Origin of the sequence: Spirosoma sp. KCTC 42546, from assembly GCF_006965485.1 — a bacterium.
Classification (GTDB): Bacteria; Bacteroidota; Bacteroidia; order Cytophagales; family Spirosomataceae; genus Spirosoma.
On sequence record NZ_CP041360.1, the window covers coordinates 806,687 to 864,357 of the forward strand.

39 protein-coding genes (2 of these 39 running past the window's edge) are annotated in these 57,671 nt (G+C 46.3%); 24 read left to right on the plus strand and 15 right to left on the minus strand.

The window, feature by feature from the left end:
- From EXU85_RS03440 to EXU85_RS03455, 4 genes are all read right to left on the minus strand, one after another.
- Positions 1 to 671, minus strand: partial view of a RagB/SusD family nutrient uptake outer membrane protein gene (locus tag EXU85_RS03440; protein WP_142770730.1) — the 5' portion only. Its footprint begins 1,177 nt before the window's first position; only the first 671 of its 1,848 coding nucleotides appear in the window; the start codon lies at positions 669 to 671; its stop codon lies beyond the left edge, outside the window.
- A 23-nt stretch (positions 672 to 694) separates the two neighbouring features.
- Positions 695 to 4,123: a TonB-dependent receptor gene (locus EXU85_RS03445; protein ID WP_168207731.1), complete on the minus strand. Its 3,429-nt coding sequence runs from the start codon at positions 4,121 to 4,123 to the stop codon at positions 695 to 697.
- Positions 4,124 to 4,363: 240 nt separating this feature from the next.
- On the minus strand, positions 4,364 to 5,482 hold the full coding sequence (locus tag EXU85_RS03450; RefSeq protein ID WP_142770732.1) for a FecR family protein: 1,119 nt from the start codon (positions 5,480 to 5,482) through the stop codon (positions 4,364 to 4,366).
- 55 nt (positions 5,483 to 5,537) lie between these two features.
- The gene (locus EXU85_RS03455; protein ID WP_142770733.1) at positions 5,538 to 6,110 is read right to left on the minus strand and encodes an RNA polymerase sigma factor; all 573 of its coding nucleotides are present in this window, start codon (positions 6,108 to 6,110) and stop codon (positions 5,538 to 5,540) included.
- 621 nt (positions 6,111 to 6,731) lie between these two features.
- Between EXU85_RS03455 and EXU85_RS03460 the strand changes: the two genes are divergently transcribed.
- The 3 genes from EXU85_RS03460 to EXU85_RS35940 are packed head-to-tail and all read left to right on the plus strand — an operon-like array spanning position 6,732 to position 11,842.
- Positions 6,732 to 10,055 (plus strand): SusC/RagA family TonB-linked outer membrane protein, encoded by a 3,324-nt coding sequence (locus tag EXU85_RS03460; RefSeq protein WP_142770734.1) that lies wholly within the window; start codon positions 6,732 to 6,734, stop codon positions 10,053 to 10,055.
- Positions 10,056 to 10,074: 19 nt separating this feature from the next.
- Complete coding sequence (locus EXU85_RS03465) at positions 10,075 to 11,673, plus strand: SusD/RagB family nutrient-binding outer membrane lipoprotein (protein WP_371731985.1); 1,599 nt, start codon at positions 10,075 to 10,077, stop codon at positions 11,671 to 11,673.
- Between the two features lie 40 nt (positions 11,674 to 11,713).
- Positions 11,714 to 11,842, plus strand: coding sequence for a hypothetical protein (locus tag EXU85_RS35940; protein WP_256366027.1), 129 nt, complete (start codon positions 11,714 to 11,716; stop codon positions 11,840 to 11,842).
- A gap of 175 nt (positions 11,843 to 12,017) precedes the next feature.
- On the opposite strand, the gene EXU85_RS03470 is transcribed toward EXU85_RS35940, so the two are convergent.
- Entirely contained in the window at positions 12,018 to 13,598 is a 1,581-nt protein-coding gene (locus tag EXU85_RS03470) for a VCBS repeat-containing protein (protein WP_142770736.1), read from the minus strand.
- Positions 13,599 to 13,670: 72 nt separating this feature from the next.
- A complete protein-coding gene (locus EXU85_RS03475; protein ID WP_142770737.1) occupies positions 13,671 to 14,903 on the minus strand; it encodes an ROK family transcriptional regulator in 1,233 nt (410 codons plus the stop codon).
- 247 nt (positions 14,904 to 15,150) lie between these two features.
- On the opposite strand from EXU85_RS03475, the gene EXU85_RS03480 reads away from it, so the two are divergent.
- From EXU85_RS03480 to EXU85_RS03520, 9 genes are all read left to right on the plus strand, one after another.
- Positions 15,151 to 16,308, plus strand: coding sequence for a glycoside hydrolase family 18 protein (locus EXU85_RS03480; protein ID WP_371731986.1), 1,158 nt, complete (start codon positions 15,151 to 15,153; stop codon positions 16,306 to 16,308).
- A 23-nt stretch (positions 16,309 to 16,331) separates the two neighbouring features.
- Positions 16,332 to 17,789: an alpha-L-fucosidase gene (locus EXU85_RS03485; RefSeq protein ID WP_142770738.1), complete on the plus strand. Its 1,458-nt coding sequence runs from the start codon at positions 16,332 to 16,334 to the stop codon at positions 17,787 to 17,789.
- Between the two features lie 248 nt (positions 17,790 to 18,037).
- Positions 18,038 to 20,101, plus strand: coding sequence for an alpha-L-fucosidase (locus tag EXU85_RS03490; RefSeq protein ID WP_142770739.1), 2,064 nt, complete (start codon positions 18,038 to 18,040; stop codon positions 20,099 to 20,101).
- A gap of 131 nt (positions 20,102 to 20,232) precedes the next feature.
- Complete coding sequence (locus EXU85_RS03495) at positions 20,233 to 22,776, plus strand: prolyl oligopeptidase family serine peptidase (protein ID WP_142770740.1); 2,544 nt, start codon at positions 20,233 to 20,235, stop codon at positions 22,774 to 22,776.
- A gap of 179 nt (positions 22,777 to 22,955) precedes the next feature.
- Positions 22,956 to 25,235 carry a family 20 glycosylhydrolase gene (locus EXU85_RS03500; RefSeq protein ID WP_142770741.1) on the plus strand — a complete coding sequence of 760 codons (2,280 nt, stop codon included), beginning with the start codon at positions 22,956 to 22,958 and terminating at the stop codon, positions 25,233 to 25,235.
- Between the two features lie 386 nt (positions 25,236 to 25,621).
- The gene (locus EXU85_RS03505) at positions 25,622 to 28,258 is read left to right on the plus strand and encodes a glycoside hydrolase family 2 TIM barrel-domain containing protein (protein WP_142770742.1); all 2,637 of its coding nucleotides are present in this window, start codon (positions 25,622 to 25,624) and stop codon (positions 28,256 to 28,258) included.
- Between the two features lie 224 nt (positions 28,259 to 28,482).
- A complete protein-coding gene (locus EXU85_RS03510) occupies positions 28,483 to 29,349 on the plus strand; it encodes a DUF4440 domain-containing protein (protein ID WP_142770743.1) in 867 nt (288 codons plus the stop codon).
- Between the two features lie 221 nt (positions 29,350 to 29,570).
- A complete protein-coding gene (locus EXU85_RS03515) occupies positions 29,571 to 30,779 on the plus strand; it encodes a sensor histidine kinase (RefSeq protein ID WP_142770744.1) in 1,209 nt (402 codons plus the stop codon).
- Positions 30,751 to 31,551: a LytTR family DNA-binding domain-containing protein gene (locus EXU85_RS03520; protein WP_142770745.1), complete on the plus strand. Its 801-nt coding sequence runs from the start codon at positions 30,751 to 30,753 to the stop codon at positions 31,549 to 31,551. The genes EXU85_RS03515 and EXU85_RS03520 overlap by 29 nt, the downstream gene beginning before the upstream one ends.
- Positions 31,552 to 31,793: 242 nt before the next feature.
- On the opposite strand, the gene EXU85_RS03525 is transcribed toward EXU85_RS03520, so the two are convergent.
- Together EXU85_RS03525 and EXU85_RS03530 are read right to left on the minus strand one after the other, a co-directional pair.
- A complete protein-coding gene (locus tag EXU85_RS03525; protein ID WP_142770746.1) occupies positions 31,794 to 32,948 on the minus strand; it encodes a glycosyltransferase family 1 protein in 1,155 nt (384 codons plus the stop codon).
- 1,416 nt (positions 32,949 to 34,364) lie between these two features.
- Positions 34,365 to 34,919 carry an RNA polymerase sigma factor gene (locus EXU85_RS03530; RefSeq protein ID WP_142770747.1) on the minus strand — a complete coding sequence of 185 codons (555 nt, stop codon included), beginning with the start codon at positions 34,917 to 34,919 and terminating at the stop codon, positions 34,365 to 34,367.
- A gap of 926 nt (positions 34,920 to 35,845) precedes the next feature.
- Between EXU85_RS03530 and EXU85_RS03535 the strand changes: the two genes are divergently transcribed.
- The 4 genes from EXU85_RS03535 (at position 35,846) to EXU85_RS03550 (ending at position 41,160) form a co-directional block, all read left to right on the plus strand.
- On the plus strand, positions 35,846 to 36,025 hold the full coding sequence (locus EXU85_RS03535; RefSeq protein WP_142770748.1) for a hypothetical protein: 180 nt from the start codon (positions 35,846 to 35,848) through the stop codon (positions 36,023 to 36,025).
- Positions 36,026 to 36,942: 917 nt separating this feature from the next.
- Positions 36,943 to 38,919, plus strand: coding sequence for a sialate O-acetylesterase (locus EXU85_RS03540; RefSeq protein ID WP_142770749.1), 1,977 nt, complete (start codon positions 36,943 to 36,945; stop codon positions 38,917 to 38,919).
- A 336-nt stretch (positions 38,920 to 39,255) separates the two neighbouring features.
- The gene (locus EXU85_RS03545; RefSeq protein ID WP_142770750.1) at positions 39,256 to 40,167 is read left to right on the plus strand and encodes a hypothetical protein; all 912 of its coding nucleotides are present in this window, start codon (positions 39,256 to 39,258) and stop codon (positions 40,165 to 40,167) included.
- Positions 40,168 to 40,251: 84 nt separating this feature from the next.
- On the plus strand, positions 40,252 to 41,160 hold the full coding sequence (locus EXU85_RS03550; protein WP_142770751.1) for a hypothetical protein: 909 nt from the start codon (positions 40,252 to 40,254) through the stop codon (positions 41,158 to 41,160).
- 36 nt (positions 41,161 to 41,196) lie between these two features.
- Here the strand turns inward: EXU85_RS03550 and EXU85_RS03555 are convergent, their stop codons facing one another.
- The 4 genes from EXU85_RS03555 to EXU85_RS03570 form a co-directional block, all read right to left on the minus strand.
- The gene (locus EXU85_RS03555; RefSeq protein ID WP_142770752.1) at positions 41,197 to 43,215 is read right to left on the minus strand and encodes a M13 family metallopeptidase; all 2,019 of its coding nucleotides are present in this window, start codon (positions 43,213 to 43,215) and stop codon (positions 41,197 to 41,199) included.
- Positions 43,216 to 43,521: 306 nt separating this feature from the next.
- Positions 43,522 to 45,393: an NACHT domain-containing NTPase gene (locus EXU85_RS03560; protein ID WP_142770753.1), complete on the minus strand. Its 1,872-nt coding sequence runs from the start codon at positions 45,391 to 45,393 to the stop codon at positions 43,522 to 43,524.
- A 100-nt stretch (positions 45,394 to 45,493) separates the two neighbouring features.
- Complete coding sequence (locus tag EXU85_RS03565) at positions 45,494 to 46,447, minus strand: transposase (protein ID WP_142770754.1); 954 nt, start codon at positions 46,445 to 46,447, stop codon at positions 45,494 to 45,496.
- A 19-nt stretch (positions 46,448 to 46,466) separates the two neighbouring features.
- A complete protein-coding gene (locus EXU85_RS03570) occupies positions 46,467 to 46,820 on the minus strand; it encodes a transposase family protein (protein ID WP_142770755.1) in 354 nt (117 codons plus the stop codon).
- A gap of 366 nt (positions 46,821 to 47,186) precedes the next feature.
- On the opposite strand from EXU85_RS03570, the gene EXU85_RS03575 reads away from it, so the two are divergent.
- The gene (locus EXU85_RS03575; protein WP_142776600.1) at positions 47,187 to 48,542 is read left to right on the plus strand and encodes a site-specific integrase; all 1,356 of its coding nucleotides are present in this window, start codon (positions 47,187 to 47,189) and stop codon (positions 48,540 to 48,542) included.
- A 286-nt stretch (positions 48,543 to 48,828) separates the two neighbouring features.
- Here EXU85_RS03575 and EXU85_RS03580 read toward each other — a convergent pair whose 3' ends face one another.
- Genes EXU85_RS03580 through EXU85_RS03590 form a run of 3 tightly spaced genes read right to left on the minus strand, consistent with a single transcriptional unit; the run spans position 48,829 to position 50,489 of the window.
- Complete coding sequence (locus EXU85_RS03580) at positions 48,829 to 49,191, minus strand: transposase (RefSeq protein WP_246859605.1); 363 nt, start codon at positions 49,189 to 49,191, stop codon at positions 48,829 to 48,831.
- Positions 49,192 to 49,251: 60 nt separating this feature from the next.
- Positions 49,252 to 49,896, minus strand: a complete 645-nt coding sequence (locus EXU85_RS03585; protein WP_142770757.1) for a transposase — start codon at positions 49,894 to 49,896, stop codon at positions 49,252 to 49,254.
- Positions 49,881 to 50,489, minus strand: a complete 609-nt coding sequence (locus EXU85_RS03590; protein ID WP_142770758.1) for a transposase family protein — start codon at positions 50,487 to 50,489, stop codon at positions 49,881 to 49,883. Before EXU85_RS03590 ends, EXU85_RS03585 begins: the two co-directional genes overlap by 16 nt.
- A gap of 218 nt (positions 50,490 to 50,707) precedes the next feature.
- Between EXU85_RS03590 and EXU85_RS03595 the strand changes: the two genes are divergently transcribed.
- The 7 genes from EXU85_RS03595 to EXU85_RS03625 form a co-directional block, all read left to right on the plus strand.
- A complete protein-coding gene (locus EXU85_RS03595; RefSeq protein ID WP_142770759.1) occupies positions 50,708 to 51,046 on the plus strand; it encodes a hypothetical protein in 339 nt (112 codons plus the stop codon).
- Between the two features lie 36 nt (positions 51,047 to 51,082).
- Positions 51,083 to 51,397, plus strand: coding sequence for a hypothetical protein (locus tag EXU85_RS03600; protein ID WP_142770760.1), 315 nt, complete (start codon positions 51,083 to 51,085; stop codon positions 51,395 to 51,397).
- Positions 51,398 to 51,521: 124 nt separating this feature from the next.
- A complete protein-coding gene (locus tag EXU85_RS03605; RefSeq protein ID WP_142770761.1) occupies positions 51,522 to 52,034 on the plus strand; it encodes a hypothetical protein in 513 nt (170 codons plus the stop codon).
- The gene (locus EXU85_RS03610; protein ID WP_142770762.1) at positions 52,031 to 53,755 is read left to right on the plus strand and encodes a hypothetical protein; all 1,725 of its coding nucleotides are present in this window, start codon (positions 52,031 to 52,033) and stop codon (positions 53,753 to 53,755) included. The genes EXU85_RS03605 and EXU85_RS03610 overlap by 4 nt, the downstream gene beginning before the upstream one ends.
- A gap of 47 nt (positions 53,756 to 53,802) precedes the next feature.
- Positions 53,803 to 54,222: a DUF3887 domain-containing protein gene (locus tag EXU85_RS03615; protein WP_142770763.1), complete on the plus strand. Its 420-nt coding sequence runs from the start codon at positions 53,803 to 53,805 to the stop codon at positions 54,220 to 54,222.
- A gap of 89 nt (positions 54,223 to 54,311) precedes the next feature.
- On the plus strand, positions 54,312 to 57,503 hold the full coding sequence (locus EXU85_RS03620) for a virulence factor SrfB (RefSeq protein WP_168207732.1): 3,192 nt from the start codon (positions 54,312 to 54,314) through the stop codon (positions 57,501 to 57,503).
- Positions 57,504 to 57,557: 54 nt separating this feature from the next.
- Positions 57,558 to 57,671, plus strand: partial view of a virulence factor SrfC family protein gene (locus tag EXU85_RS03625; RefSeq protein ID WP_142770765.1) — the beginning only. Its footprint extends 2,739 nt past the window's final position; the window shows 114 of its 2,853 coding nt (coding positions 1–114); it begins with the start codon at positions 57,558 to 57,560; its stop codon lies beyond the right edge, outside the window.

Genomic DNA, 57,671 nt, shown 5'->3' on the forward strand with positions numbered 1-57,671 from the left:
AGCGCAGCCGCCTGTGATAGTTTGAAAGCGCCCGAAGGTCGGGTAATGGGCAGGTTGGCACTGGCATAAATCAAATCATCGATCATCGCCTGGTAATCTTTCACCAGCACATCATTCAGCGGTAACCGATAGAATGCCGTTGTGGGGGTTGTGTTGAATTTCAGATCGCCCGACCCCAGATTGACCGGAACGGCCCCGAATTGTTGCACCAGTAACAGGTAGAATTGGGCTCGTAAATACCGGGCTTCGGCAATCAGGACTGTTTTGGCTGCGGCATCCATTTGGACTTCTGGCGCAAAATCGACTACTGCATTGCACAGATTGATGTGCCAGTAATTTCGGTTCCAGGGCGTTTGAATCGCCCCATCATTGGAATTCAGCCCGTAGGTTCCTTCCTGAAACGCATCGCCCGTTAGACTTTGGTCGCCCATGGTCCACTCATCGGTGCCCATATTCGAAATGTCTAAGGCACCGATAGGGCCGAAATCATAGCGAAGGCCCGCATAGGCTGCCGTAACGGCACTTTGAAGGCCAGTGGCCGATTTAAAATAATCCGTTGTAAATACGGTATAGGGTTGTTCTTCCAGAATATCGTCTTTACAACCGAATGGCAAGCCGAGTAAGGCAAGGGTCAGCAACCGAACGACAGCTAATTTATACTTCGTTTTCATAGTCAGGATTTGTTGTTCAGGAATTAGAAACCAAGATTGACACCCACGATGAAGGAGCGGGTTGGCGGGGTATTCAGCGAAATGGTGAGCGCCCGGTTCGGGATGTTTCCGCCACTCTGCACAAACCCATTGGTACCCGTGCCGGTCGGCTCTGGATCAACGCCACCCGCTTTGACGTAGGGCGAGAACAGCAAAAATGGATTCTGCGCCTGCACATAAACCCGAACAGAGCGTGCGCCTAACCGACTCAGTACGTTCGTGTTGACCGTATAGCCCAGATTGATGCTTCTGATTTTGACGAATGATGCATCATAATACCCCAGCGTTGACCAGGCATTGCTGGCGTTAGGTGGTGTTATTTGCGACGAGGGCATCGGGAACGCATTCGTTGGATTCGTTGGTGTCCAGTAATCGACAGCTAGCTGATTCCGACGGCCATCCAGAATAGCCAGGTAACCCGCATAAGGCTGGTGAACACCGCTGACAAGCGTGCCTCCGATACGGGCGTAGGCAACGAATGAAAAGTCGAAACCTTTGTAGGTGAATCGGTTGGTGAGACCTCCCTGTAGTTTAGCCTGGCCACTCCCGATGATGGTCCGGTCGTTGTCGGCATCGATCTTGCCATCGGGTTTGCCATCGGGTCCGCTGATATCCCGTACTTTAATCTGACCCGGTACCTGACCAAATGTAGCGGCCTGGGCGGCTTCGTTGATCTGCCAGATCCCCAGTTTATCGTAATCATAAATCGCCGAGAGTGGTTGCCCTACGTGCAGACCATTGGGTATGTTTCGTACAAACCCATCGTTCAGACTCAGTAACTTATTCCGGTTGAAGAACAGGTTCAGATCCGTCGACCAGGTAAAGCCGCTTTGAGTTCGAACGTTAACACTGCTCAACGTTATTTCCAGCCCCTTGTTCTCCATCTTCCCGATGTTGGTCACGAAATTGCCCGGAATTCCCGACGACGACGGCAGGGCCAGACCATAAAGAATGTTGTACGTTTGGGCATTGTAGTAGTCAACCGAACCCGTCAGGCGATTGCCAAAGAGACCAAAATCCAGACCGATGTTCGTTGTGCGGGTGTATTCCCAATCCAGGGCAGTGTTGGGAGCTGCGTTTACATAATAGCCACTCTGGATGCTGGTGCCGTAGTTGTACAGAATTGGCACGTTCACGTTGCCGTTCGCAATGGTATTCGTCACCCCACCCAACGAGGAATACGGGGCAACGGCCTGATTCGAGGTTTCGCCCCAGCCAGCCCGTAGTTTCAGGTTGGTAATTACTTTAATGGGATTCATGAAGGCTTCGTTGGCAATATTCCAACCCAGCGAAACCGCCGGGTAGTTGTGCCATTTATTAGCCAGCCGCGAAGACCCATCCCGACGTCCCGTTATGGTAAGCAGGTACTTATCATTGTAGGCATAATTGACCCGCAGCATGTAGGAGATAAGCCCCCAGGTTGATTCGCTCCCGCTTAGTGTTGGCCGATTTGTTGCCGATTGTTTCGCCTGACCCAGGTTATAGAACTGGATGAAGTCCTGGTCAATCGAGTCGACTTTTGCGTAGCTGTTGTACGTGCGGTCAACCTGCCGACTGTATAGGCCCGTTAAGCTGATCCGGTGTTTTTTAGCAATGGTTTTATCATAGGTCAGCAGGTTTTCAATGGTATAGCCGAAGCCTTCGATGTTATTGACACTGGCTGTATTGCCCATTTTCACCCGGAAATAGCTGTCGGCTCCCTGAAACTGAGCCTGTTGCTCCTGCCGATAATCCAGACCCAGATTCAACCGGTATTTTAATCCATCAATGATCTGAAATTCAGCATACAGGCTGTTGAAGGTACGGAGACGACGTTTCCGGTCAACCCAGTTATTGTTGTTGTTGAATAGCAACAACGGGCTGTAGGTGTTAGCCTGATCATCCACGTTACCCGCCGGGGCTTTCACGATACCGCCATTGGCGTCATAAGCGGGCATTAGTGGGCTCAGCGACAGGATGTTGAACATGGGGTTTACGAACTGATCGCCGTTGGTAATGCCCAGGGTGTTCAGCGTATTCAGGCCCAGTTTAAAGCGTTTACCGATTCGGGAGTCGATGGTGGCGCGCAGGGAGTAGCGGGTAAAGTCCTGTCCGGGCAACACCGTTGTTTGCTTAAAATAACCACCCGCGAGCGAGAACTGCGTGTCTTGCGTGCCGCCCGACAAACCCAGACTATTATCGCTGATAAAGCCGTTTTTGTACATCAAATCCTGCCAGTCTGTGGTGCGTCCGGTCTTGATTGACTCCAGTTCTTCGAGCATGTAGCCACCGTTGAAGACCGAAATGTCCCGCAGTGCACGGTACTGATCGGCATTATAAACGGGGTATCGCCGGACTACGGTGCTAACGCCATAATAAGAGTTAACCGTCAGTTTGGCGGGGCCAGCCTTCCCGCGTTTGGTCGTAACGAGAATAATCCCGTTGGCTCCGCGCGAACCATAAATGGCAGTCGCTGAGGCATCCTTCAGCACTTCAACCGATTCGACTTCATTGGGGTTAATGTCATTCAGGTTGCCGCCTTCAAAAGGAATTCCGTCCAGTACGATCAGTGGATCGTTGGAGCCGTTGATGGAGCGTTCACCCCGGATACGAATCTGTGCACCCGCACCCGGTTTGGTGCCAATCTGCTGAATTTCAAGCCCCGCAGCCCGCCCCTGAAGGGCTTGTTGCAGGTTGGCAACGGGCACTTCACGCAGGGCTTCTGAGCTAACCGACGCTACCGAACCCGTAATATCACTCTTCCGCTGTGTACCGTAGCCGACCACCACCACCTCATTCAGTGACTTAATATCTGTCACTAATTTGATATCTATAGCTGACCGATTACCAATCAACACTTCCTGCGACACGTAACCAATGAAGGAAAAAATCAGCGTGCCGCCACTATTGGGCACATTTACTGAGTACCGGCCATTAATATCCGTTACACTGCCGGTCTGCGTTCCCTTCAGCAAAACGCTCACACCGGGTAGCCCTTCACCTTTCTCATCCGTTACTACGCCGGTTACAGCCCGATCGACCCGTTCGGGTTCCAGAACAGTCTGGGGCTGTTCGGTGGGCGTGGGGAGAGTGAGCCCTACAGAAGGGTCATTCGGGACACGGGTCAGGATAATCTGCTGACCCGATACATTGTAGCTCACCCGTAACGGAGATAGCAGGTTTTCCAGTACCTCCCGCAGGGTTGTGTTCTGCATCGAGAACGACACCAGGCGTTTAGCCGGTACGATCTGCGGGCTATACGAAAATTTGACGTCCGCCATTTTTTCAATATCCCGCAAAACGGCTTTAATATTCTCGTTTCGAACAGTCAGGCTGAGCCGTCGATCCAGTAGCTCCTGGGCCGTTACGTCGGTGGCCCAGGATGCACTCATGAACAGCACCGCCAACAAGGCTTGTACACAGGTAATTTTCATACACCTTACTATAAAAGGAGTAGGTTTTTTCATAGTTTTGATTTGTCAGTTCGGTTTGCAAAAAAATCGGGCAAAACAATCCCCGTCAGCCTGAATCGGGCCGTATCACCTAAGGGGAAGAATCCAGCCAATGGTGCTTGTCCCACCATTGGCTTTTCACGAAAAATTGGGGAGCAGTAGCGAGTAATTACAGATTCATAGCATACAGGTTAAGGTTAGCTTTAGGGTTAGTAAGATTTTTTACTGGCAATTTCCTCCGTTCACAATCACCTGACCATCCAGAATTTCGTAGGTGGCCCCAACTGTTTTGCAAATAATATCCAGCTTCTGTTCGAATGACTCGGCTTCCAGCGATGCACTTAACTGGCAATGGACCAGTGCTTCCTGATTGAAGCGAATGTCGATTCCGTAGGCGTCTTTTAAATCCTGAAACACCCGAGCAATAGGCGTTTCGTCGTACGAAAAGTGAACCGACTGCTTCTTTACCGTAGCCAGGATATGGGGTGAATCGACGAGGGTCTTATTAAATTGCTCGGTTTGCCGGGAGAACACAACCTGCTGGTTGGGCAGCAGCAAAACGCCTTTGGTATCAGCGGATGCAGTTGTCGTTTGGGGTGCTTGAGCCAGATCGCGGTAAACGGATACCTGCCCGGATTGAACGTCAACACGTACTTCGGTTTCTTTCTCGAATGCCCGAACGATGAACTTCGTTCCCAGCACTTTCGTCACCACTTCGTTTGCGTAGACCAAAAAGGGCTTGTGTGGATTTTTAGTGACCTCAAACGTAGCCTCGCCTGACAAATAGACGGTTCGGGTTTGCTTCCCAAAATCAGCTGCGAAACTCAATCGACTTCCGGGAGCCAGAGAAACGTCGGAGCCATCGGCCAGATGAATCGACTGAGGTTGCGTTGTCGTATTTATCGTTTCAGTGAATGCATGTTTAAGTACGGTGAGGTGTTTTTCGTAAGGAGACTCTACCGCATTCGTCAGTTGGAACCAGAAACCAACTCCCAGCGCGAGAAGCACACAGGCTGCGGCAACCCATCCCATCCTGGCCCAGCGACGATTCGGTACCTCAACGATCAGGGTTTCCTGCTGTGCATTCGTCTGTTTAATTCGACTGAGTAGCGCATGGATGGCCTCCTCCGACAACTGCGTTTGGGCATAGTCGTCGAGACCCAGGCGAACGGCCTTTAGTAAATCAACGGCCTGTTGCCAGTGTGCGTACCGATGCGGATGTTGATCAAGCCAGTTCGCCCAGAAGACCGTCGATTGGGGCGTGGGCGTAAGCTGATGCGTAACGAACGAGTCGTCAGTTAGAAAATCAGCGGATGAAAAGGTCTCGTAAGCGGGTCGCACAATCTACCGGGTTTGTCAGTAGATGACGATTTTTGAAAAACGTACTCACTTAATCCTAAAAAAAATGGAAAAAAGTTAAAAAGGGGAGAACAATCCAGCCACGAAGCTTCTCAACGGCTCGAAAAACCAGATTTTTAGCCGATTGCTGATTGACTGATAATACTTCCCCGATCTGGTTGTAATCCATATTTTCGACAAAGCGCAATTTGAGGGCTTCCTGTTGGCGCGGGGGCAACTGGGCAATGAGTCGCTGGAGACGTTGCTGGCGGGAGGTGGCCGCTTCCAGTTCTTCCAGAATTTCCAGATCGTTTGGTTCATCCCAGAGCGTATCGAAGTCGGTTTCGGTTAACGACTGGAAAGGGCGCTCTTTGCGCTCGAGCTGATGGATAATTCGGGTTTTGAGGGATTTGAGTAAGTAAGACCGAACGTTGTCGGGGGTAGTCAGACGCGAGCGTTTTACCCAGATTTCCGTAAATACATCATGGATAGAATCCAGCACGAAGGCTTCGGATGCCGACACCAGACTCATGCCATAGCGGTACATAGCCCGAATATGCAACTGGTAAAGTTGCGTATAGGCGTCCTCATCACCCGTCTGAAACGATTTCCAAAGTTGTTGTTCGTCCACCTCGGTATCAACTAATCAATTCACGTAGTACAAATGCGAATTGTATCAATAAATCTAACAAAAATAAGACATAAATCAGCTAGTAGGCAGGTTGGGATATTGCCAGATGTGCCGTGATGGGTTCACTTTCTGTGCCTCTGTGGTTAACAATTTTGCGTGTTTACTGCTAAAAGGTCAGCTAAAAAAAACGCGTAGATGACTAACGATAATGACAGGATATAATCTTTTACCTGCACACGCAACAGGCAACGCTCTGGATAAATGGTATTCAACAGTTTTAGGGGGATAAGTCCAGTTGCCGGGCAATTTCCTGATTGGATAACTACTGATAACGACTTAAAAAGAAAACCTTCTGGGCCGTCTCGGGTAATGGACAAATCAAACCGGGGCACACGACTTAACAAACAGATCTAAGTATAAACACTCAACACGATCTGTTCATCCTCCTTACGTATTTATTTTTTTGATAAGGACACATGTCGTCACAAATACCTGCCTGCTTATGTGGGTAAGCCAACTATAAAGTAATATTTTAAAAAATTTTATTTTATGATGTGGGGTTAAAGAAATTTATTAATATTGTATAAAATTTCTCTAACTTAAGCTTAATCAGATTATTGTATGGCAAAAGATTTACTGAGGCTTGTTATCCTACTGTTGATAATAAGCACGCCCGCATTGGCTCAGTCGATTTCGGGTAGGGTTACTGCAAGCAATGATGGTCAGCCGTTACCAGGTGTCTCTATTGTGGTAAAAGGCAGCACGTCGGGTACCATTACAGATACGGACGGAAAATACACGATTGCCGCTGCCAAAAACAGAGTATTAGTCTTCTCGTTCATTGGCTACAAAACCAAGGAAGTTGCAGTCGAAAACAGAGCTACTGTTGACATCGTGCTGGACGAAGATGCTTCCTCAATTGATGAAGTTGTTGTAACGGCTCTGGGTATTAAACGGGAAGAGCGCGCATTAGGCTACGCTACGGCTGTTGTTAAGAATGATGCCCTGATTAAAACGGCATCACCAAACTTTGCCACGGCACTTTATGGTAAAGCTCCTGGTGTAACCATCAATGCTACGCCGGGTGGCGCAACCAGTGCTGTAAGTATCAGCATCCGGGGCCTGGCTTCCATTACTGGTAATACACAGCCACTGATCGTCATGGATGGTATCCCCATTCGGAATGGTGAAGTACGGAACAATGATTATTGGGGTGACCAGCGTATTCGTGGGAATGGCCTGCTTGACCTAAACCCGGCCGATATTGAAAACATCTCAATTCTCAAAGGTGCTTCGGCAGCTGCGCTTTACGGCTCCGAAGCGGTGAACGGCGTGGTCCTGGTGACTACCAAAACGGGTAAAGGCAAAAAAGGCCTGGGTGTAGATTTCAGCGCGAGCTATAGCGAAGATAAAATTGCCTATCTGCCACGTTATCAGAACGTAAGAGGTCCCGGCTACTTTAAAAATTATGCGGATGGTGGGCAGGATGCCAACGGATTCATCTCCTACGATACCGATGGTGACGGAAAAGGCGACACACGTGGATTGCTCGGGGCTACGGTCAACTTCGGCCCCAAGTTTGATGGCCAGCCGGTTATGGCCTTTGATGGAGTAGTTCGACCTTATTTACCCTCCAACAACAGTTACGCTAATTTATTCCAGGCTGCCCACAGTGCAAACATTAACCTGGCAATCTCGAAAGCAACGGAGAATTCAAACCTGCGCTTTTCGTACACACGCCAGGATAACGGAATGATTAGCTATGGCGCGAAAAACGAAAAGAACATCATGAACCTGAATGCCAGCTTTAATATCAACCCAAAGCTGAAAACGGATCTGATGGTTAACTACGTCAACCAGTATACGCATAACCGCCCCTACAAAGTGGATCGCATGATCAACAACTTTACGGGGATGATGAACCGGTTTGAATCGGCCGACTGGTATTTCAATAAATATCAGACGAGCCAGGGCTATAAGTACGTGACTGGAACGAACCAGAGCTTAACACCTGCCGAGAACATCATTCGGAATGGTTTCAAAACGGATATTGGTGATTACGTATGGAGCACCCGCGCCAACACTTACGATGAGTACAGCAACCGGGTAATCGCCAGCGTTACGCAGACCTGGAATATTCTGGACAACCTCTCGCTTCGTGGCCGGGTTGGAACGGACTTTACCTCGGAGCGGCTGGAAGATAAGCAACGTAGTGATAAGCCGTTGGCTTTTGGTTATTCCGGTTCCTTCTCGATGAGCAACAACTTCTACAGTAATGTCTATACAGACGTTCTGCTTAACTATACCAAGAAGTTGAACGAAGATATGACCGTTTCGGCCAGAGGTGGTTACACGGCCAACAAGACGCTGAATACATTACTACAACGGTCAACCAACGGTGGATTGAGTACCGAAAATTTCTTTGATGTCTCGGCTTCTGTCAACACCGCAAACGGTAGTAACACTCGTGACCGCTACGTTCGGGATGCCTTTTTGGGTACGGTAAACTTTGATTATAAAAACTTCTTCTTTGTTGAAGGGACGATCCGTCGTGACCGCACATCAACGCTGGCACCGGGTAATAATGCGTTCGTTTATCCGTCCGTAAACTCGAGCCTGGTGTTCAGTGATTTATTTAGACTGCCTAACGCTATCAGCTACGCTAAACTGCGGGCTTCGTGGGGTATTGTGGGTAACTATCCAGCTATCTACAGCGCCAACAATGCCTACAATCAGGGAAGCCTGAGCTTACAGCAGGCGGGTGGTAGCTCAGTTCTGTATACCAACATCAGCAGTGACTACGGCAATGACAAAATCCGCCCTGAGCAGAAACATGAGTTTGAATTCGGTTTGGAAGCCCGGCTTTTCAGAAATCGCCTGGGCGTCGATTTGTCTTATTACAATGCACAAATCGTCGATCAGATTCTGCCTTTAACCATTGCCGCCAGTTCGGGTGCCAAGTCGGTTCTGGCCAATATCGGTACGCTTAGAAACCAGGGTCTGGAACTGGCGTTGAACATCTCACCGATACGGAGCACAGGCACGAATGGGTTGAACTGGGATTTGACGTTGAACCTGGCTAAAAACAGCAACAAGGTAGAAAAACTGACCAACAATTCGACTGAACTGTTACACGCCGACTACGACGGTAATGCTGCTCAGTTACGCTCTACAGTTGGGCAGCCAATGGGTGATATTTACGTCCATGGTATCCTGAAAAATGCCGATGGCAAGAACGTAGTTGGCCCCAACGGTATCTATCAACTGGATGGAAACAACTGGATCAAGGCGGGCAATGCCATGCCGAAATTGACGGGTGGTTTGCTGAATAACTTTAGCTATAAAGGCTTTAATCTGGACGTAGTTGTTGACTTCCGCTACGGTGGCTCTATTATGCCAACAGGTATTAACTGGCTGACATCAAGGGGTCTGACGGAAGAAAGCCTTACGGCTATGGATGCTGAACACGGTGGTCTGAGCTATTATATCGATGCAAATGGCAAAGGTGTTCAGACGACGGCTTCTGCCGGACCAGGCGGCCAGGTAGTATACCACGATGGTATGTTGATGGACGGCGTACTGCCAACTGGCGAAGCCAATACCAACGTTGTTTCGCAGGCTGTTTATTACAACAGTACGTACAACTGGGGTGGTCCTCAGTACAGCAGTTCGCGCTATGAATTGTATGTGAAGGAAAACACCTACGTCAAAATGAGGGAGATCTCGTTAGGCTATCGGATTCCGGCCAGCATCACCCGTAAAATTGGCACGCAGAACCTGACCCTGTCCGTATTTGGTCGTAACCTGTTCTTTATCTACAGAACCATCAAAGACCTGGATGCTGAGCAAACCAACGTGGGTACGAAATGGTCGGATAACATCAATAACGCTGGTAACAACCCATCTTTCCGTACAATGGGTGTCATGTTACGTGCCAGCTTCTAACCTTACTTCAGTCATGAAAATGAAAAAAATATCTTTCCTGTTTTTAGGTGGGCTTCTCCTGGCAAATGTGTCCTGTAAGGAGTCTGATTTTTCGGAAGCCTATCCAAACCCTGCCAAGATTGCTGAGACAACCGTTGAAAAGCAGTTTACGGGCGTCCTGTATGCTAACAAAGATTATGTGCTTCCGGGCTATCGGTATTACTTTGTTACCCTGAGAACCTCCCTAAACCATTACAATCAGGCAACGGGCTGGGTTAATTCATCAGGCCAGTACATTCCGGGGTCGTCGGGCGTGGAAGACGTATGGTACAACTATTATAACATGCTGGCGCAGTATCGGGAACTGCAAAAAGTGTACGCATCGAAAACGGCAGAACAGCAGAACGACCGGAAAATATTCATGCTGGCAGCCGCGGTTTACGTGTATGATTACACAGCCAAGATGGTCGACTTGCTAGGCTCCATTCCGTTCAGTGCAGCTGGTTTATTAAGCACCAATGGGGGAGATTACCTGGCTTCCAGCGCCAAATTCGATACCGCCGAAAGTATCTATACATTCTTGCTGGATGATCTGAAGCGTATCTCGACCGAGTTGAACGGGATTACGTTGAACGCCGGTTACCAGAAATCGTTTCAGACGCAGGATTTCCTGAACAAAGGGGATGTAACAGCCTGGAAACGGTATACAAATTCGCTTCGTTTGCGGTTGTTGAACCGTGTTTCGGATGTGGACAGCTTCAAGTCGCGGTCGAATACCGAAATGGCTGAGATTCTGGGGAATGCAACAACTTACCCCATAGTTGAAACCAACGCGCAGAATATTCAGATCAACGTGTATGATATCAACACAGATATCAATTCGAAAGGATTCCAGGATGGTTTAGAGTCAGCGGGCTGGTTTGGTAATACAGCGGGTAAAGCGATGATCGACAATATGAATGCGAATAACGACCCCCGTTTACCTATCCTGTTTGAGCCAGGGGCTAGTGCAGGTGGAAAGTACGTTGGTATTGATCCTACAGCTACGGAAGCGTCTCAGACGGCCCTGTTTAATGCTGGCCAGGTTGCGATCTATAACCGCTTCACGTTAAGCCGTAATCAGTTCTTCCCAGGTGTGCTGATCAATGCTGCGCAAATGAACCTGATCAAAGCGGAGTATTATTTGAGAACGGGTAATGATGCTGCGGCAAAAACGGCTTACGAAACGGGAATTACGCAATCGGTTCAATTCTATAACGGAATTCTGGCACTGACCAACGCTACGGGTATTACAGGCTCTACGATCCCAACAGCGGCAACTACGGCTTCCATTTCGGCCTACATTGCTGGGCCGGGTGTAAGCTGGAGCAGCGCAACTACCAGTGCCGACAAGCTAAAGTTGATTGCTACCCAGAAATGGCTGCACTACAACCTTGTTCAGCCCTACGAAAACTGGTCAGACCTCCGCCGGCTGGATTATCCAACGTTGAGTTTCCAGGTTGATAACGCGAACAACCAAACATTACCTCCTGTTCGTTGGACGATTCCGGGTAATGAAATCACGTACAATGCAACCAATTATGCCGCTGTGAAAGCAACGGACAATCTGAAAACCAAGATTTTCTGGGATGTGAAATAAGACGTCCCGGTTCGGTAAGACAAATTAGTGTTTAAGTTAAATGGGCAGGCCGCTTGGTTTGCCCATTTTTGTTGTTTGGGCGTTCCCCTCACCCAAAACGGGAGAGGGGAACGCCCAAAGTCCCGCTCTGTTCTCGCTTGGCTTTCCGACCGGGCTGGCGTACCAGTGAGGATTAGTATTTTAACGGCCTCTGGCCGGTATCATGAAGAATAATTCTAATATGGGCCAGAGGCCCTTAAAAAGATAGCTCTCACTCGGCGTAGCCAAGCGTGAACGTGGAGGATAAACAGCTCTCTGTTTAACTCCGTTTATCCTCCGTTCCTCTGTGTTTAAAAAATCCTGCTCTATTTCCCCTTATTCTCCAGCACCAGCAATTGCGGAAAAGACGTAATGCCTTTAAAGAGCAATTGGGTCATTTCGCCAACGGTGTGAAAATAGGAGCCCAACACAATGTCGATATCTCCATCCTGATCGAAGTCGGCGGCTTCCATGGTCAACCATTTTCCATAGGCGGCTTCTGGTGTGCTGAAGGGCTTGAAGGTGAGTTTTCCTTCGTTGGCCAGGTAAATAAATCCCTGTTCGGGTTGGGCCAGATTGGTGTAAAAAGATGTGGCGGCAATGTCGAGATCGCCATCGTTATCAAAATCCCGGGCAACGGCTTTGCTAGCCCCGTACATCGGATAAAACCAGGCTTCTTTAAAGTTGTCTTTTCTGTCGTTTAGGTAGATACGCACCCCGTGGTAATTTTTGTTAATGGCCGAGTAATCCCAATTGTCGCCGTTTGCCAGCAGAATATCCTGAAAACCATCCTTATTGAAATCAACCAGTTCGAAATAACTGGACCCGAATAGGGGGGAGAAACGTAGCACGGTTTTTTCTTTAAACTTGCCGTTTCCCTGATTATAAAATATAGATATCTCTTCCCGAGCCTGGGCCATCAGGACCATGATGTCGGGCTTTTTATCGCCGTTGAAGTCGGCAATTTCCACTTTCCGGGCACCGGGAAACGCTTTCAGAATATGCTCTTTGGTTGGCTCAAAATCATCGTACCAGAACAGCTTTCCGGCGTTGTTGCCAAACCCACAGATAACCACATCTTCGTTGCCATCGGCATTCAGGTCGCCTGCTGCAAACTGAACGGGTCTGGGCAATCCTTTGATATTGATCGGAACAGAACCTGCTTTTGCGGATCGCTCCAGTGTCATGAGTCGGCCCAGTTGCTGGTCGGATGGGCTAAAAATGCCAACGGTGAGTACCCTCGGAGCGGCATTCTTGGGAAAATCTATATCGGTCGGTGGGGTATCAACCAACCAGGTATCTTTCAGCAATGTGCCGTCTGGCTGCAATTTCCCATCGAGCACATAAACGACGTTCTGCGCATCACCCACGTAAAGCTGAGCCGTATTCTTATCGTATTTCAGCATCGTTGTCTGCGGTACCGGCTTGTTGCTAAGCACGAGTTCCTTTACCTTGAATAAGGGAAGCTGATTCGTAACGTCCGGATGCGATTTTTGTGGGAGTGGTTCTTCAGGCGCGGTACGTTCGTAGTAGCGTACAATTTTGTCCCAGTCTTGCCTTGGTAACGCGGGCGTTTCGGGATAAATGTTCAACTGGCTGATGGCTTTTTCTTCCTCGGGCGAGAGGGCTCTCAGCGTATCCTGACCGGGTTGTTTGATGCCAAGCCGCATCCCCATGTTCGGCAGTACGCCCGTAACCCAGGTCTTTTTGTCTAATAGTTCAGGCTCGGGAAACAGATGGCAGCTACTACAGTAACGGACTGCCAGTTGCCTGCCTGCATTAAGTGAATCAGTCAGCACGGCTTCTTTTTTGTCCCCGTTATTCGTAGAGTTGTTCGTTTCGATGTCAGAAAAAGAAACTACACCGAGAGAAATAAAAAGTAGCAACCCGATTTTAATAGAAGCCATCAGGTGATTCGTAAAAGTTAAAGTGCAATCCCACGTTGCACCCCTCTCTGTAACGGGAGAGGGGCTAAAAATTTACACGTCCATAAACAGACTTTCTATAACATACGCGTGCGTACCGAGCCACTTAGCCGCTCCCTGGAGCTGCGTCACCTCAACCATCAGGTTGTTCCGGAATCCGCTCAGACAATGTTTGTTGATCGCCTGCCGGATGGAGTTGGTGATGAATAGGGAGTCTTCTGCCAGTACGCCATCAACGATAATAATCTCCGGATTGAACAGCGTAACGGCAATGGCCAACCCTTTACCTAATTGATAACCAGTCTCATGCAATTGATCGATAGCGAAGGTGTCGCCCTGATTGGCAGCCTGGATAACCTCGCTGATCGTAATATGGGAAGGGTTGTCGCGGTAGCTAGCTAATTTGGTTGCCTGACCCGCGAGTACTTCCCGTTGCACCCGCTTCACCAGGGCCGATGCGGAGGTGATCGTATCCAGGCACCCTATTTTGCCACAATAGCATAATTCGCCCTGTGGGTCTACCTGAATATGACCTAACTCACCCGCAAATCCCGAGGCACCGTGAAAAACCTCTCCATTGCTAATAATTGCCAATCCTACGCCCCAGTCAATGTTGATCGTCAGGGCGTGTTGCTTGCCCTGGCTACTACCAAACCGGTGTTCCCCCAGCGCGGTAGCTTTCGTGTCGTTGATCATAAAAACAGGCAAACCCCATTGCTGCTCCAGCCAGACCTTAATGGATTGCTCGGGTAAGCCAAGGTCAGGATAGCTCAAATTAAGGCCCTGTCGCGAATCAATTAGCCCCGGCATCGACAACCCGACCCCAATAACATCTGTTTTGGCAATGCCTGATTCGGCCAGTGCTTCGTTCACGAACGATACCAGAAAATCCGAAAAACTGGCTTTGTTCTCCAATATGGTATCGGCGCTATGCTGGAACACAATCTGTCGTAGCAGATTAACCAGCATTAGCTTCGTTTCGTGGGTGTTGCTATCTAGAATAAGGGCATAATGGCCCACCGGATTCAGGCTAAACAGAACGGGCCTTCGCCCATTGTTGCCGGAAACCGTTCCCAGGGTGCTTACCCAGCCTTCGTCGATTAACTGTTCGATTATGAGTGTAACAGAAGGAACACTGGTATTGAGCATTTCGGCCAGTTTGGCCAGTGTGCAGGAGCCTTCCTGATACAGGTATGAAAGTGCCCTCTTGACTTGCTGGTTTTTTTTAAAAGCAACAATAGACTTTTTGGTAATACTGGGGCCTTCGGCGGGGATAGATGTGAGCATAGGTAATAACGACTACTCGGCTAAAAGCCGTCGCTTAAGTAGAAGCGTATAAGTCTGTACGGGTAGAAAGGCGTACTAGACCTATTTCTATTTAATAATCCAGAAAACTTATATACATACTACTAGTATGCAGCTTTTATGCCATTTATCAGCATAGTTAATAAATATTTTTTTAAATAAGGTCATATTATTAAAAAAATTTAAAATATAGGTATCTTTGTCTCGTACTCCTTTTTACCAAAGAATAGTGAAGCCACGTATATTATTGCCAGCTTTTTTATTGGCCGTTTCCTTGTTCGGCCTATTGCTACCCTATTCCTATACGGTAGCTGCTCAAACGCCCCCAAAACGGTACGTACTCATTGGTTACGTGAGTGGAAACGGGTGGACGAAAGATCAGATCGAAGCCCGTAAACTCACGCACATTAACTACGCATTTACCGTGCCCGCCGAAAACGGTGAATTTGCGCCCATTACGCCCAAAGATTCGGCTAACCTGGCCGCGTTAACCTCGCTTCGGTCGGTTAATAAAGACCTGAAAATACTGATCTCGGTCGGTGGTTGGGGTGGTTGCAAGTATTTCTCAGATGCTGCCCTGACGGATGCTTCACGGCGGAAATTTGCCAACAGTGCCGTGGCGTTCCTGAAAAAACATAAGCTCGATGGCGTTGACATCGACTGGGAATACCCGGCTCAGATTGGCGCAGGCAATATCTTTCGGCCCGAAGACAAGGGGAATTTTACCCTGTTCCTGAAAGCCATTCGGGATCGGCTCGATGAGCAGGGGAAGGTAGACAAACGCACAGGCACAAATCATTACCTGCTAACGGCTGCCACCGGGGGCGATACCGCTTTTGTGAGCCATACTAATCTGGGTGAAGCGCAACGCTACCTGGATTACGTCAACATCATGACGTATGACCTTTACCACGGCAACGATAAAGTAACGGGGCATCATAGTCCACTGGCGCAATCTAAAAAAGGTGATCAATCACGCAACAGTTCTATTTCGGCCGTAGAGGGACACATTAAGGCGGGCGTTCCTGTTCATAAAATTGTACTGGGTATTCCGTTTTACGGGCGTGGCTGGGCCGACACTCGTCCGGTTGACAATGGTTTGTACCAGCCTTCAACGGGTAAGCACTCATTCATCAGCCACGATGAACTGGTGGACAAATACATCAACAAAAACGGATTTGTCCGCTACTGGGACGCCGACGCCAAAGCGCCTTATCTGTGGAATGCGACCTCACATACCTTTATTTCTTATGGCGATGCCGAATCATTCGGACCGAAGATCGACTATGTGAAGAAAAAAGGACTGGGCGGCATTATGTTCTGGGAATACATCTACGACCTGAAGCATAAAGCGCTTCTTGATCCGGTGGTCAACGGCCTGAAATAACCCTATACTGACAGTTCCTACCCATGAAGAATACCTATTTTAATTCATTGTACTACGGCTGGCTTCTATCCCTTTTGCTGGTATCAAGTACCGGTTTCGCTCAGCAACATTCCGAACAAAACCACGCGCACTACGTACCACCCAAAGACAGTCTGGTGAGCCGAAAACTGGCCCAATGGCAGGACATCAAGTTCGGGCTGCTCATGCACTGGGGCACTTACAGCAAGTGGGGCATTGTGGAGTCCTGGTCGCTGTGCCCGGAAGATGAAGGCTGGTGCGAGCGCCGGGGGCCCTACGCAGGCAACTGGTACGAGTACAAAAAGGCGTATGAGGATATCCGGACAACCTTCAACCCTACGGAGTTCAATCCTGAACGATGGGCTTCGGCGGCTAAAGATGCGGGTATGAAATATGTGGTGTTCACCACGAAACACCACGACGGATTCTGCATGTTCGACACCAAGCAGACAGACTACAAAATCACCGATCCGAAAACGGCGTTCTCGTCGAATCCACGGAGTAACATCGCCAAAGAAGTGTTCAGTGCATTTCGTGACAAGAACTTCATGGTAGGAGCTTATTTCTCAAAGCCGGACTGGCATATACCTTATTACTGGGACCCCTATTTCCCGCCCAAAGATCGGAACGTATCGTATGCGCCCAAAAAATACCCCCAGAAATGGCAGCAGTTCAAAGACTTTACCTACAACCAGATTCAGGAACTGATGACGGATTACGGTAAAATCGATATTCTGTGGCTCGATGGTGGCTGGGTCCGTCCGGCGTCTACGATTGATTCTACCATTAGCTGGCAACGCACCATTCCCTACGATCAGGATATCGACATGGCGCGTATTGCCAGCATGGGCCGTAGTAAACAGCCGGGATTGCTGGTCGTAGATCGTACCGTAACGGGTGAGTTTGAAAACTACGTTACGCCTGAGCAGTCCATTCCCGATGCGTACATGCCCATTCCCTGGGAGTCGTGCATGACAATGGGCGATTCGTGGTCGTATATCCCGAAAGAGAACTTTAAGTCGGCCCGCAAATTGATTCACACACTGGTGGACATTGTCGCTAAGAACGGCAACCTGCTCCTGAACATAGCGCCTAGTCCCAACGGCGACTGGCACCCCGAAGCTTACCAGCGGTTACAGGAAATTGGGGCCTGGCTGCGCGTCAACGGTGAGTCGATTTACGGCACAAAACCCGTAGCGCCTTACCGGCAGAAGCAGTGGGCTTATACCGGTAACGGTAAAACGAAGTACCAAACGTACCTGCCCGCCGAGAAAGAAACCGTACCTGCAACCATTACACTTAACAACGTTACTCAAAGCAAACCAACGGTAAAACTGCTCGGATACGCCAAATCGCTGAAAGCCAGTAAAACAGCAGAAGGTTTGGTTGTTGTCCTGCCCGAAGCCGCACGACAATTATTGGCCGCACAACCGGCCTGGGTTTTCAAACTGGAAGAAAAATAATTCTCATGTTCACGCTTGGCTTCGCCGAGTGTGTGCTATTATTTCAAGGGCCTCCGGCCCGTTTGGGATATTAGTTTGCGTCACACCGGCCAGAGGCCGTAAAATAATAACACACACTCGGCGAAGCCAAGCGTGAACGTGAGTAAACAATCGGGACCAGTGCGCATAGTTTTCAACTTCTCCGAACAATCGCCGGAAAGGCTAACTAAAGGCCTTGTTACATTATTCTGATTACCTGTTTTTATTCAATGCAAATACGACTCATTGCCCTTTTTGTCATCCTGTCACGACTAACCCTGGCCCAAACGCCAGCGCCTTTCGGAGCTGTGCCATCTGCCCGCCAGTTGCAGTGGCATAAGTTGAAGTACTACGCCTTCGTGCACTTCAACATGAACACCTTCACCAACGAAGAGTGGGGCCACGGTACCGAAACCGCCGACATGTTCAACCCGACCCAACTTGATTGTCGGCAGTGGGCGCGGGTGGCTAAAGAAGCGGGCATGGAAGGGATTGTGATCACGGCCAAACACCACGATGGTTTCTGTTTGTGGCCCAGCAAATTCACCGAACACTCGGTCAAGAACAGCAAATGGCGCGATGGCAAAGGCGATGTCCTGAAAGACCTCTCGGCTGCCTGTAAAGAATATGGCTTGAAATTCGGGGTCTACCTCTCGCCCTGGGATCGTAACCACCCCGCCTACGGAACCCCCGAATACAACGAAATCTTTAAGAATACCCTCAAGGAAGTGCTGACCCAGTACGGCGACGTGTTTGAAGTGTGGTTCGATGGAGCTAACGGCGAAGGGCCGAACGGTAAGAAACAAGTCTACGACTGGCCGGGCTTTATTGCTACGGTTCGGCAATATCAACCCAATGCAGTCATTTTTAGCGATGGGGGGCCTGATATTCGTTGGGTAGGTAACGAAGATGGCTATGCGGGTGAAACCAACTGGGCAACCTTAAACCGGGATAAAGTTTATCCGGGTTATCCGAATTACTGGGAGCTGACGCCGGGCCATGAAGATGGTACGCATTGGGTACCCACCGAAGTGAACTGTTCGATTCGGCCGGGTTGGTACTACCACGCCAGTGAAGACAGTAAAGTGAAATCGCTGGAGCATCTGGTCGATATTTATTACAGCTCAATTGGGCGCAATGGCAACTGGCTGCTCAATCTGCCCGTTGATCGCCGGGGGCTTGTTCACGAAAACGACGTGGCCCGGCTTATGGAACTGAAAGCCTATACCGATAAGGCGTCGGTCAATCTGGCTGGTGGGAAGAAAATCGTCGCCAGTAGCGTCTTCAGTAAAGTGCCAACCTTTGCCGCGAGCAATATATTGGACAAAAGCCGAGATACGTATTGGGCAGCTGCCGAAGGGGCCAAACAATCCACCCTCGACATCGACTTGGGCAAATCCATTACCCTCAACCGACTGCTCATTGAAGAATACATCGCACTGGGCCAACGGGTGAAGAAGTTTTCAGTATCAGCCTGGAAGGATGGCAACTACCAACCTGTTGCACAGGGAACAACCATCGGCAATCGGCGTATTCTGCGCTTCCCGACTGTAACAACAAGCAAAATCCGGGTAAACATTGAGGAGTCCAAAGCCAGCCCGCTTATCCGCCATATCGAAATCTATAACGCGCCTGAGCTGATCGTAACCCCGGTTATCAGTCGCAGTAAAGACGGCCTGGTAACCATCGCCTGCCCTCGCACGACCGATCCGGTTATTACCTATACTACTGATGGGTCGGAGCCAACGGCTAGTAGCCCGCGTTTCAGTCAGCCATTTTCAATGCTTCAGAGTGGTACCGTGAAAGCCCGCGCGTTCATCAACAACATGAAAAAAGCCAGCAGCCCCGTTTCCACTGACTTCGACATTAGCTCGGCAAAATGGACGGTCGTATCGGCTGGTAGCTCGGCATCCGGTAAGGGAATTGACCGGCTAATTGACGGGAATACGAATAGCTTCTGGCAGCAGCGTAAAGCGGGCGAAGGGACTGTGTCTGTTGTTCTTGACCTGGGCGAAACATTGTCATTGAAAGGCTTTACCTATATGCCCCGCCAGGATGGTAAAAAAGACGGCATCGTGTACCGATATGCCGTGTCGGTGAGTCAGGATGGAAAAACCTGGGCAGCACCGGTTAGCCAGGGCGCTTTCAGCAATATCAATAACAACCCGGTTGGGCAATCGGTCCGGTTCGACCAGCCGCAGTCGGCGCGTTACCTGAAATTCGATGCGCTCGAAACCACCGGTGAAAAAGACGCCACTGTTTCCATTGCCGAACTGGGCGTTTTGACGCGCTAATAGTCAATTGTTTATCAACTATTTTTAACCACAGAGGCACAGAGAACACGGAGATAAAATATTTATTATCAATCCATGAAAGCTCTGTGTTCTGTGTGCCTCTGTGGTTAAAAACGTTACCTCCATCAACTATGTTAAAACGATTCCTTCATCTCGCTCTCTCGCTCCTGTCAATAAGCCATCTTCAGGCACAGACGAAGCCTGAATCAACAACCTATTCGTTTACCAAAGGCCTGGTTGCGCTGACCGGTAGCCGATACGGACGCGAAGCAATTTATGCCGATCCGCTGGCCTATCAGCTCTACTCCGGCACGCTCAAACAACCAGCCGAAGGTGCTGTTTTCGGTACCGATGATCAAGGAAAGGAAATCAAATGGATGCCCGTTACAGCCGATAGCCTGAACCGGTTGCGGTTTCGGGGAGGTTTTCGGGGGAATGGTGGAGCACCAGCGGGTCCCGGTGTCGTAGCAGGTAGCCTTCGGGGTGGCATCGGTGGAGGAGGTGGCTATATTTACCTGACGTACTCATCGACCCGCGAACAGATTGCCCTGCTCAATATAAAAGGCAACAGCAACGTCTACGTAAATGGCGAACAGCACATGGGCGATGCCTACAGCATGGGCTATCTGCACATACCCGTAAAACTCAAAAAAGGGCTTAATGAGTTTTACGTGCGGGGCGTCATGATCACGGCCAACCTGAATTTCCCGGACAAAGCTGCTTTATTGCGTACCGATGATCCCACCTTACCCAGCATCCGGTTGGGACAATCGAACGGATCGCTTCAGGGCGCTGTGGTTGTGGTCAACACCTCGGCAACACCATTAGCTGGGTTGCAACTAACCAGTAAAGTGGCGGGTAAATCGCAGACAACCAGTTTGCCCGTTATCCCGGCTTTATCGAGTCGGAAAGTAGCGTTTACCTTCGATGGTAGTGGCGTTAGTGCGAAAGGTCCGCAGCCCTGCGAATTGACCCTTGTTCAGAAAGGAAAGTCGCTGGACGCAGGTACGATTTCGGTGGAGGCCGTTCCTGCTGGTGCCTCCTATAGCCAGACGTTCGTTAGCCACATCGACGGCAGTTTGCAGTATTATGCCGTAACTCCACAGTCATCGGCCACGGCGGCTCCCTCCGCACTGTTTCTGTCGGTACACGGCGCGGGTGTAGAAGCCAGCGGACAGGCTCGGGCCTACAAAGCCAAAGACTGGGGAAATCTGGTGGCGGCTACCAACCGTCGGCCACGCGGTTTCAACTGGGAAGACTGGGGTCGGATAGACGCCCTGGAAGTACTGGCGATTGCTAAAAACCAGTTCAAACCCGATCCACAACACATTTACCTGACTGGCCATTCGATGGGCGGACACGGCACATGGTTTCTGGGTGCTACTTATCCCGATAAATGGGCGGCCATTGCCCCCTGCGCGGGTTACCCAACCCTGAAAGAATACGGTTCTGCCGATGGGGTAATTCCAGATAGTAGTAGCAACCCCCTGGAACAGATGTTGTTACGGTCTGGCAATCAGAGCGATGTGCTGAAACTGACGAGTAATTACAAACCACTGGGAATCTATGTCCTTCACGGCGATGCCGACCGAACCGTTCCGGTTACCTACGCTCGTCAGATGCGCAAAATCCTGGGTGAATCTCAACCCGACATGAGCTACTACGAATATCCCGGCGGTAGTCACTGGTTTGGTGATGAGAGTGTTGACTGGAAACCCTTGTTCGATTTCTTCAAATGGCACAAGATTGCCGTTGATTCGACGGTGAATACCATCGATTTTATGACAGCCAATCCCGGTATTTCATCGGCGTATCGTTGGGCAGCTATTGAACAGCAAACCCAACCGCTACTTTATAGCCGGATACAACTCGGACGGAAAGGTCAGGCTATTACGGGGACAACGACAAACGTAGCCCTTTTGAAGCTGGCACTGGATGGATTTGCGGCAAAAACACCCGTGACGATTACGCTGGACGGAACCCCGGCGCTTACCTACACCACTACGAGTGCCCAGGATACCTTGTTTCTGCGTCGCGAAAACGGTCAATGGAAGCAGTCGCAACGACCCGATGCGGCTCAGAAAGGCCCGCATCGGAATGGTACCTTCAAAGATGCCTTCAACAACCGAATGGTGTTTGTGTACGGAACGAAGGGTACGAAAGAAGAAAACGGCTGGAACTGGCAGAAGGCTCGCTACGACGCTGAAACCTGGTATTACCGGGGCAATGGTGCTATCGACATCGTAGCCGATACTGATTTTTCGCTGGCGAACTATGCCGATCGGGGTGTTGTCCTGTTCGGAAATGCAACCAATAATGCCGCCTGGAAACAACTACTGGCCGACTGCCCAATCCAACTGGAACGCAATCGTGTGCTGGCAGGTGCTCAGCAGTGGCAGGGCGATGACCTGGCAGCCTATTTCGTTTGGCCGATCAAAGGTTCGAAAACGGCTTCGGTAGCGGTCATTGGTGGCACAGGGCTCAAAGGCATGCGGGCGGCTTCGGCCAACCAGTACTTTGCCGGAGCCAGTGGTTTCCCCGACTTCATGATTTTCGGACTGGACATGGTTCGGGATGGGAGCAAAGGCGTTCGCATGGCGGGCTTCTTTGATAACAACTGGAAACTGATGCCGAACCAGTACGTTGTCAATGGCCAGAAGAGCGGGGCTGAGTAAGCTATTTTAACCACAGAGGCACAGAGGACACAGATTTATAACCTGATTAATATCGCACATTTACCTCTCTGTGTTCTCTGTGCCTCTGTGCCTCTGTGGTTAAAATTTTGTCTTAAACCCAATAGAATAGCCAAGCGAGAACGTAGGAACAGCGATTCTAATAAATTACCCATATTCTAATGATTCGATTACATTACCTGTTACTGGCCTTATTCGTCACCTTGTCTATTCAGGCGCAGGATGTGGCTCAGCGGTACCCGCTTATCCCGTATCCAACATCGCTAACACCTGCATCGGGACAATTTGTCGTAACGGCTCAAACGGCGCTGATCGTTCAGGACAGTCGGTTTGAGAATGAAGCCAGGCAGTTGCAGGCACTGTTAGAACCAGGTCTGGGCAAACGACTCTCCAGCAAAGGGAATAGCTCCAAAATCGTGCTTCAATACGATGCGTCGATTACGAATCCTGAAGGGTATGATCTCACGATTACACCCCAGCAAGTGACGTTGAAAGCCAGTCAGCCCGTCGGGATGTTTCGCGCTGTTCAAACGATTCGTCAACTGCTGCCGGTGGCTATTGAGAAAGCAACGAAACCGCTGTCGTCGATAACGATTCCGGCCGTTCAGATTCGTGACCAACCGGCCTATGCCTGGCGGGGTATGCACCTCGATGTATCGCGGCATTTTTATTCGATGGACTACTTACACACGTTCATTGACCGGCTGGCACTCTATAAATTCAATAAATTTCACCTGCACCTGACCGATGATCAGGGCTGGCGGCTGGAAATAAAAGCCTATCCTAAACTAACGAGCGAAGGGGCGTGGCGAACCTATAATAATCAGGATTCGGTCGTCTTGAAACGGGCGGTCACTAATCCCGACTTTGACCTGCCCAAACAGTTTATCCGGCAACAGAATGGGCAAACGCAGTACGGGGGTTTCTACACCCAGGCACAAATGCGCGACCTGATTGCCTACGCAGCCGCCCGACACGTTGAGATCATTCCCGAAATCGACATGCCCGGCCATCTAACGGCGGCTATTAAGGCGTATCCGTTTCTAAGTTGCACCGGTCAGGAAGGTTGGGGGAAAACGTTTTCAGTACCCATTTGTCCTTGCAACGAGCCAACCTACACGTTCATGGAAACGGTGCTGAGCGAAGTCATCGCACTGTTCCCGAGTCCGTACGTTCATATTGGTGCCGATGAGGTCGAGAAATCGACCTGGGCACAATCGGCGGGTTGCCAGGAGTTGATGAAACGGGAGAACATTAAAAACGTGGAGGAGTTGCAGAGCTATTTCGTGCACCGGATTGAGAAGTTTGTGCAGTCGAAAGGTAAGAAGCTGATGGTTTGGGACGATGCCCTCGAAGGTGGACTTAAGCCGTCTACGGCAGTCATGTACTGGCGCAGTTGGGTAAAAGATGCTCCCCATAAAGCCGCTCAGAACGGGAATGATGTCGTCATGACGCCCGTGAGTAACCTGTATTTTGATAGCCCTCCGGGAATTCAATCCGTCGAAAATATATATAATCTTAACGTCGTGCCTGAACGGATAACCGCTGGGCAAACAAAGCAGTTTCTGGGTGCACAGGCTAACATCTGGACCGAATACATCCCAACCGAAAACCGCGTGGACTACATGAGTATGCCCCGCATGACGGCGCTGGCGGAAGTAGTCTGGACGGCAAAAAAGGATTATTCATCATACCAGAAGCGGCTTCTCCAGCACTTCCTGCGCATGGAGCAACTGGGCATTCATTACCGCCTGCCCGACCTCACGGGTTTTGCCGAGGAGAACGTCTTTGTCGATCAGGCTACGTTACGCATCAAAAAGCCGTTGGACAGCTATTCTCTCCGCTATACAACTGACGGGTCGAACCCTCAGTCAAATTCACCCGAATTACCAGGCGGGTTATCCATTACAAAACCACAAACGGTTAAGGTAGCGGCCTTCACGCCATCGGGTGTGCGGGGCGATGTGTATTCGCTCCGTTACCAGCAGCAAGCCTATGCAACGCCGGTTACCATTGCCAATCCACAAGCCGGTTTAACGAGCAGTTATTTCAAAAAGTACTTCAAGGAAACCAAGCTGATGAAGCAGCAAACCCCCGATAGCACGTATACGATCAACAACGTTGTGGTACCAAAATCCGTAAACGCGCCTAGCTTTGGTATCCAGTTTCGGGGGTATCTGACCGTACCCGAAACGGGTGTTTATAGCTTCTTCTATACCTGCGACGACGGCGGCATTCTCCGTATCGCCGACCGGATGGTGGTCGATAATGATGGCAACCATTTTCCTATCGAAAAAAGTGGTCAGGTGGCTTTACAAAAAGGCGCACACCCCTTCGAAGCCGATTTTATTGAAGGCGGTGGTGGCTTCACGCTCAAACTGAAATACAGCCTGAACGGCTCCGAACCAATGGACATACCGGATAGCTGGTTTGGGCATTGAGGGTGTGAGAAAGCTACATTATCTTAAGCTATCCTGATTGATTTTGTCATGCTGACGAAGGAAGCATTTTAAGATTTCCTTACTTACTCATTAGGATAGTTTAAGATGCTTCCTTCGTCAGCATGACAAAAAATCATCGAATGTTCCTTCATCGAACTAACTACATGAACTATATCAAACACCCGCCGTTCTCGCTTGGCTATCCGACCGGGCTGGCGTACCAGCGTGAGCTATTATTTTGACGGCCTCTAGCCGGAGAAAAATACCAGTACAGCCAATACGGGCCAGAGGCCATTGAAGGAATAGTCCTCACTGGTACGCCAGCCCGGTCGGCGGAGCCAAGCGAGAACGGCAGCGCTAATACATACAACCTGAAAATATCATCAATGAACTATATCAAATACCCACTACTGGCACTGCTACTAGCGCTCCCGTTCTGGACGCAGGCGCAGAAGCAGTATGAATTGAATTCAGGCTGGCAGTGTAGCCCAATTGCAAAAACAAAGGATACTGGCTTAATCATTTCAGCACCGACCTATTCGCTCGCGGGCTGGTTGCCAGCTGTTGTTCCCGGCACCGTGCTAACAACCCTACTGGCCAATAAGCAGGTGCCGGACCCATTCTATGGGATGAACAACAATAAAATCCCGGATATCTATGCCACTGGACGGGACTATTACACCTATTGGTTCGTGAAGGAGTTTCAGGAAACGCCGAAGTCGGGTGAACAGGTATGGCTCAACTTTCGAGGAATAAACTACAGTTGCGATGTGTTTCTGAACGGCCAGAAAGTGAATAGTCGCCCGTTTGTGGGCATGTTTCTGCGGCAGTCGTTTAACATTACATCGCTACTTCGGAAGGATGGTAAAAATCGGCTGGCCGTTATCGTGCATCCACCCGACCCGGTTGGAAACGCCAATGGAGGTCAAGGGGGCGATGGCACTATTGCTAAAAACGTGGCGCACCAGTACGTAGCGGGTTGGGACTGGATTCAACCCATTCGTGATCGGAATACCGGAATCTGGGACAAAGTAACCATCGAAAAAACGGGCGCTGTCAACCTGAAAAATCCACATGTTATTACGAATGTGCCGGGTAAACGCCTTCCCGACGGGCCTCAACAACCAGCAATGATGCGTGTATCCGCCGAGCTGGAAAATACCTCTGCTATGCGGCAGTCGGGGGTGCTTCGGTACACATTGAATGGTCAGGTCGTAACGAAGGCCGTGAGTCTTGCCCCCCGTACGACAACAACCGTCGATTTGCCCGCGCTGACGCTGACGAATCCGAAATTATGGTGGCCTGCCGGATACGGGGAGCAGCACCTGTATCCGATGAATGTGCAGTTCCTGACGGGCGATAAAGCCGTTTCGGATGAGGAAAGCCTGCTGGTGGGTGTCCGCGAAATTCAATCCGAGTGGAACAGCTTTACCCGAAGCCGTCAGGTTTTGGTGAACGGGCAGAAAGTGTTCATTAAAGGGGCCAACTGGATTGTTTCGGATGCGATGCTTCGGTTTACGCCCGAGCGGTACAACGCCGAGATTCGGTTCCACCGCGATATGAACCTGAACCTAATTCGGATCTGGGGTGGTGCGCTGTCGGAGCGTCCGGAGTTTTATCAGGCATGCGATAAATACGGGTTGCTTGTGATGCAGGATTTCTGGGGATCAGGCGACTGCAACGGTCGATGGGTCGATCCGATGAAAAAAGAAGACCAGTGGACGCGCCGAAATTACCCCGACGATCATGACTTATTTCTAACCTCAGCGGCCGATCAGATCAAGATGATTCGCAACCACGCGTCGCTGGCCATCTGGTGCGGAGGGAATGAAATTACGTTGCCGCAGGATATCATGACGCCCCTTCGCGACACAATATTGCCCAAACTGGATGGGACGCGCTGGTTCATCGACTACTCGAACTCAGATGAAATGTCGTTCAACTTTCTGGGTGGAAACGGCGATGGCCCGTATGGTATTCAGCCGATCCGTCATTTCTGGGAACATAGAACCTGGCCGTTTAACTCCGAAGTAGGTTCGGTTGGTGTGGGCGACTATGCATCGCTGGAGCGGTTTATTCCCAAAGAGAATCTGGTGGCCCCAGTGTACGCGAAAAATGGAAAAAGCCAGGTCGATTCGGTTTGGGATTACCACAAATATATTGGCTACGATGCCTCCATTGATCCGTACGGAAAAGCGACCGACGTGCGTGATTTTGCCAAAAAAGCACAGCTCGTAAATTACGACCAATATCGGGCGTTGATGGAAGGATTCAGTTCGCACATGTGGGACTGGTACACCGGAACAATCATCTGGAAAACGCAAAACCCCTGGACAGCCATGCGCGGGCAGATGTACGATTATTACCTCGACCCGAATGCCTGTCTCTACGGTCTGCATAACGGTAGCGAACCCCTGCACATCATGTACAATCCTGTCGATAGCATGGTAATGGTGGTGAACAATACGTTCCGCTACTACCGCGACATGATGATGGTGATCAAGGTCTACGACATGGCGGGTAAAGAAACGACCATAACGCAGGTGTTTTCTGAAATCGGCCCGACGCTGGTTCGTCCATACGTACCCATTGGCCGAACATTGCAGGCGCTGACCAAAGACAAAGGGGCGTTCCTGATGCTGCAACTCCTCGATCTGAATAAGAAACCCATAAGCGAAAATATGTACTGGCTTCCCGACGCAACCGGTGAGTACTCCGGCTTGCAGCAGCTGGCCAAAGCGCCCGTTCAGGTGAAGGCCCGGCAAATTTCCAGCGGAAAAGTAGAGGTAACCCTAACGAACCCCGCCAGAAACCCGGTTGCGTTTTTCAATCGGCTATCGCTGGTCGATGCGGCAACGAAAGCTCGCTTGCTACCCGTTTTCTATAGTGACAACTACGTTTCGGTCCCGCCCGGTCAGCAGAAAACCGTAACCATCGATTTTACGCCTTCTGCCAGTACGCCAATGGTTTCGCTGGAAGGCTGGAACGTGACTGAGCAGTATATTCCAATAGCTAAGCCTTGAGTATAAGTCCGGATCATACCTGATATACGTTTGTACAGCCTGCATGTTTCTCCAGTACAAAGGCCTTCGGTCGGATTTTAGTCTCCCGGAGAATAGAGATTCAGATATGATTTCACGCTGTTCAGACAACGAATCAATCAGTTGAAATAATGAAGCCTGTGATCGCGTAACCAGTCGCCTTACCTTGTTGTGGAATTTCTTAACTGGCTTCATCACAATTGCTTATGCTTCATATCTACTGGCTATTTACGGCTATTCTATGGATAGGCTCCACCCAGACGAATCCACGTTCTGCCCAGACCGATTACGAAAATTTAATTGCAGCCGAACGAGCTTTTGCTCAACTGGCGCTGGATCAGGGTGTAAAGAAGGCTTTTGTCGAAAACCTTGATGAACAATCTGTTGTCTTTCAGAATAATCGCTTTTTGCCCGGTAAGACAACGTACCAGCAACTCCCGGATGGATCGGGTAAATTAACCTGGCGACCTGCTTACGCAGAAATCTCGGCTTCGGGCACACTTGGCTATACAACCGGCCCCTTTGAATTTCGGCCCCGCTCGCTGGACGAAGAACCGGTTAGTTATGGGCAGTTTACCAGCGTTTGGCACAAAACAGCAACAGGCCAATGGAAAGTGCTGATTGACTTTGGCTGTACGCTTTCCAAGCCCAATCAGCCAGACTTTATCTTACAGATACCTACTCAGGTTTCATCCAAATCGACGCTACTCCTGGATACATCGGTAGTTAGCCGAGCGTTACGGAAAACAGAACTTGCCTTTATTCAGACAGCCCAAACCAAAAGCCTGCGGGAAGCCTACCAGTCTGTACTGCCTACCAGCGACTCGATTCGCCTGTTGCGGGAAGGCAGTAGTAGCTCTGTAGGACTAACAGCCAAAAAGATAGCCGTTGCTTCCGATCAAAAAGTCGACTATCAGCTTGTTCGTATAATTTCGTCTCCTGCGGGCGATCTAGGTTATAGTTATGGCTATGCCACCTTCGGCAATTCTCGGCAAGGTTACCTGCGTATTTGGCGAAAGCGACATAATCGCTGGCAATTGGCGCATGAAGTTCTTGGCGTCAAGCTCACCTGACCAGAACAATAAAAATTAGTAACCACACAGGCACGCAGAAAAGGTATTTACAATAACTCTTTATTCTCTGTGCCTGCGTGGTTACTAATTTTGCCTAATTGCTTTATTACAAACGACTATTGGTTGAAGAAATAGCTGTCCAGTAGTTTTTACTGACTCTGTATTCTTGATATACTAAGCCTTACCGTTTACGTTTATTGCCCTTTTGCCAGCGACCGACTATGACGCGAATCGACAAACTTCTGCAACGGGCCAACTTGCTGATTACGTACCGGCAGTTCTGGCGTTATGCCTTTATTTTCTGGGGCATCTTAGCCATCATTTCCTATATTCAGAGTACGCTGGTCTGGTTGTTGAGTAATGCCCAAACTATGTACGTTTCAGAGTCGATCCAATGGTTGATTAACTACCTGCTGTGGCTGGGGTCTTCTCCTCTGATTTTATACGCAGCCTACCGGTTCCCATTCCGGCTGACTGGCAGTAACTATTCGTGGCCCAGAACGATCATCATTCACGTACTGATTGCCTCTGCCCTTGGACTGCTAATTACCGTTATATCCTACGCATTGGTCCGGCCCTTACACGCCCATGAAACGGGGCATTGGATGAATCCAAAAACTATTTTACTTTGGTTTTTCTATGGCTATTCCCTTTCTGTAATCACTTACTTATTGGTTGTGGTAGGCTATAGCATCATTTCTTACACAACTCACTATCAAGCCCTAAAAGAACAGAATCTCAAGTACGAACTGAATAATGAGCAGTTGAAAACCCAATTGACGAGTGCGCAGCTCCAATCGTTAAAGATGCAGCTGAATCCTCATTTTTTGTTCAACACCCACCATGCTATTGTTAGCCTGATGTTGCAGAATGACACCCGTAAAGCCATTGATATGGTTACCGCTCTGAGTGATTTATTACGGGGTGTTCTTGCTCATCAGACCGAGAACTTCCTGACTCTGCGCGACGAGCTGAACTTAACTCAGCAATATTTAGCCATTCAGCAAATTCGCTTTCAGGATCGACTGCGCATCGAATACGATATTGATCCGGCCACAGAGCACTGTCTGGTACCGCAGCTTATCCTTCAGCCACTGGTTGAGAATGCCATTACGCACGGAATTTCTTCCCTGACCAACGATGCGCTCATTCGGATCACCACCCGGAAACAGGAGGATTCGATTCAACTAACTGTTTTCGATAATGGCGTTGGCAAAAGTAGCTCTGATACGTATCGGAGCGGCCGTAATGGCTCTGGTTTGGGACTTAACAATACCCGCCTACGGCTAGCGCAGGCATTTGGGAAGGCCGCTCAGTTTACGTTCGACCAACCTTCGGGCGGAAATACAAGGGTTATCATTACGTTTCCCTACCAACCCAGTCTGCTAACGAATTCCACTCATGACAACCTATCGTTCGCTCATTATTGATGATGAAGTGCTGGCCCGAGGGGTCATTCGTACGTTTCTAAAAGCCGACCCATCCATCGTTGTGGTGGACGAAGCGGGCAATGGAACAGAAGCCGTCATTAAAATTCTACAGTATCGGCCTGATCTGATTTTTCTGGATATTCAGATGCCCGAACTGGATGGGTTCGAGGTTCTTAAAGAGATCTGGCCGCATCATCAGCCATTTGTGGTATTCACGACTGCCTACGATCAATACGCCCTGAAAGCCTTTGAGGTCAATGCCATTGATTACCTGCTTAAACCGTTTAACGAAATGCGCTTCCATCAGGCGCTAGGGCGTGTGCAGGAGCGACTTGCTCAACAAACTCAGCCACGTATCGAAGCCTTAGTTAACCAACTGATGGCCGATCAGACTACCCAACCCAAAAGTGCCTATCTGCGCCGGATTCTGGTTAAAGAAACGGGACGCATGTACTTCGTGAAAACCAATGACATCATGTACCTCGATGCTGATGGTAATTATATTACGCTGCATACCGCTACCAGTAGCGACGGGTATGTGGGCGTGGAACGGCACGTTATCTATGACAGCCTGACCAGCCTCGAAACCAAACTTGACCCGACTGATTTTGTCAGAATTCATCGCTCCTATATTGTCAACCTTAACTACATCGACGAAGTTGAAACCTACTTTAATGGCGACTACATGGTTAAGCTGAAAAACGGTCAGCAACTTAAGTGGACCCGCAATTATCGGGATAACCTGAAAGCATTTTATTCGAAATCTGCCTAAGCAACCGGGTTTAGTTGATCAGGCAGAATTAAGTTGCCCGTTATTGAGTTACTGGCTATTTATTCCAGATTGACACATTAAAAAAACACTGGTGTTCAACTGAACAGGGCGATAAAGGGAGTCAGGTGTTTTTTCATGACAAACATTACTAAAAAAACATGTAAAAGTAGTTACTGCCTGGTATAACTGCCCAATTGATCACTGGTAATAGCTACTACCCCTTTTGTCCGCAAATAGACTGCTTATTGAACCGAGTACTGGGAGAATTCCTTTAAATCTGTTGTTGCCTCGAGAGCGATTACCCGCCGGTAAACTTCCAGGGTTTGATTAACCATTTGGTCTGTGGAGAACGCTTCCTGCCGCCGATAACCTTTCTGACGTAAAGACTGACGCAACCCAGGATCGATAAGAATGGATTCAATCTGTTGACGAATGGAGCGGCCAGACTCAGGATCAAAATAAAGGGCCGCATCCTGGGCTACGTCTGGAAAACACGATCTATTACTTAACACAACGGGACAGCCAGCCGCAAAGGCTTCCAGAATCGGAATTCCAAATCCTTCGTAAAGTGAAGGATAAATAAACGCCAGGGCATGTTGGTATAACCGATACAAAATCAGGTCATTGATCGCGTAATGAACTACCTGGCCGGTTAATCCCAGTTGCTCAATAAGTCGAATTTCATCGACCGAAAACGTACCACCACCCCCACAAAGTAGTTTCAACGTTGAATCGTTCTTGAGCAGTGGAGCAAGAGCCTGCAGAAACGGACCGAAGTTTTTGTAACTGTCCCGGCTGCCTACGTAGAGCAGGTAAGAGCTGGGTATCTGGATTTGAAACGTATCGGGTACTGCTAGATTTCGGAAATGAGTCGCGTGATGAATAACTGTAATTTTATCGGCCTGAATCTGGAATAGCTCAATTAAATCATTCTTGGTGTTCTCTGATACCGCAATGATATGAGCTGCCCGGTTGAATAAAACCTGTTTTTGGGCCTTCGACGCATTATCAACGTGCCCGTATCTATCGCCGAATTTATCTTTTATGGCATCGTGATAAGTTAAGACAAAGGGTTTATTCCCAATAAATTTCAGGAAGTAGGGATGGAAAAAGGTGGGATGAAACAGGTCATACTGCCCACGCCGTACTTGCACCGAACTCCACAGCCGATTAATCAATGAAAAGAGCCGGTTCGTATGCCTGTAGCCCAGGAAGTATTGAAAGGATGTAGTACGCGACCATTGATTTTGGTTTAAATACTCATTATTGGAAAATCGGATTGCTACGCTGGTCTCGATGCCTTGTCGGCGAAGGGCACTCATCAGTTGATAAAAATAGCGGGAAATGCCCCCAAATCTATTGGCAGTAAAGGTTTGGTGATCGTACAGGATTTTCATTCTGGGTGTATTTTTATGGATATGGGGATAGAATAGCAGGCATAGGGACCGGACCTATTGGCCGGAAAAAGTCGCTTGAAACGACTACAAATCCACGCAGCTTAGGGGTGGCTCCGTTGGTGCCTTTGCAAAGGCCATAGGGAGAACTGCCTTAACCGTGTATCATTTCGGCTAACGGCTTCACAGGAAGCGACGGAATCTAATAAGATTGGTAACCGCTTCGTTTAGAGTTGGTTGGGAGAGTAGGTGAACGGGGTGGTGGTCAATTAGGAGTTTCATTCTGTTTTTGGCTAGAGGTGTGTTTTCGTCAAGACCCCAAAAGAGAATGAGTGGTTGGATTTCCCGTTCTGTCTTTTTTATAATTTTAGGCTGACAGACAGTACCGGTTCTCAGTGGGAAGCCGAAATTAAACGCATTCTCTCTCACCTACAATAGAAGATATACAACTACTTTGCGCCCTGAAAGCCGAAGGCAAGCAGAGATCGTCTATAGTAAAATTACTTTTCAGAGTTAGAGTGCTCTGGAATTCGGTTTCTAATCAAATCGTGCCATAGGTATAAAAGGATGACTAACTACTGACCGATAAGCAACCTGTTGAGCAGACTACTCATTCGCCTTTAGTCTCAATAGGTATGGGCGTTGTTAGAGCGGCCTGTTCATAGTTGTACTGGGTGCCTACCCTGACTTTTCTGGTATAGCACTGCTTCAGCGTCTGGTGTCGATCAGAAAGCTATACATTATTTTTTACTCTGAGAAGGGGTAAATTACCCTTTTTTGAGGGGCGATTTACCGGAAATTAGATGGGTGACTGACAAGAGTCAAGCATTATAAGAAAGAAGGATAGATAGTGGTCAGTTAGGAAGTGGGTACTACATATCTAACTATTTGTTTCTATTATTTATTTTTAATTAATAAATAGTGACCGATATGGTATCTGTAGTCTAAAATATGAACTGTAACTTAATCGTTTATTAATTATGGATACTCAAAATCGTCATTCAATTATTCTGGACTATGTTATCCTGGCACTAGGTTTCCTATCGAGTCTTGTCATCGGATTGATTACCTTCCTATAATACCCTGAAGACGTCAAGTTGATAACCTGCTCGGCTGAAGTGGTGAGGGCGGTAAAATATCTTTTTTCTATTTCCTTTTTAAGAGTAGCCTGTCTCAGGGGTACTTTCGCTAGGTAAGCCCACTTTTAAACGTGGAAGTCTAACACCTTGCTGGGCTTTTTGCTTGCCTGAGAAGAAGCACTTGGCTTTACCTCGTCAGCCGCCCGTCTCTATGCTATACTGATTCCCTCCCAAATTGCTTCAGGCTAACTATACGAGTAGAGTTAAAATCAAGCTCGATAGTGGCTATACTGTTAACGTAGTATTGATGGAGCAGGTTAAGAATGTGGCTGATGGCACTTCAGCTTAAACACTGTTGAACACACAGACTTTTTACCTTTTCCCGGCTCCTCTTGAGCCGCATCTTGACCGCACTAGGCTTGAGATCATACAACTGAGCAAGTTCTTCAATACTCATACCATCCTCGTACTTCAGGCGCAGGAACGTCCGTTCTTCAACCGATAAGGTTGTCATCGCCTGCTGGACGACTTGAAGGGTTTCCTCATGCAACTGAGTTTCCTCCTCATCAGCAGTATTGTGGTCAATGCCGGCTTCTTCCCAGGTAGTGGTCGGCAATCGCTTGGCCATACGGAGTTGATCAGCACAGTAATTATACGAAATTGAATAGAGCCAGGTCGAAAAACTAGACCGTTCTTGAAAGGCATCCAGTTTGTTGAATACTTTCAGGAAAATATCCTGTGTAAAATCCTCCGCCTGCTCAGCATCTTTAGTCATTGATAGGCACCGCTGATAGACCTTTTTTACATATCGGGAATAGAGGGCTTCGAAGCATTGATTGGGTTGACTAGGCAATAACTGACGAATAGTTTCTTCGTCGGATAAGGAAGCGTACATGAATAAATGAAATGTTAAAATTTAAAAATATCATATATGGTTAACTAAAGAGGTATTTGTAATATACTTTAGATGTAAATCGAGTAATTAAGACACAATTAATCTACTAGACGGTATATAAATGTAGGGTTGCCTTTTTTTAGGGTATTTAGTGTGCTGAGTAGATTTACTCAGCAAGCTGCGGATAGATTAAACGGTTTTGTTGATGGGATATATTGTTTATATAGGTTATGAAAATATGACCTGCCGACCCGATCGATTAAAAAAAGCTCCGTAATTGGTGACCTTATATTCCTGGCCTACTTAAACGTACTTCGAAGCCAACAGGATAATTGAGCCGTTCTACCCTTTTGTTACCAATATAGAAGCCCGATGGGAGCACCACGGATTATAGCTAAGGAGTGAACGTGGCGTATTTGAACCGTGACCTTTCGGGCTAGTGCCAGTCTAATGATCAGTAGTTTTAATAAATCTGTAAATAAACTAAAAGTCTGGCTACTAGGTCCAAATCACATCTTATACTCGTTGAGGAAGAGTCAAAACACGAACAAACATTGACTATTAGTATGTGTTGTAGGGTCTGATAGCTCTGTCAACGCAACCTTGCTCAGAAGCCTTTGTATCCGTACTAAAGATTGTGATTGGCCAAACGCTTTTCATTGCGAAAACGCTGAACCCCTGGCTTGCCTGTTAAGGGCCCCCTTCATTACCCATAAATGAATACTAGATCTTTGAGGAGTCAACGACTCCACCCGAATCAGTTGGAAAGCAGCAATGTTGTCGCATCCTGGTCAGAGTCGCTCGCTCTGTTTCATGCCTACTATTACAAAGTAATGGCCTGTCTTCAAGAAAATAAACGCAGACCAAGATCTGATCAGAACCAGTTCATTAGCAGGTGCTCACAGGATAGACTAGTAGCTCTGCTGATGAGAATGCAGGCGGAGCTGCAAATGCTCTTTCAGGATATTGATGGCTTAGTACTCCTAACTCCTGGCATCGACAACGGATTAACTAAAAAGCTAGCCATTCACGCAAAGTACCTAACCCAATTAAATCAGCAAGCCCGCTTACTGCTTACGGATCAGTTTCCAAACCAGGTAGTTTAATTTAGCTGTAGCCATTGGATCTCCTGTTGCCAGATTTAATCCAAATTTTGTTGCTCAAACACGGCTTTTCTAGCTAGAAAAGGCACGCAAACAGGACCAGAAAAGACTACAAGCATTGGAGCAAAAGCAGACCGAACTGGAGCACTTGTTAAAGCAGATTATAAGCCGGAAGTAGGTATATAATTGGGGTTCTTGGCAGTTTATTTGTGTCGGAAGTGTGGAGAATGCAGGCTATAAAACGTCTTTTCTGTCTGTGACCTTTTGTCCGCTTTCTGGCCCAATGGGCCGTTTGCAAACTATAAATATTAAGCCTGGCTTATATCGCCGGGCTTTTTTCGTGTAGAACTCAGCAGAATAAATGGAGATAATTTCGCGTTAACTAACTAACCTGTTCGTAGCAAGCACCCAGAAATGTATCCTTAGTTATTTGTGGAATCACAGACATCCCAGTGTGTTTACCAGTGTAGATAGCATCGAAAGCCCACTTTCCTAGTCCAGGCTTTTTTGTAGCATAAAATGCCAGATTTGGATATTTTATGTTATAAAAAATGATTATTTGGTGTATATTCGCGACCTTAACTACCCGAAAAGGGAAATTTTATCAACACTAATCTATAGCTGTGGTATATCATTGCCATGCGGCTTATAATTATTTGTAAAAATTAATATATGATCAACTTTTGTAATTACCTTTGAAGTATAGTTGTTCTGGTGGGTAAGCTCCAGGAGCTATTTTGAGGTATTACTAATCAACAACCACAGTTTACTTTTTAAACAGTTTCGCAGGACTGCCTGTGCGGTAAAAAACTGCCGGGCTGCGGGAGCGGATGAGTTTACAGGTTATTGTAGACTCAGTCATTTTTCTACGATAAATCAATCGAAGACTCAATGATAAGACCGCTTCTACTTTACACATTATGATTCATACAATTTATCGGGCTTTTTTTTTGTGTGCACTGCCCTATCTGCTCCAGGCGCAGTTTATCATTAACTCTCCTAAGACCCGTTCAGTCATTCAACGCGATGGCGCCAATCGTGCCCAACTCATTATCGCCGGTACTGCTCCCAATTCATCCTCTACTATCGAAGCGCGCCTGATACCAATGGTGGTAGGGCAAGGTACTCCTAGCGACTGGACGACCGTAGCCACCGTCACTGGTGATCACACATTTAGAGGCACACTGGCCGCCCTGGGCGGCTGGTATCGGGTTGAGATACGCGCCAAAGCAGCAACTGCGATTATTGCCGATACGGCTGTCAATCGTATCGGTGTAGGCGAGGTATTTGTCATTGCGGGCCAATCTAATGCCCAGGGCGGTATCGAGAAAAATGTCCCACCGGCCATTGATGACCGGGTATCCTGCATCGACTTATTTCAATATAACTCGATTGACACCCAGGCCTTCCCCTTCATGTTCAGTCATGTCAGTGCAGGAGCCAGCATTGGCCCATCGAATTCGCCCTACCTCTGGGGTATTTTGGGCGATAGTCTGACCAAACGGCTCAATGTACCGATTCTGTTTCTGGGGGCCGCTCAGGGCGGCAGTAATAGTACTGAGTGGGCAATCAGTGCTGCGGCAACGCCAGCTACTCTCCCCTATCAGCGCATCAGTGCCACGCTCTTATCCTACATTAATCGACTGGGTATGAGGGCCATCTTGTGGCATCAGGGTGAAAGCGACGGCGGGGTGGCTGAACAGGCGTACGTCAACAACCTCAACTCGATCATCAGTAAAAGTCGTCAGCAACTGAATCATAGTCGCCTGGCCTGGCTGATATCACGGGCTAGTTACATATCGGGCCAAACAAATAGCCAGGTAATTGCTGCCCAGAACCGCTTAAGTAGGGAGGTATCAGATGTATACGCTGGTCCAGCAACTGATGGGCTGATTGGTCCCGATAACCGCGTCGATGACATCCATTTTGGTGGAAATGGTCTTTGGCGCGTGGCCAATTTATGGAATCAGAGTCTGACAGATCTGTTTTTTAGTCAGTCAATTCCGTTCATCCCTACAACCTCTACCATCGGGACCGATGCGGGCTGGCAACCTGTTACAACAGGCAGTCCGTTTAGCAGTCTCCAGCGGGTAGGTTATCGCTATGAGTCGTCGTCGCGCGGTTTTTTTCTGTTAGTCGGCTCAAGCGGACCAGTTGAGGGGCGGTTAGAACGGCTGGATAGTGGTGAGTTCACGGACACATCCTGGTCTACGCTTACCCCCACGGCTAGTTCAAGCTCTAACAATCCGGGTTTCAGTGATTATGCGTCTTTACGTGGTTATCCGTCCAGTATATCGCCGGGCCGCTATAGGCTATCAGTACGCCAGGTTGGGGATACGGGCCCAGGTTATCAACTCGAGACGGTCTTACACGATTATCGTAATACTCTATTCATCGGTAATGAGCCCGTTATCCAACAGACTGGCCCAGTAGTCAGCTCCGATTTAACCATCAATCTGGACTTACCGCAGGCTAACTTCGCAACCGCAGGCAATGTGGATAATTTCGTGGTGAATGTCTTTGAGGTAGCTGGCCTACCCACTTCTTCGGGCAATGTCCGGGTCAACATTACCGTCCCTGTTGGTTATAGCCTCTCTTTTGCCTCCAGTCTGACCAATATCAACGTATCCGGCGGAGCATATAACCCGGTAGCGGTGGATAATTCACAGTGGACAGCAACACCTTTGGTGGCGGATCGGCAGTTAACCCTGACGATGAACGCAGGAACCTTTATCCCTGGTAATGGCAAGTCGAGTTTAGGTTTTAGCATCATCCGGACAACGGCTAACCCTGGCAGTGCGGCTAACATCACGGTCAACGTAGCGGATGACCCGACCAAGAGTTATGATAGCAACCTGTCCAACAATGTGTATGTCCGCGTCATCAGTGGATTATAACGGAGGGATAATGTTGTCTTTGTGAGTTGTTTTAGTCATTAATGTTCAGGGCTCTGACTTGGGACTGTCGTTTTTTAGTGACCTATTTTGGGGATTGTCTTCTAAGCTGTGCGATTGCGCCAATATAGCAGCAATACATACGGTAGATTTTAACGCTGGCTTCTCTTGAGGCCAGCGTTTTTTTATAGCAAAACAGTACCATCGTGATTTATAGGATTGATATTGGAAGCAGCCTAGTTGCCATTCCCTAAGTTCCAATCACCGTTAAATCAAAGGACGAGCCTTTGTATTGGACAGAGGTTTAATTTACTGTGCTCTTTTAAGCTGCTCAACCCCATGAACCAATCTATTTTTATCCTCATTAGCCTGCTCATACGAGTTTCAGCAACTCAGGCACAACCGACTGTTGGATTAAATACGGTCAACCGTTCCGTCGAATCCACAGTAGCGGAGAAAGCTCCCTACACCAGTAAGGCCACCGAGGCCCCCTTTTACATAAAGGCTTATGGGTTTTACAGCCTGCTGACACCAGGGACAGAAATCAATTATAGTGGGTCACAAAGCCAAATCAGTTCACCCACCACCTACAAGCCAATCAATACGCATCTGGGGGCTGGCCCGCGCGCTGGTATCGGAGTTGGAGTCATCGTCAGTGACTTCATTAACGTTGGAATTGATGCCGATGTTCTGATTGGAACAGCGCTGAAGGTTGACAACAATGTTTTCGTTGGCAGTGGCAGTACCTATAGCTTCTATGCCATTTCCACCAATACAACACTAAGGGTCTTGTCTATTATACCCAACATCACCTTTAAGGCCCTCTCGCGGCCAGCCTATTACATTTACAATCGACTCGGTCTGGTGGGAGGGCTCGTACTGGATTACAAGACGACTAGTAATGTTCTTGAAACGCCTACTAAAGGAGCAGTCACTACGTCTGTAGGCAACACTACGTACACAAAAAATTCCCTGGCGTTGGGGTATCAGGCCGCCCTGGGGATTCAGTTTCGGTTGAGTCAATCTATCCGGGGGTTTGCCGAAGTGGTGGCGTACAATCAATCGTTCAAACCCAGGGAGGTTCAAAATACCACGACCAGTACAAAGAGTGGAGTCGCGACCCTACAGAATTCCACTACCGAATTCAAAGATCAGGGCGACTATAATAAATCCAACCCCTACGAACAACCAAGCTATAATGTAGCAATCAATAGTGTGGGCATAGGGGCAGGTCTGGTAGTCCGGTTTTAGTTGCAGACCAATTAGTCATGCCAACATAATCTCAAAGCTCGTAATAGACTGTAAATCTCAGATAAACCGTCAACGCTTCTACTCATGAATCGATTCGTCATGCTCCTCATCGGCTTGCTCATGTGCACTGCAATGGTGCAAGCCCAGTCTACCCTTGCATCAAATACCCTACACCCGGTGGACAAAACGGCTGCACCAGAAACTGCTCCACGCAAGACTAAAGCCAGCGAGTCTCCCTTTTATGTTAAGCTGTATGGATCGTATGGCTTATTAACGCCGGGAGTACAGATCAACTACAGCGAGACACAAAGTGCGACTGGTATTGCTTTTCCATTCAAAACAACGAATAAAGGATTGGGCGCTGGTCCACGCGCCGGTATCGGAGTTGGCCTGATCGCGAGCGAATTCATCAATGTGGGCGTTGATGCCGATATCCTGTTTGGAACAGCAGTAACAATTACGAATAGTTATAACGATGGTTCTTTTACGTACACAAACTCGTCGAGCACAACGCTGAAGGTTTTATCCATTACGCCCAACATCACCTTCAAAGCTCTCTCGCGGCCAGCCTATTACATCTATAACCGACTTGGCCTGGTGGGAGGGCTCGTGCTCGATTATAAGACGGTCGACAACGCGCTTAACCAGCCAAACAGAGGAGTTGCTAGTTCATTTGAAACCACTGCAACGTACACAAAAAACTCCCTGGCATTGGGGTATCAGGCCGCCCTGGGGATTCAGTTTCGGCTGAGTCAGGCCATCCGGGGGTTTGCCGAAGTAGTGGCGTACAATCAATCATTCAAGCCAAAAAGACTTGAAGTTGTCAGTTCCAACGTAATTGCGGGAAAACCCACTAACGGTGTTGTCGTTACGGAATACACGGATGAGGGCAGCATAGTAAATTCGACCACTTCCCAACCGAATCAAGCCTTGAGCTTTAACGTAGCCATGAACAGTGTGGGTGTCGGGGTAGGTCTGGTAGTCCGGTTTTAATTGCTCCTTACGCTGCCCTGCAACCTAGGTTGAACCTTACCAAACGGTTATCCTTGCCGTTTCTGGTTTATATAGTTTATCACCCGGTTGCACATTAAATGCTTTGTAAAAAGGCGTGAAGTTCATCAGCGGTCCGTTTACGCGCCACTTGGCCGGTGAATGCGGATTGGTGTTTACGTACATGCGCATAAACTCATCCTTTGTTTTTACGCGCCATATTCTTGCTATTGAGATGAAAAAACGCTGATCAGGTGTAAAGCCATCCAGTTTTGTCGTGTCTTTACCTTGGTCCGTCAATTTAAAGGCATCATAAGCAATAGCGACACCAGCAATGTCGGCGGTGTTTTCACCCACCGTTAAGGCCCCTTTTACATGCATCGAATCGAGTACGGTAAACGAGTTGTACTGGTCAATTACCTGTTGGGTCTTCGCTTTAAATTTATCATAATCCGATTTTTTCCACCAGTTGGTCACATTGCCGACTTTATCATACTGGGCTCCCTGATCGTCGAACGAGTGCGTTATTTCGTGACCAATCACCATACCGATGCCCCCATAATTAAGTGCATCATCGGCATATAAGTTAAAATAAGGGGATTGTAAGATGCCAGCCGGGAAAACAATCTCATTGAGCGGAGGATTGTTGTACGCTGTTACCGTTGGTGGCGTCGTGAACCATTCCGTTCTGTCGACCGGCTTTCCTACTTTAGCCAGGCTGTAGAGGTAGTCATTTTTATTCGCCGACAACCGGTTTTCAAAATAAGCATCTCGTTTCACGTCCACTTTTGAGTAATCTCGCCATCTATCCGGATAACCGATTTTTTCCGTGAAGGCGAACAGTTTTTCTTTAGCCTTTGCTTTGGTGGAATCGCTCATCCAATCCAGCTTGTTGATGCGGGCTTCAAAGGCTTTTTCCAGGTTGTCGACCAGAACGGCCATGCGCTTCTTGGCATCTTCCGGAAAATATTTTTTCACATACAACTGGGCCAGTGCCTGTCCGAGCGAGCCATCGACAGCTTGCGTCATTTCTTCGGCACGTGTTTTCTTAACCGCTTGTCCGGTCAGAATTTTTGTGTAGGCAAACGACGCATCAACAAACGGTTGGCTTAAGAATTTCGAATAGTTGGTCAGCGCATTGGCTTTTAAATAGACTTTCCAATCGTTGATGGGGACCGATTTTACGAGTGTATTCAGCTTGTCATAATAAGCAGGTTGGCCGACGTTAACTGAATCGGCCTTTACGCCCAAGTCGTTCAACAACGTTGTCCAGCGTAGGTTAGCATGTTTCTTTGACAGCGCAGCAACCGCCAGTTTGTTGTAGTTCGCCTTTACATTTCGGAGTTCGATATTTGTTCGATGTGCGTTGGCTAACTGTTTTTCAATATCATAGGTCACTGTGGCGTTTTTCTGGGCGGCAGCGGCATCGGTGCCGGTCAATTCAAACAAGCGGGTGAGGTATGTTTTGTAGGCTTTTTGAATAGCGAGTGTCGACGAATCGGTCTTGAAATAATAATCTCGTTCCGGCAAGCCAATACCCGCCTGATAAAACTGCGCAATATTGACCGTACTGTGTTTGTCATCGGGACCTACCGAAAAACCAATGATGGAACCATCACCTGATTTTTGTTCGTCAGCCACCAGCTTCAGCAGTAAAGCTATATCGGTCACAGCATCGATTCGGGCGAGCACGGGCTTGATGGGTTCATAACCGCGTTTGTTAATTGCGGTTGTGTCCATTCCTGACGCATAAAAATCGCCTACCTTTTGTTCGATGCTTCCCGCCGGATGAGTGCTTCCCGAAATGCTGTCCAGAATCGCCTGTAGCCGTATCCGCTGCGGGAAATTCATAAAGGAGTATGAACCCACACCTGTTTGACTAGGTGGTATCTGGGCAGTATCGTACCAAATTCCGTTGGCGTACATAAAAAAGTCATCGCCGGGTTTTTTGGTCGTGTCGATTCCCGTTAGAACTACGCGGTTTGTATCCGTATCAGAAACATGCTTACAAGCGCCTGCCAGCAACAGCGCCAGAGCGAAAAATAGTAGTCTTTTCATGGTTTACAGTTTATTGGTATTAGGCAATGTACACCAATATTCTTGTCAAGATTAAAAAAGCATCGATCTAAATTGAGTAGCAAGGGTTGAGCAGTAAAACTAGTTTCAAGATCATTTTTGACTAGTGAGCTTCAACTGGCTTATATATGACTTTATTCCTGGACTAGTCAGATATATAGCGTTTAGGCTTTTGGGAAATTTTGAGCAAGCTTTGGAGCAGCTATTCTGTCGTGATAGCCAAACCCATTTACATTATTTAAGTACAAAATATACACACATATATTTTTGTACTTAAATAACACGGTTTTAAATAAAGTTAGTTATGTCTAATTCGACAGCTTCAATATCTTTTAAATATGATTTACAAGATTTTAGTTGAGAAGTTAAAATGCCTACGACTTTGTTTACTTCCGAATCTATCTCATGCTTTACATTTTGACTTATCCAGTCAAAACTTAAATTTGAATCTTTATTGTCATACACATGGGAAATTAAAGGCATTGTATCAACTTTTCGAATACTACTAAACTCTTGAGTTGGAATTACTTTTTCACTCTTTAGTATTGCGAATAAATTCCCTATAAACTCTTCAATAAGCATATAATATTTGAAGGGTGGATGTACATAGCCAATAACTTCCCACTCGTCATTATCTATTATCTCTTTACTGTTACTTACAACTAAGCCAGAAGTAAAAATATTTAACACCGCTTTTAGTTGTGCATTTACACCTCTTCTTTTTAATTTAGATATTAAATCTTTGATTATAGGGATTTCTATATATTTTACATAATTATATTTGTCTAACTCTTTGCATAAAGACATGAAATTTTGAATATCCGATCCGTATGTATGAGCTGTGCTATTTTTCTTGTACTCTAACCTAACACGTATTTTAGCATAAATGGCCTCTTTGTTGGAACTTGTACTTTCAATGCAAGATGCTGCAAAATATTCTTGCATTGATCTATGAGCGAACGAAAGTATACCACTATCCTCGACCCATATTCCTATGGCAGTTTTTAAATCATCAACTACCTTATTCAGATCAAAATTTGGGAAATTTTTATTTTTATCTATGGCGATCTTTTTGGCAATACCTAATTTTTGCTTTGCATAACCTCTGTCAAATGAATATTGGCTATCAAAAAAAGTTATTAAGGAGAAAGCCTTAAGAAGTTCTTCAAATTGCTCTTGATGTAAAGTTGAAGAAAATTCCCTTTCGAAGCCGATTTTACTAGCTGAATCATGCTCTCTATATAATACCTCAAAAACTCGTCTATAGAATATAGATTTGCTATCGGGAACACTTGAATTAGTTGAATAAGTTACAATATATAATGTTAGTAATAAGGGATTAGTTAAGTAAGAGTTTATATAATTATTTTTTGCTATTGCTAGAGATTGTTTTATTTTATCTGCAAGATTTTGCTTAATCTTTTGCAAATCAATAAATTTTCCAATATCATCCTCAGATAAGTCTTGCATATAATAATTATGAAATTTGGGTAGCATTTCTAGATTACTATATGGCCTTGTAGTGATTAAATATCTATTCTTGTCATATTTTTCTACAAAGCTGTTTATTGAGGTGATTACTTTATTCTTATGTTTAGCTTGCACTTCGTCATACCCATCAAGTAGAAATACAAAATTTCCAGCATTTAACAGCCTATTTAGAATTTCATTGTTTTGAGCTAGTTTTAAATTTATAATTTTCTCCTTAATGAAATGTTGTAAATCATTAGAACATTCATTTAAGTCTCTAAGTTGAATTAGTATTGGAATACCAAACTTCTCTTTTATGCAGTTTAAAAATAAATGCTTTATTAAAGTACTTTTACCGCTACCAGCATCGCCTGTTACTGTTACAAATCGAGTATTCCAAAAGACGCGATTTACAGATTGGGTATCTACTATAGCTTCATGCGATTTGTTATGTTCTCTTTTTTTGAGTTTTGCAGGAAAATAAATTTCATAGAAAGGCACAGGCTCATGTCTATGTAGAATAGTCTTTATGAGTCTAAAATCAACTTCATATTTATAAAGATATTCTGATAGAGCATCACTAAACAATTGCTTTGCTTCATCTTTAATGCCTCCTAGAAAGCTACTGGAAGTTTGGTATACCTCTTTAATTATCGCTGGGGCGGCAGACTTTAAAAGCGTTGCTTCCATTTCTTATTTATTATATTTTTATTTAAATCTAAGCTCTAATATTGAATATCCTACAGCGATTTTAATTGGATCAAGGTCAAAAGTTGTGGAGCATCTTAGATTAAGCATATAACTGAGTGAGCCGATATAAGAAGAACTCCACATTGCTAACCCCTCTAAACTGAGCCCGAAACGCCTTGATCTTGGCATTAAAGGACTCCGCTGAGGCATTGGTGCTGCGGTTATCAAAGTAGTTCAGGATGGTTTCATAGTGGTTCTGGATCGAACGAGCCACCGTGTTGAAGGCCTTGAAACCCGCTTGGCGTACTTTTTCGTGCCATTTGGCCAACCGCCCTAAGCCGTAGAGTTTGTCGGTGGTGGCCTCAAAGATGTGACTCAGGGCCTGACTTAACTCATAAGCAGCCTTCAACTCTGGATAACGCTCAAACAGCAAAGCAGCCCGCTCTCGCTGGCTTTCTGTCCAGTCAGGCGCCTTTTTATAAAGCACATAGCGGCTGCGAGCCAGCAATTGTTTCACTGTATCCCCATTGGTAAGTAACTCTGGTTGATAGTCGATCTGGTTAAACGTAGCCTGCTCAAGAGCCTCATTTTCAGCCTCCAAGGCTTGCCAGCGGTACTCAACTCGCATAGTCTGGACGGCCTCCAGAGCCAGTTGTTGCACATGGAAACGGTCGGTCACTTGGATAGCCTTAGGGAAACATTTTTTAGCGATTAGGGCCATATTGCCTGCCATATCCAGGGTAATTTCCTTTACCTTTTTGCGCTGGTTTTCAGATAACTTACGCAATATCTCAATCACCGTCTCGGCTTTAGTACCCGCCACAATGGCTACGATACTGCCCTTGCCTCCTCTAGCGGCTTTATTGGTCAGAATCGTATAGAGTTCCCCTTGTGAAAGACTCGTTTCATCTAGCGACAAATGCGTACCCAGGTTTTGGGGATAAAGCAACCAGTCTTTGGCATGTTGCTTTTGTTGCCAATTGGCAAATCCACTCTGATAATCACGGTATTGGCGTAATAGAATTTTGCCACCAACCCCATAAAAGCCGCCAATGGAGTTGATATTAGTCGGGTTAGTATCGACTGATTTGTTTTAAAAAAGCGGGAAACTCACCGGTCATCCGCGTTCCATCTGCTACCTGAGTCCAGTCTCGATAGACGACTTTGCCGGTTTGGGTATTGAGCCAGCGACGGCGTTTGATATGCAGGAATACCTGGTGGCCCCGGATGGGAAAGTCCTGGACGGTGATAGTGGGGAAAAAGCCTTTGGAGAGCAGATTCTTCCGTTGAGGGTCCGTCTCATCGGCATTTTTCTCTTCGATATGAACATGAAAGACTCCCTCAGGGTGGTCGATGGAGGTCAATTCAAAATTTTGTAGGATGAACTCAGGCAACAGAAACTGAACGATGGGCAAGAAACTCTCCAAAACAACTAGATTTGATTAATTCACAAACCTAAAAAAATACAATGCCCTCCACAACTTTTGGAACTGATCCTTTTAATTGAATTAAAATTAACTTACAGTATAACCAACAATAAAAAAGCAAAAACCCCTCAGAAATCATTTCTGAGGGGTTTTTGTGATTTGTGTGGGAGTTGACGGGTTCGAACCGCCGACCCTCTGCTTGTAAGGCAGAGGTAATTATATTTCGAATAGTTCTGGCTTTACACTTTAAAGCCTATATATCAGAATTTTAAGACTCTTTTTTTCTGGTTAGTATTGGTTATTTCTGGTTGTTATGGTAGATTTGTTTCAACCAACGTTTCAACTAACTCGTTGGTTGAAACAAAAATGGCAGGCACTCGAACAACAGACCATAAAGAAGGGAAAGCTACTGTCAAAGTAGTTTATTATACACATAAAACACTCGCTGATGGATCTCATCCATTTGTGGTCCGTATTACTAAGAACAGAAAGAATCGTTGGATTTCAACCGGACTGAGTTTGCAGCCCAAATATTGGAACGAGCAGAAAAAGGAGATACGTCGTAGTTATCCTGAACCAGATCGATCGAAGCTGCTAAAAAAGCTAGCAGAGTGGCAGGATAAATATGAGAAGGTTGTTGAAATAGTGGCTGATACGGATGAGCAATACGATGTTAAATCGATAGCTGCGAAAGCTGTGGAAAGTCGCAAACAAACACGTAAGGTAACCTTGTTAGCTTATATTGATTCGATCGTTGAGGGTATGGTAAAAGCTAACCAAACTGGAAACGGCATCGTTTATCGGGATCTACGCAATCAGTTATATAAATTCATTGTAGACGAATATGATGCCTCTGATGTGTCCTTCGATAAGATTACAGTGAAATTCTGTTATGAATGGGAAAACACCTTACGCATTACAGGGTCGACAGAAAATACATTAAGTAATCGCTTTAGGACACTGCGTGCTGTATTAAACCGGGCTATAGCCAATGGCTATGCAAAGGCGGATAATTATCCTTTTGCGCGTAATGTGGCAGAAAAACATAAGTTTAGTGTAGGCAAGTTTGATACGTCAACGCAGAAACGGGCTATTAGTCGAGACCATATACGTAAAATTGAAGCTTATCAACCAGTTGGAAGCGCTACTGGTCCATACGCTCAGCTGAAAAATGCTGCTGAGATTGAACGGCTCCAACGGGCTAAAGATATTTTCCTATTCTCGTTTTACTTAGCTGGGATAAATTTTGTTGACTTAGCGAAGCTCCGCTGGCGAGATATTCAGATTGATGATACTGAAAACCAACGCATTAATTACGTTCGACAAAAAACCGGAGGGAAATTTTCTCTGAAGCTTTTAGAACCAGCAATAGCTATAATTGAGTGTTACAGAGCAGAAACGTATAGTGGAGCAGATAGCTATATTTTCCCTATCCTCAATGATCAAATACATACTACGGTTGTTAAAATCAACAACCGTATTCACAAGGTATTGGGGCAAACGAATACAGACTTAAAAACTATTGGCAAGACTATTGGGTTGGGAATCCCATTGACGACTTATGTAGCCCGTCATTCATTTGCCATGGCTCTTATTCGAGCTGGGGCTGGCAAATCAGTCGTTGGGCAAGCTTTTCAACATGGAGCTGAGTCAACTACGAATGTGTATGTGAATAGTTTTGAAAATAGCGATGTTGATAGGGCTATGGATTCGTTGCTATAAAGAATATTACCAACCTATTGTTTTCTAATTGATCTTGATACTTTTCATTCAAAATGGCTATCTGTTTGGCCACATGATTTAGTAATGACTCTGGAGAAAGTAATTGTGTGCTACTACCCAGCCGTATAATTTCGGCTATGAATTCATAGTTGAGGGTAAGTTTATATTGAAGCGTTACATCAGTTTTATTGACCAAGTGTATTTGCTTTGTTTGATGAATCTGGAGTCTATTAGTGCTGGAGATGACTTCCTCCCAGTAAACTGGCTCTTACGCACTTTGTGTGGTTCAGGACCGATAAAGAGCTCGTTGTCGTAATAAGTCCAGCTTGGCCCGCCTATACATTTGCCGCTTAATAAGCTTGATGCGGGTCACTTGTCCCTCGGTTTGGTCATTGCTCCATTCCATTGCCAAGGCCGCTCGTACAGCAGCATAGTCCTGTTGAAGTAGCAACCCAAACTGTCGCAACAACGCAGCCGAAGAGTTCTGATAACGAACCAACCAATCGTCTAATGCCTTCACTTGATGCCTACGAACCATAACGGCAAACTCCTTAGCTAATTCATAAACTTGGTTAATAGTAGGACCTTGATAGACATGAATCAGAAGTTGGTGATCAATCTCTTCTAAAAGGGAGCCAGGGCGCACCATCAGCCAAGCAAGCTGTTGAGTGGAAGGAAGTTCAGCTGTCGGCCTGGGTGCAGTCACAAGCTATTGATTAGATAAAGAGTAGTCTGTTACTACCTGATTTTCAGCCAAGGGTGCATCTTCGGTCAGGCGTCGACTGAGCCACTTAGTGGGTTGACTATCTGAACCTGAGTAGCCTTGTTGACAAATCTCCCGCCATAACTGTTGAGCATTATGACACCCCTCTTGGTAACGCTGTTCCAGGTAAGACAAGTAAGGTGTTAACATGCTACGACCTGTGGGACGCTGAATCCGCTCAGGAAACGATTCGGCGAAGACATACCGGCGCACCGTAGTCCGATTCAAATTAACTTCTCGACTGATTTGCCGAATGAACCAGCCCGCCTGATACAAGTGCTGTACCTTGTGGTAACAAGCCAGCTGCCTTTCTCGACTATTATAACGAGTTGCTAGTTCATTTTGCGAATAATCTCGCAAAAGGTAAATCAGTCGCTCAGTAGATTGTTTTACTGATAAGTTCCTTCCAGAAGTGGGTAGATTACGAAGCCGTTGATAGCTACCGGTCAGTATTCGTTCTACTACTTGCTCAAGATTTTGTAATAAATGCCATCGATCAGCTACTTGCTGGGCCTGCGGAGCGCCTTCTCGTGCACCCCGAGCATACTCTCCAGAGCGATCTCTTGTAATAACTTCTACGTCAGGATGCATTTGTAGCCAGTCCGTAACCCTTCGGCAGTACGGCCTTCGAGTAAATCGCTAGGTTGATGGCGCTCAAGATCGACAAGGATTGTGCCGTATGTCTTCGCTTTGCGTATGGCCCAATCGTCAACTCCTAAAGCATGGGGTATGGGCGAGGCCGTCGGCTGCCATTTTCGAATAAGCCGTAATAAAGTATCATGACTGGTGGGCATATGTAAGTGAGCCAGTAAGCGGCTACCGGCTTTCCCGTCTAGCATCATGGCCACATTCCGTTGGGCCTGTGTTAATCGGCTGGTATGACGCGCATAAGCAGGCAACCAATCGGGACAAGGCTGGCTAAACGTACGCCTAGGACAAGCCGGATTCAGACACAGAAATCGTCGCAGCCGAAGTTTCAGTTGGACAGATCTGTCACTAATAGGTAAATCGGTAGGCTTACGGTAATAGAATCCATTCGATCGGTTTGAAACTTGTTGACAGAGAAGGCAGTAAGCCCGGTTATTGATTGAGTAGGCTGTTAAGACATAGCCCTTTTCAAGGGACTGACAGTTTATAATTTGGCAGTTTGGCAAATAAACTGGAAATGGAAGCTGAGTGCTCATTTAGTCAGAACACTAGAAGCTGAAAATCAGATCATTCAAGCAGAGCAGCCATACAAACTGCGTAAGAGCCAGTATTTGTAGGCCCTCACTGCTTTGATACGTATAACATGTACTAGCCACAAAAAAAACGGGATATTTCCCGTAATATTACATTACGTGGGTTAGTACCTTACGCGCTGATATTTAATACACTAATATCAATTACCTGTTATCACGCTGTGAGACTATTATCAATCCTCTTTCTAACAGTTGCAATTGCCCGGCAAGTTTGCCATGCTCAAACAGCCGGAACAGATTCATCATCGGTCGCTGAAATCAGCTATTCGATTAGCACGAAGCTACTCCTAAGTCAGGAGTATTTTGAAAAGCAAGGGAATAAAAGTATAAGCAATAAACTAGAAAAGGTTAGTAATACATTTTCTCAAATTAGTGAAGGGTTATCTAATGTGAGGCCTAGCATTGAATATATCGCTGCCTTTAAAGGTTATGATAAGGTGATTGCTTCTCTGCAAACGATCCCTCAAGCTTCTGCTTTACAATTACTGGATGACATCTAAGAGGACATGGAAGTGAAGTTACAGCGAGACAATAGTATGAAACTAGACGACAAGTTTACCCGGCCCGTTAAAGTAAAAATTGTAACACGTAGAATAGTGGATGGTAAGGAAGTGGATGTGCCTGGATATATTATCAAATACAAACTTTGGTTTTTGAAAGACGAGAAAACCCCATTGTTCAATTTTACCAACCCCACCCTTTCAGCAGAGAAGTCCATTACACCTGGCAACTACGATATATGGGCAGAATTACCCAGTTCTAGTAAGCAATACCCACAAAAGCGAACAAGAATGCGTATCCCCGACGTAGACGGTAGTGATGCAATAACTATTGTGCTACTCCTTAACTAACTGGATATTAGCATGAAAGCCTTTTTCGAAAAGCTACAATCATATTGGGTTATACTAACACAGGCAACTATCTGGATTGGTTCAGCATTTAGCAGCTTTTTGCTCCCCCCCCCCCTTAGACTATATGGGTAGCGATCAAGGTACTTACAATCCGTTTATTCAATTTCTGACTACTCTATTAATTGGATTTGTCTTCTTACCAATCCAAGTTCGGTCAGCATCCCGTTATTCTTGGTTTTGGTGGAAGATAGCATTGGCGTTCGTCATTGTTGGCATAATTGCCTTTTTAGGATATCAAAGTTTCAAGGTAAATCATTCTATAGAGTATCCTAAGCGTAGCAATAATTATAAAATCAATGGTAATACATTGACACCTCTGGCGCAGAAAAAAATGGACCAGGGAGAAGCTGAATCCATTGAAGTATTACTCGAAGATGCAGCAGGGGATGCCCGTTTACTTTGGCCTATGCAAGAAATAAGGTCTAACACGATTATACTTCTGCTTTTATACGGATTTTGTCAATTTTCATTTACTATAGGCATTATCACACTCCTACAAGCTATCGACTGCCATCTAAAAAAAGAGCCCACTGAAGATAGTAGCCCAACAGAAACCCTTCCAACACTACCTCCATGAGACAGTTTTTATTTGTACACCAACTTCGTACATCCCGCATTATCGTACTTTTTTATCTGCTTAGTAATGGCTATTCAGCGTTTGGCCAGCAGACTAGTAATTCTGGCGCATTAGGTAATGTTCGGGAACTAGGCACTTCTGATGCGCTCGAACAGATGATCGCTGAGGAAGCAGCTCGACTAGACCGTACAACTGGCTTTTCCACCCCTGTACGCATAACAGATGGACCTATCGAGGCAAATCCACAGTATGGCATTTTAATCAATAAAAGGCGTTTACAAAGCTTTCTGAGTCAATCGGAGATGCACTCTATGCGCGATTTGGTTCAGGCTGTTTTAGCTCATGAAAAAGCTCACTGGATACAATACCGCGATAATCGTTACGGGTTTCAAATACTTAACTGGGGTTTTGAACAAAAGAGAATAATTGAATGCCAGGCAGATATTCTCGCTGGCAAATATTTTACAGAAACATTTGGTACCGCTAAAGCCAAACGACTTGAAAACCCTTTGCCACTTACAGCAACAGATAGAACCCCGGCGAACGTTAAAGACATCCTTCAATTAGCCTTTGATCTAGGAAGTTACGAATCTACATCAAATAGAGGCAGCGATGTACACCCTAGTCGACAAGCACGGCGAATTGCTTTCCGGTTTGGTATGTCAGTTGGTGGGTTAGATTTTGCAAAACGTGAAATAGCACGACTTTCTCGATCCTCTGAACCTGGCAGTTCTCAACTCATCCAAGACTATAGGAACATGATAGACGTAGTTTCTTATAAAACATCATTCAATCCTCAACAAACAGATGTGTTAGACTGGAGTTTCTGGCAGGCAAGCCGAATTACTCATTATAACACAGCCGCTAGTAAGGATATAAGTTTTGTAATTAATAACGAACAGTGGAGTCGAAATCCCAATAATCCAACTGTTACTTACTCGGTCACCGTTCAAAATAATGGAGAACGTTCAATCAGAAGCGACTTCGCTATTCAATGTGATTGGTTTCCTAAAGAAGATATACGTAATACAAAGGAATCCTTACTTATTAGCATCAAATCATATCGTTTTACGCTTAAACCAGGAGAGAAACGAACACTTGAGGCTAGTTTACCCACTTCTCAAATAGGAATACCCAATGCCGAAGACTATGTAATGATATTAACGGTACCTCCTATGCCAACATCGCTGATGCGGTTTGAATACGTAGATGAGCAACCTAATGATCAAAGCCCCACCAGCACTCATGCTTTTGGTGTAAAGTCGACAAGGCCAATACGAGATGATTTACTGAGAATTCTGCCAGCATACGCCAAAGCTGTTCGTAATAACTACAAGGATCTAATTGCTGGTCCCAGCCTTCGCTATGGTTATGAAGTAGATACCGATAAAGTGATTCAGTATGGTTTCACACCCTATGAAAACATTGTAGAAACGAAAATTATTAGTAGTGCTTCAGACCGTTATCCACCTATGCTGGCGGTCACCTTATTTCAAACGCTAGATTCTGATGAACAAGATGATGTTTTCTCCGACATAGCTGAGAAGTTGACTACAATTGATGGTATCAATCGATATCAGCTTAATGATGGGACAGATCCCAATAAAGTTCTTGTCTTTACCTACAATTTAACGCCTAACCATTTTTTAGCACTCGCAAAAATAAAAGCTCCTAACTCAAGGTACGAAGTGCAATTAATATTTAAAAAAATGAGTAGTTAAAAGCTCAATCGTATACTTTGCCTGGCTTTACCTTAACCATTTCAACTATGAAAATTAACAGTTTACATATCATTTCTTTTGCATTGTTATTGCTGCCAACGCATCGTTTAGAAAGTTCATCCAATCAAATTGACAACGTCATTATTAGGCGAAGTATAGACGAAAGCTCCCGTATGGTAATAGCTCAAAAAATCATTGATAATCTAGCAAAAGAAAAGTTTGAAGCTGTAAGAGCAGATTTCGCAGGAGTGCTAAAACAACAACTTTCACCCCAGAACATTAAGGATGTTTGGTTAAGCACCACTGCACAGCTTGGTCGATTTGAGAAAGTAGTTGCTACAAGAACAGCTGTCATACAAGGTTATAATCAAGTCATTAGCCGTTGTAAGTTTGAAAGTGATGTTATAAACATCGAAGTTACCTTTAATGAAGATGATAAAGTTTTCGGGCTATTTCTGAAACCATAAGTAGTTAAATACATTTCAGAAACTGTCTACAATTCTCAATGAAATTAATTTCGGCTTTTGTTGGGAATTGTAGACAGCTTTTGATATAATTGAAACAAATTGACCAAGCCATACCTTTTACCATGACCTTTTCATTAATTGCCAATTCAGGTATCCAATTTCATAGATTTGAAATAACTATAGATCCTAATGCAGAAGTTATAGGCACAATGGGTTTCCATGAATACGAGGATTTGCTAAATGCTCGTATTTCTATTGAAAATGCATTCTTTTTACCCGATCAGGACTTTTGGGTTCCAAAGCAAGTACTTCAACATCATGGTTACCTTGATGGAGACGGTAACTTACATACTGATATTGTAAATTTAAACGAAATAAAAGGCTTCCGTCTTAAAGAAGATAAAGATTATTTCACTGTAGGTGACATTCAGACTTGCCTCGAGTACTTTTTATCGAAAGACGACGAAGTTATTTGGCTACCTGTACCTTTTTTTAAGCGTACTAATAATGCTGCCCAAACGTTTGGTCCAATTGCTTGGGCGAGGATGATGATTAAGGAAATTCCTGCCGAGAATGCAGGAGGAAGAAAAAATATTAACCAAAGGTCCAAAATCGCAAAGTATCATATAGTGTTGGCATTTGATACTAAATTAGCCGAGGGTAATGCCTCTTACTATGCTCCAACGATAGCTGATACAAAGGAGCAAGGCAATCAGTTTTTACTCTGTAATAATGAAGATTTATTGCTCAACTTCTGTAACACTAAGTACCACTGCGGTTGGGTAAATCGCTATATAAAAGATCTTGTCCAAACTAGCGAACCCCAACAATTTCCTCGGCAACAATATATTGGATATTATATATACTTTGTCAAATATTTAGCATCTCTTTTTACCAAGACAGATGATGCGCAGATTCAGCCTTCCTTTCCTGAAGTTGTTCTTTACTCCGATCAAAACATTCCAGTTGAAGTCGATTTAGTATTGGATATTGGTAATTCTAATACCTGTGGTATCCTATTTGAGCACCCTAGCCCTCACCGGCCTTTTAATTTGACTAGTGCCAAAAAACTGAAAATTAATGATCTGACTCAGCCTGAAAAAGAATATACCGATCCTTTCTCAATGCGGCTTGTTTTTGCAGAAGCCCGATTTGGAAAAATATATTCTGACTATAACAATTTTAGATGGCCTAGTCTGCTTCGGCTGGGCTCAGAGGCAAGTCGACTGATTAGTAAGTATACAGTTAATAAAGACCGTGGCTTCGAAACTGCAACTCATCATTCCAGCCCTAAACGCTATCTCTGGGATAACAAAAGGACGGATGTGCCTTGGGAGTTTATTAACTTTTCCGGGCAAAATGTCAGCGACGCCGTATATTATGAAGGAATATCTGAACAGTTTAAAGAGAATGGTGAATTCGCCCACGATGGTGCATTCGCTAGTTTACCTTTCTACTCCCGGAAATCGCTAATGATTTTCGTATTTATCGAAGTCCTTTTGCATGCTATTGCCCAAGCTAATTCCCACGAATTCAGAACAACTCATGGGAGCTCTGAGATACCACGTAAAATAAAACGATTGACTATTACTTGTCCCACATCAATTATTCAGAAAGAACAGTTCATACTTCGCGAGTGTGCAGAAATTGCTGTACGAGTATTGGGCCGTTTTTTCTCGGATACATTTCTGGGTACTTACGATGAAGATGATGCAGCAAGACCTGACTTGGAGATCGTACCAAGCCCTAAAGACCTTTTAAAAAAACGTGATCAGTCTGCCTTCCGTAAAGATTGGATTTATGACGAGGCAACTTGTGGACAATTGGTATTCATTTACGGAGAAGTTAGTAGAAGGTACTTGAACAATGCCGACTTGTTTTTTCGGCTTTATGGCAAATACCGCGATGACGTCAGCAATACAGATACTAAAGCGTTAACAATTGGTACCATTGATATAGGAGGGGGCACTACTGACCTAATGATTTGTGCTTACCAACACGAATCTGATCAAAACTTAGCAGTTATCAAGCCTCACCCACTCTATTGGGAAAGTTTCAATTTTGCGGGTGACGATCTACTAAAAGAGATTGTTCAACAAGTTCTATTAGAAGGGAACCCCAAAGGCGAAGCCGAAATCGGCTGTGTTGGGGTTTTATCTTATGCAGCAAAAAAAGCAGGTGTGACACAGGTATCGGAGAAGATGTTACGATTCTTCGGTCCTGATAGTAATAAGCAGGGATATACGGTTCGGACCAATCGTAAGAACTTCGTCGTACAAATTGCTGTGCCAATAGCCTTGCACTATCTCCAGCATGCAATTGATGACAAACCAGACGAGGAAATAAAATTTATTGATTTCTTCCCAGATGTAACTCCGAATCATGAGCTTGTACAGTTCTTTAATCAAACATTTTTCCCGCTCAGATTGGAGGATGTAACGTTTAAGCTTTCCAAAAAACGAGTGTTTGACATTGTTGAATTGACTTTTGACCCACTATTACGGCAACTTTCCGGAATGATATCTGCTTATGGCTGTGATTTTCTGTTGCTTGCTGGAAAACCGACGACAATACCAAAAATCCGGGAAATGCTCGTTCGCTATTACCCTGTGTCACCAGATCGGATTATTACGCTAAACAACCAATACCGAGTAGGGCGATGGTATCCATTTGCCGATGATTTGGGCTATATCGAAGATCCCAAAACAGTAGTAGCTGTAGGTGCACTGATTGCGTTAATGGGCGGAAAATTAGATGGACTTGATGGCTTCAGGATAAACACGCAATTATTACGTCAGCGACTTGAATCAACTGCTGATTATATTGGAACCTTGAATTTTCACACACAATTAATTGACGCAATTTTGATTAGCCCTGGTGAAAATAACAACGAAATTATTGTACACTCGCTTCCGCTAACCCTTGGCTACAAACAACTACCGAACAAACATTATAGGGGGAAGCCAATTTATAAGTTAGAGTGGAATAATGAAGAAATCATGAAACGAGTTATTGAGCAAAATCCTATATTATCTGATAATGAGCAAGATGTGGAGAACGCGATGCAGCATTATAAAGTAACCCTTAAAAATAGTATGCCATTTCGGGTAAAGTTGCAGCGCAATTGGTCTGAGAGCAAAGAAACACTAACCATTTCACGCGTTTTGGATGCAAATAAGAATGAGCGCTCAAGGCAAATGTTATCCCTTTCTATTATGACACTAGCCGATGAATACAGTTATTGGCTCGATACTGGCGAATTTATACTCAATCTACGCTAATAGTAAGTCTTACTTAACAACTGACTTGGCAGCTATTTTTAAATTTACCACACTATGACAAATTTACCTGAGAACAAACTGAAAGAGTTAGCTGAATCTGTTGAGAAATTAGTGGGTGTTATTAATGACGGAATTAAGTGTTCTACAACATTTCATCACCTAGATACT

Bases quoted from the DNA above. Each gene is read 5' to 3' on its own strand.
- EXU85_RS03445 (WP_168207731.1), bottom strand. From the start codon at position 4,123: ATGAAAATTACCTGTGTACAAGCCTTGTTGGCGGTGCTGTTCATGAGT.
- EXU85_RS03460 (WP_142770734.1), top strand. From the start codon at position 6,732: ATGGCAAAAGATTTACTGAGGCTTGTTATCCTACTGTTGATAATAAGC.
- EXU85_RS03465 (WP_371731985.1), top strand. From the start codon at position 10,075: ATGAAAAAAATATCTTTCCTGTTTTTAGGTGGGCTTCTCCTGGCAAAT.
- EXU85_RS35940 (WP_256366027.1), top strand. From the start codon at position 11,714: ATGGGCAGGCCGCTTGGTTTGCCCATTTTTGTTGTTTGGGCGTTCCCC.
- EXU85_RS03470 (WP_142770736.1), bottom strand. From the start codon at position 13,598: ATGGCTTCTATTAAAATCGGGTTGCTACTTTTTATTTCTCTCGGTGTA.
- EXU85_RS03475 (WP_142770737.1), bottom strand. From the start codon at position 14,903: ATGCTCACATCTATCCCCGCCGAAGGCCCCAGTATTACCAAAAAGTCT.
- EXU85_RS03485 (WP_142770738.1), top strand. From the start codon at position 16,332: ATGAAGAATACCTATTTTAATTCATTGTACTACGGCTGGCTTCTATCC.
- EXU85_RS03490 (WP_142770739.1), top strand. From the start codon at position 18,038: ATGCAAATACGACTCATTGCCCTTTTTGTCATCCTGTCACGACTAACC.
- EXU85_RS03495 (WP_142770740.1), top strand. From the start codon at position 20,233: ATGTTAAAACGATTCCTTCATCTCGCTCTCTCGCTCCTGTCAATAAGC.
- EXU85_RS03500 (WP_142770741.1), top strand. From the start codon at position 22,956: ATGATTCGATTACATTACCTGTTACTGGCCTTATTCGTCACCTTGTCT.
- EXU85_RS03505 (WP_142770742.1), top strand. From the start codon at position 25,622: ATGAACTATATCAAATACCCACTACTGGCACTGCTACTAGCGCTCCCG.
- EXU85_RS03510 (WP_142770743.1), top strand. From the start codon at position 28,483: ATGCTTCATATCTACTGGCTATTTACGGCTATTCTATGGATAGGCTCC.
- EXU85_RS03515 (WP_142770744.1), top strand. From the start codon at position 29,571: ATGACGCGAATCGACAAACTTCTGCAACGGGCCAACTTGCTGATTACG.
- EXU85_RS03520 (WP_142770745.1), top strand. From the start codon at position 30,751: ATGACAACCTATCGTTCGCTCATTATTGATGATGAAGTGCTGGCCCGA.
- EXU85_RS03525 (WP_142770746.1), bottom strand. From the start codon at position 32,948: ATGAAAATCCTGTACGATCACCAAACCTTTACTGCCAATAGATTTGGG.
- EXU85_RS03530 (WP_142770747.1), bottom strand. From the start codon at position 34,919: ATGTACGCTTCCTTATCCGACGAAGAAACTATTCGTCAGTTATTGCCT.
- EXU85_RS03535 (WP_142770748.1), top strand. From the start codon at position 35,846: ATGAGAATGCAGGCGGAGCTGCAAATGCTCTTTCAGGATATTGATGGC.
- EXU85_RS03540 (WP_142770749.1), top strand. From the start codon at position 36,943: ATGATTCATACAATTTATCGGGCTTTTTTTTTGTGTGCACTGCCCTAT.
- EXU85_RS03545 (WP_142770750.1), top strand. From the start codon at position 39,256: ATGAACCAATCTATTTTTATCCTCATTAGCCTGCTCATACGAGTTTCA.
- EXU85_RS03550 (WP_142770751.1), top strand. From the start codon at position 40,252: ATGAATCGATTCGTCATGCTCCTCATCGGCTTGCTCATGTGCACTGCA.
- EXU85_RS03555 (WP_142770752.1), bottom strand. From the start codon at position 43,215: ATGAAAAGACTACTATTTTTCGCTCTGGCGCTGTTGCTGGCAGGCGCT.
- EXU85_RS03560 (WP_142770753.1), bottom strand. From the start codon at position 45,393: ATGGAAGCAACGCTTTTAAAGTCTGCCGCCCCAGCGATAATTAAAGAG.
- EXU85_RS03575 (WP_142776600.1), top strand. From the start codon at position 47,187: ATGGCAGGCACTCGAACAACAGACCATAAAGAAGGGAAAGCTACTGTC.
- EXU85_RS03580 (WP_246859605.1), bottom strand. From the start codon at position 49,191: ATGGTGCGCCCTGGCTCCCTTTTAGAAGAGATTGATCACCAACTTCTG.
- EXU85_RS03585 (WP_142770757.1), bottom strand. From the start codon at position 49,896: ATGCATCCTGACGTAGAAGTTATTACAAGAGATCGCTCTGGAGAGTAT.
- EXU85_RS03590 (WP_142770758.1), bottom strand. From the start codon at position 50,489: ATGAGCACTCAGCTTCCATTTCCAGTTTATTTGCCAAACTGCCAAATT.
- EXU85_RS03600 (WP_142770760.1), top strand. From the start codon at position 51,083: ATGAAACTAGACGACAAGTTTACCCGGCCCGTTAAAGTAAAAATTGTA.
- EXU85_RS03605 (WP_142770761.1), top strand. From the start codon at position 51,522: ATGGGTAGCGATCAAGGTACTTACAATCCGTTTATTCAATTTCTGACT.
- EXU85_RS03610 (WP_142770762.1), top strand. From the start codon at position 52,031: ATGAGACAGTTTTTATTTGTACACCAACTTCGTACATCCCGCATTATC.
- EXU85_RS03615 (WP_142770763.1), top strand. From the start codon at position 53,803: ATGAAAATTAACAGTTTACATATCATTTCTTTTGCATTGTTATTGCTG.